This is a genomic window from Sphingomonas sp. NCPPB 2930 (assembly GCF_042867205.1).
Lineage (GTDB): Bacteria > Pseudomonadota > Alphaproteobacteria > Sphingomonadales > Sphingomonadaceae > Sphingomonas.
This window is the reverse complement of sequence record NZ_JBHZQU010000002.1, coordinates 281,777-339,447: the sequence shown is the minus strand read 5'-3', so window position 1 is coordinate 339,447 and position 57,671 is coordinate 281,777. Positions and strand designations below refer to the sequence as shown.

General features: G+C 67.2%; 42 protein-coding genes and 1 tRNA gene (1 of these 43 cut by a window edge). 30 read left to right on the top strand and 13 right to left on the bottom strand.

Annotated elements, in window-relative coordinates; translation table 11 throughout:
- Nucleotides 1–40: 40 nt before the first annotated feature.
- Nucleotides 41–892, bottom strand: coding sequence for a TorF family putative porin (locus ACFX59_RS04815; protein WP_387430125.1), 852 nt, complete (start codon nucleotides 890–892; stop codon nucleotides 41–43).
- A 298-nt stretch (nucleotides 893–1,190) separates the two neighbouring features.
- Between ACFX59_RS04815 and ACFX59_RS04810 the strand changes: the two genes are divergently transcribed.
- The 3 genes from ACFX59_RS04810 (at nucleotide 1,191) to ACFX59_RS04800 (ending at nucleotide 6,399) form a co-directional block, all read left to right on the top strand.
- Entirely contained in the window at nucleotides 1,191–3,260 is a 2,070-nt protein-coding gene (locus ACFX59_RS04810; RefSeq protein WP_387430123.1) for a phosphocholine-specific phospholipase C, read from the top strand.
- A 135-nt stretch (nucleotides 3,261–3,395) separates the two neighbouring features.
- Nucleotides 3,396–5,717 (top strand): TIM-barrel domain-containing protein, encoded by a 2,322-nt coding sequence (locus ACFX59_RS04805; RefSeq protein WP_387430293.1) that lies wholly within the window; start codon nucleotides 3,396–3,398, stop codon nucleotides 5,715–5,717.
- Nucleotides 5,718–5,823: 106 nt separating this feature from the next.
- Nucleotides 5,824–6,399, top strand: coding sequence for a hypothetical protein (locus ACFX59_RS04800; RefSeq protein ID WP_307104189.1), 576 nt, complete (start codon nucleotides 5,824–5,826; stop codon nucleotides 6,397–6,399).
- 125 nt (nucleotides 6,400–6,524) lie between these two features.
- On the opposite strand, the gene ACFX59_RS04795 is transcribed toward ACFX59_RS04800, so the two are convergent.
- Nucleotides 6,525–9,983 (bottom strand): TonB-dependent receptor, encoded by a 3,459-nt coding sequence (locus tag ACFX59_RS04795; RefSeq protein ID WP_307104187.1) that lies wholly within the window; start codon nucleotides 9,981–9,983, stop codon nucleotides 6,525–6,527.
- Nucleotides 9,984–10,237: 254 nt separating this feature from the next.
- Here ACFX59_RS04795 and ACFX59_RS04790 point away from each other — a divergent pair, with 254 nt between their 5' ends.
- Genes ACFX59_RS04790 through ACFX59_RS04770 form a run of 5 tightly spaced genes read left to right on the top strand, consistent with a single transcriptional unit; the run spans nucleotide 10,238 to nucleotide 18,147 of the window.
- Nucleotides 10,238–11,749, top strand: a complete 1,512-nt coding sequence (locus ACFX59_RS04790) for a tryptophan halogenase family protein (protein WP_387430120.1) — start codon at nucleotides 10,238–10,240, stop codon at nucleotides 11,747–11,749.
- Entirely contained in the window at nucleotides 11,746–13,218 is a 1,473-nt protein-coding gene (locus ACFX59_RS04785; protein ID WP_387430118.1) for a tryptophan 7-halogenase, read from the top strand. The genes ACFX59_RS04790 and ACFX59_RS04785 overlap by 4 nt, the downstream gene beginning before the upstream one ends.
- Complete coding sequence (locus ACFX59_RS04780; RefSeq protein ID WP_387430116.1) at nucleotides 13,215–14,846, top strand: tryptophan halogenase family protein; 1,632 nt, start codon at nucleotides 13,215–13,217, stop codon at nucleotides 14,844–14,846. The genes ACFX59_RS04785 and ACFX59_RS04780 overlap by 4 nt, the downstream gene beginning before the upstream one ends.
- Complete coding sequence (locus tag ACFX59_RS04775) at nucleotides 14,843–16,648, top strand: glycoside hydrolase family 9 protein (protein ID WP_387430114.1); 1,806 nt, start codon at nucleotides 14,843–14,845, stop codon at nucleotides 16,646–16,648. The genes ACFX59_RS04780 and ACFX59_RS04775 overlap by 4 nt, the downstream gene beginning before the upstream one ends.
- A 56-nt stretch (nucleotides 16,649–16,704) precedes the next feature.
- On the top strand, nucleotides 16,705–18,147 hold the full coding sequence (locus ACFX59_RS04770) for a GH1 family beta-glucosidase (protein WP_387430112.1): 1,443 nt from the start codon (nucleotides 16,705–16,707) through the stop codon (nucleotides 18,145–18,147).
- An 80-nt stretch (nucleotides 18,148–18,227) separates the two neighbouring features.
- Here ACFX59_RS04770 and ACFX59_RS04765 read toward each other — a convergent pair whose 3' ends face one another.
- The 3 genes from ACFX59_RS04765 to ACFX59_RS04755 all read right to left on the bottom strand — a co-directional run bounded on the left by ACFX59_RS04765 (nucleotide 18,228) and on the right by ACFX59_RS04755 (nucleotide 23,495).
- Complete coding sequence (locus ACFX59_RS04765; RefSeq protein WP_387430110.1) at nucleotides 18,228–21,137, bottom strand: TonB-dependent receptor; 2,910 nt, start codon at nucleotides 21,135–21,137, stop codon at nucleotides 18,228–18,230.
- 271 nt (nucleotides 21,138–21,408) lie between these two features.
- Nucleotides 21,409–22,449, bottom strand: a complete 1,041-nt coding sequence (locus ACFX59_RS04760) for a family 43 glycosylhydrolase (protein WP_387430108.1) — start codon at nucleotides 22,447–22,449, stop codon at nucleotides 21,409–21,411.
- The gene (locus tag ACFX59_RS04755; RefSeq protein ID WP_387430106.1) at nucleotides 22,446–23,495 is read right to left on the bottom strand and encodes an arabinan endo-1,5-alpha-L-arabinosidase; all 1,050 of its coding nucleotides are present in this window, start codon (nucleotides 23,493–23,495) and stop codon (nucleotides 22,446–22,448) included. The genes ACFX59_RS04760 and ACFX59_RS04755 overlap by 4 nt, the downstream gene beginning before the upstream one ends.
- 161 nt (nucleotides 23,496–23,656) lie before the next feature.
- On the opposite strand from ACFX59_RS04755, the gene ACFX59_RS04750 reads away from it, so the two are divergent.
- The 9 genes from ACFX59_RS04750 to ACFX59_RS04710 all read left to right on the top strand — a co-directional run bounded on the left by ACFX59_RS04750 (nucleotide 23,657) and on the right by ACFX59_RS04710 (nucleotide 34,855).
- Nucleotides 23,657–24,238, top strand: a complete 582-nt coding sequence (locus tag ACFX59_RS04750; protein ID WP_307104166.1) for an ANTAR domain-containing response regulator — start codon at nucleotides 23,657–23,659, stop codon at nucleotides 24,236–24,238.
- On the top strand, nucleotides 24,235–25,446 hold the full coding sequence (locus tag ACFX59_RS04745; protein ID WP_307104164.1) for an ABC transporter substrate-binding protein: 1,212 nt from the start codon (nucleotides 24,235–24,237) through the stop codon (nucleotides 25,444–25,446). The genes ACFX59_RS04750 and ACFX59_RS04745 overlap by 4 nt, the downstream gene beginning before the upstream one ends.
- 272 nt (nucleotides 25,447–25,718) lie before the next feature.
- Nucleotides 25,719–26,966 (top strand): nitrate/nitrite transporter, encoded by a 1,248-nt coding sequence (locus ACFX59_RS04740; protein ID WP_309693944.1) that lies wholly within the window; start codon nucleotides 25,719–25,721, stop codon nucleotides 26,964–26,966.
- Nucleotides 26,966–28,192: an alginate export family protein gene (locus ACFX59_RS04735; RefSeq protein WP_387430103.1), complete on the top strand. Its 1,227-nt coding sequence runs from the start codon at nucleotides 26,966–26,968 to the stop codon at nucleotides 28,190–28,192. The genes ACFX59_RS04740 and ACFX59_RS04735 overlap by 1 nt, the downstream gene beginning before the upstream one ends.
- Entirely contained in the window at nucleotides 28,192–30,681 is a 2,490-nt protein-coding gene (gene nirB, locus ACFX59_RS04730; RefSeq protein WP_387430101.1) for a nitrite reductase large subunit NirB, read from the top strand. The genes ACFX59_RS04735 and nirB overlap by 1 nt, the downstream gene beginning before the upstream one ends.
- A complete protein-coding gene (gene nirD, locus ACFX59_RS04725; protein WP_309693939.1) occupies nucleotides 30,678–31,016 on the top strand; it encodes a nitrite reductase small subunit NirD in 339 nt (112 codons plus the stop codon). The genes nirB and nirD overlap by 4 nt, the downstream gene beginning before the upstream one ends.
- A 127-nt stretch (nucleotides 31,017–31,143) precedes the next feature.
- Entirely contained in the window at nucleotides 31,144–33,741 is a 2,598-nt protein-coding gene (locus tag ACFX59_RS04720) for a molybdopterin-dependent oxidoreductase (protein WP_387430099.1), read from the top strand.
- Nucleotides 33,734–34,516, top strand: a complete 783-nt coding sequence (gene cobA, locus ACFX59_RS04715) for a uroporphyrinogen-III C-methyltransferase (RefSeq protein WP_387430291.1) — start codon at nucleotides 33,734–33,736, stop codon at nucleotides 34,514–34,516. The genes ACFX59_RS04720 and cobA overlap by 8 nt, the downstream gene beginning before the upstream one ends.
- A 96-nt stretch (nucleotides 34,517–34,612) precedes the next feature.
- Nucleotides 34,613–34,855, top strand: coding sequence for a hypothetical protein (locus ACFX59_RS04710; RefSeq protein WP_387430097.1), 243 nt, complete (start codon nucleotides 34,613–34,615; stop codon nucleotides 34,853–34,855).
- Nucleotides 34,856–34,895: 40 nt separating this feature from the next.
- Here the strand turns inward: ACFX59_RS04710 and ACFX59_RS04705 are convergent, their stop codons facing one another.
- From ACFX59_RS04705 to ACFX59_RS04695, 3 genes are all read right to left on the bottom strand, one after another.
- Nucleotides 34,896–35,795, bottom strand: a complete 900-nt coding sequence (locus ACFX59_RS04705) for an SDR family oxidoreductase (RefSeq protein ID WP_387430095.1) — start codon at nucleotides 35,793–35,795, stop codon at nucleotides 34,896–34,898.
- 103 nt (nucleotides 35,796–35,898) lie between these two features.
- Nucleotides 35,899–36,429 carry a cytochrome b gene (locus ACFX59_RS04700; RefSeq protein ID WP_387430093.1) on the bottom strand — a complete coding sequence of 177 codons (531 nt, stop codon included), beginning with the start codon at nucleotides 36,427–36,429 and terminating at the stop codon, nucleotides 35,899–35,901.
- Nucleotides 36,426–37,478, bottom strand: coding sequence for a catalase family peroxidase (locus ACFX59_RS04695; protein ID WP_387430091.1), 1,053 nt, complete (start codon nucleotides 37,476–37,478; stop codon nucleotides 36,426–36,428). The genes ACFX59_RS04700 and ACFX59_RS04695 overlap by 4 nt, the downstream gene beginning before the upstream one ends.
- A gap of 147 nt (nucleotides 37,479–37,625) precedes the next feature.
- Between ACFX59_RS04695 and ACFX59_RS04690 the strand changes: the two genes are divergently transcribed.
- From ACFX59_RS04690 to ACFX59_RS04670, 5 genes are all read left to right on the top strand, one after another.
- Complete coding sequence (locus ACFX59_RS04690) at nucleotides 37,626–38,510, top strand: LysR family transcriptional regulator (RefSeq protein ID WP_387430089.1); 885 nt, start codon at nucleotides 37,626–37,628, stop codon at nucleotides 38,508–38,510.
- A 433-nt stretch (nucleotides 38,511–38,943) separates the two neighbouring features.
- Complete coding sequence (locus ACFX59_RS04685) at nucleotides 38,944–41,838, top strand: TonB-dependent receptor plug domain-containing protein (protein ID WP_387430087.1); 2,895 nt, start codon at nucleotides 38,944–38,946, stop codon at nucleotides 41,836–41,838.
- Between the two features lie 346 nt (nucleotides 41,839–42,184).
- Complete coding sequence (locus tag ACFX59_RS04680; protein WP_307104139.1) at nucleotides 42,185–42,865, top strand: ZIP family metal transporter; 681 nt, start codon at nucleotides 42,185–42,187, stop codon at nucleotides 42,863–42,865.
- Between the two features lie 45 nt (nucleotides 42,866–42,910).
- The gene (locus ACFX59_RS04675) at nucleotides 42,911–44,524 is read left to right on the top strand and encodes a S10 family peptidase (RefSeq protein WP_387430085.1); all 1,614 of its coding nucleotides are present in this window, start codon (nucleotides 42,911–42,913) and stop codon (nucleotides 44,522–44,524) included.
- A 92-nt stretch (nucleotides 44,525–44,616) separates the two neighbouring features.
- Nucleotides 44,617–44,823 (top strand): hypothetical protein, encoded by a 207-nt coding sequence (locus tag ACFX59_RS04670; RefSeq protein ID WP_387430083.1) that lies wholly within the window; start codon nucleotides 44,617–44,619, stop codon nucleotides 44,821–44,823.
- Between the two features lie 150 nt (nucleotides 44,824–44,973).
- On the opposite strand, the gene ACFX59_RS04665 is transcribed toward ACFX59_RS04670, so the two are convergent.
- Together ACFX59_RS04665 and ACFX59_RS04660 are read right to left on the bottom strand one after the other, a co-directional pair.
- Nucleotides 44,974–45,058, bottom strand: a tRNA-Leu gene (locus tag ACFX59_RS04665).
- A gap of 83 nt (nucleotides 45,059–45,141) precedes the next feature.
- Nucleotides 45,142–46,656, bottom strand: a complete 1,515-nt coding sequence (locus tag ACFX59_RS04660) for a YifB family Mg chelatase-like AAA ATPase (RefSeq protein WP_387430081.1) — start codon at nucleotides 46,654–46,656, stop codon at nucleotides 45,142–45,144.
- Nucleotides 46,657–46,852: 196 nt separating this feature from the next.
- Here ACFX59_RS04660 and rpmH point away from each other — a divergent pair, with 196 nt between their 5' ends.
- The 7 genes from rpmH (at nucleotide 46,853) to ACFX59_RS04625 (ending at nucleotide 54,325) form a co-directional block, all read left to right on the top strand.
- Nucleotides 46,853–46,987 carry a 50S ribosomal protein L34 gene (gene rpmH, locus ACFX59_RS04655; protein ID WP_007404632.1) on the top strand — a complete coding sequence of 45 codons (135 nt, stop codon included), beginning with the start codon at nucleotides 46,853–46,855 and terminating at the stop codon, nucleotides 46,985–46,987.
- Nucleotides 46,988–47,046: 59 nt separating this feature from the next.
- Nucleotides 47,047–47,433, top strand: coding sequence for a ribonuclease P protein component (gene rnpA / locus ACFX59_RS04650; RefSeq protein ID WP_373424734.1), 387 nt, complete (start codon nucleotides 47,047–47,049; stop codon nucleotides 47,431–47,433).
- 2 nt (nucleotides 47,434–47,435) lie between these two features.
- The gene (gene yidD / locus ACFX59_RS04645) at nucleotides 47,436–47,648 is read left to right on the top strand and encodes a membrane protein insertion efficiency factor YidD (RefSeq protein WP_042490341.1); all 213 of its coding nucleotides are present in this window, start codon (nucleotides 47,436–47,438) and stop codon (nucleotides 47,646–47,648) included.
- A 30-nt stretch (nucleotides 47,649–47,678) separates the two neighbouring features.
- Nucleotides 47,679–49,376, top strand: coding sequence for a membrane protein insertase YidC (gene yidC, locus ACFX59_RS04640; RefSeq protein ID WP_387430078.1), 1,698 nt, complete (start codon nucleotides 47,679–47,681; stop codon nucleotides 49,374–49,376).
- Nucleotides 49,373–50,047: a ribosome biogenesis GTP-binding protein YihA/YsxC gene (gene yihA / locus ACFX59_RS04635; protein WP_307104103.1), complete on the top strand. Its 675-nt coding sequence runs from the start codon at nucleotides 49,373–49,375 to the stop codon at nucleotides 50,045–50,047. The genes yidC and yihA overlap by 4 nt, the downstream gene beginning before the upstream one ends.
- A 478-nt stretch (nucleotides 50,048–50,525) precedes the next feature.
- Complete coding sequence (locus ACFX59_RS04630; protein ID WP_387430076.1) at nucleotides 50,526–53,564, top strand: TonB-dependent receptor plug domain-containing protein; 3,039 nt, start codon at nucleotides 50,526–50,528, stop codon at nucleotides 53,562–53,564.
- Between the two features lie 98 nt (nucleotides 53,565–53,662).
- Nucleotides 53,663–54,325: a glutathione S-transferase gene (locus tag ACFX59_RS04625; RefSeq protein WP_309693865.1), complete on the top strand. Its 663-nt coding sequence runs from the start codon at nucleotides 53,663–53,665 to the stop codon at nucleotides 54,323–54,325.
- Between the two features lie 314 nt (nucleotides 54,326–54,639).
- Here the strand turns inward: ACFX59_RS04625 and ACFX59_RS04620 are convergent, their stop codons facing one another.
- On the bottom strand, nucleotides 54,640–54,810 hold the full coding sequence (locus ACFX59_RS04620; RefSeq protein ID WP_307104098.1) for a hypothetical protein: 171 nt from the start codon (nucleotides 54,808–54,810) through the stop codon (nucleotides 54,640–54,642).
- 126 nt (nucleotides 54,811–54,936) lie between these two features.
- Here ACFX59_RS04620 and dapE point away from each other — a divergent pair, with 126 nt between their 5' ends.
- Nucleotides 54,937–56,055, top strand: coding sequence for a succinyl-diaminopimelate desuccinylase (gene dapE, locus ACFX59_RS04615; RefSeq protein WP_387430074.1), 1,119 nt, complete (start codon nucleotides 54,937–54,939; stop codon nucleotides 56,053–56,055).
- Here the strand turns inward: dapE and ACFX59_RS04610 are convergent.
- Nucleotides 56,033–56,560: a Smr/MutS family protein gene (locus ACFX59_RS04610; protein WP_387430289.1), complete on the bottom strand. Its 528-nt coding sequence runs from the start codon at nucleotides 56,558–56,560 to the stop codon at nucleotides 56,033–56,035. The two genes, dapE and ACFX59_RS04610, sit on opposite strands and share 23 nt — an antisense overlap.
- A 25-nt stretch (nucleotides 56,561–56,585) precedes the next feature.
- Nucleotides 56,586–57,671, bottom strand: partial view of an MltA domain-containing protein gene (locus tag ACFX59_RS04605; protein ID WP_387430072.1) — the 3' portion only. Its footprint extends 285 nt past the window's final position; 1,086 of the gene's 1,371 nt are visible here — the last part of the coding sequence; the start codon falls outside the window, past its right edge; its stop codon occupies nucleotides 56,586–56,588.

Below are 57,671 nucleotides of genomic sequence, written 5' to 3'. Positions count from 1 at the left end.
ATGACCAGCAACCAGATCAGATCGTCCATAGTGCGGCTCCTCAGAAGGCAGCGGTGAGGGTGGCGAGGAAGGTGCTGCCCGCGATATTGCCGGTGCCGTCCTGCCCCTTGCTGAAGCTCGGCCGCAGATAGGCGGCCTTGCGGTCGGAAATGTCGGTGTCGACCCAGGCCAGACCCAGCGTCAGGTTGCGCCAGCTGGTGTCCGCGCCCAGCGACCAGTCCCAATAGTCGCCGGTCGGCGTCGGCGCGGTGGCGTTGGGGCCGAGGCCGTCCATGCCCCAGCTATGGCCGATATGCGCCTTGGCGGTGATCGGCGTGCCATGGATCGCCGCCGCGCCGTCGCCCCAGAGATACAGATTGTCGCTCTTGGCACCCGGATGGTCGTAGACGCCCGCCGCCGCACTGGCGCCGTTGTCATACCATTTGCCGATCGCCTGCTGCTTGGGGGCATAGGCGACACCGGCGGTCAGCGAGACCGGGCCGGTCGTGCCCGACAGCTTGGCGAAGGGTTCGGCATAGTCGGTCGTGTTCGCGCCGCCCGGATACATGTACCAGGTCAGCCCGACGTCCAGCGTGCCGGTCGGGCTGATCCGGGTCTTGTACCCGCCGATCAGGTCCAGTTCCATGTTCGCGCCGCCGAAGGTGCCCCACCCCGCCAGGTTCGACGCCCAGGTGCCGACATAGGCGCCGCTCTCATGGGTCAGCGTGATACCGGCCTGCACCGCCATATGTTCGTCCGACTGCGAGATGCCGCGCAGGCGATAGTCGGAGACGATCGCGGCCGACCCGCTGACGGTCATGGGCGGCGGCGGCGCGATCTCGGCGGTCTGCGCCGATGCGGCGGCCGGAAACACGAACAGCGCCGTGGCGGCGCAAATGGTGATGGTCTTCATATAGGCCCCTATGGACAGGCCGCCGCGAAGAAATGGGCGACCTCCAGGGCCGGGCAATTAGGCCTGTGCGCCGTAGCAATGCGAGGGCGATCCCCCGGTTTCGCATATAGACGGCATATAGTCGGGCCTTACATTCCTCCCCTGCAAGGGGAGGTGGCAGGCCGTCAGGCCTGACGGAGGGGTGTCACCCTCTCGGTAGCGGGACACCCCTCCGACGCGCTGCGCGCGCCACCTCCCCTTGCAGGGGAGGAAGAAAATGGCGTCATGGAAACGTCAATGATTTCCGCCATGGCGGGACATGGTTTCACTCTCCCGCCGCTCGCTCCTTTCCGCCGGTGCCGCCCTTGCCGGAGCCAGCGCCCTGCCCCCCGCGATCGCCCGCGCCGCCGCGATCGCGCCCGACCGGCGGACCGGCACGATCCGCGATGTCGAGCATGTCGTCATCCTGATGCAGGAGAATCGCGGCTTCGATCATTATTTCGGCACCATGCGCGGGGTGCGCGGCTTTGGCGACCGCTTCTCCATTCCGCTCGCCCCGGCCATGCCAAGCGGCGAGCCACGCACCGTCTGGCAGCAGATGGACCGCACCGCTCCCGACGGCCCGCGTCTGGTGTCGCCCTTCCGGCTCGACACGCGTGCCCATTTCGATCTGATGCGGATGGAGGGCACCCCGCACACCTGGCCCGACGCACAAGCCGCCTGGGACGAAGGCCGCATGGCGCACTGGCCCGAGGCCAAGCAGCAGCGCGCGATGGGCCATTATGCCCGTGCCGACCTGCCCTTCCAGTTCGCGTTGGCCGAGGCCTTTACGATCTGCGACGCCTATCACTGCGCGATCCAGACGGGGACCAACACCAACCGGCTGTTCCTGTGGACCGGCACCAACGATCCGTCTGGCAAGGCAGGCGGCCCGGCGATCAGCAATTCGCATGACAGCTTTGCCGAGAATGGCGGCGCGGCCGATCCTTATCGCTGGACCAGCACGGTCGAGCGGATGCAGGCGGCGGGCGTGGACTGGCGCATCTATCAGGACATGGCGGACAATTTCACCGACAATCCGCTGGTCGGTTTCGCCGCCTTTCGCGAGGCGCATCATGGGCGCGGCGATCCGGCGTTGAAGGATCGGGCGCTGACCACGCGCGGGCTGGACGTGCTGAAGGCCGATGTGCTCGCCGGGCGGCTGCCGCAGGTGTCCTATGTCATCGCCACCGCCGCCGGGTCGGAACATCCCAACCCCTCCAGCCCGGCACAGGGCGCGGCCTATACCGCCGAGTTGCTCGACGCGCTGACCGCCGATCCCAAGGTTTGGGCGCGGACCGCTCTGTTCGTGATGTTCGACGAGAATGACGGCTTTTTCGACCATGTCCCGCCGCCCGCGCCGCCGTCGCGGGGTGCGGATGGCCAGCCGCTCGGCGGCTCGACCGTCAATCTGACGGGCGAATATCATGACGTGCCCTCGACCGGCGATGCCGATGTCGACAAGCCCGCCTATCGCGGCCGCCCCTATGGCCTGGGGCCGCGCGTGCCCATGTATGTCGTGTCGCCCTGGAGCCGGGGCGGCTGGGTCAACTCGCAGGTCTTCGACCACACCTCCGTCATCCGCTTCCTGGAGACGCGGTTCGGCTTTCACGAACCCAATATCTCCCCCTGGCGACGCGCGATCTGCGGCGACCTGACCAGTGCGTTCGACTTCGCCGCGACCGGCGATGCCGCGCCCCGCCTGCCCGATCCGCGCGGCGAGGCGATCCGGGCGGCCGCGATCAAGGGACAGGTCAGCCCGCAGGCACCCTTGTCGCCCGGCATGCCCCGTCAGGAGCCCGGCCTCCGCCGCGCCCGCCCCCTGCCCTATCGGCTCGAGGTGCAGGAACTGGCGGGGGTCGACGGCCTTGGCCTGCGGTTTCAGGCGGAGGGCGCGGGCGCGGTCTTCCATGTCTATGATCGGCTGGCGCTCGACCGCGTGCCGCGCCGCTATACGCTCGACGCCGGCACCCGGATCGAGGATCGCTGGAACCTCGATGCCGAGGGTCGCTACGACCTTTGGATCCTGGGACCGGGCGGATTCCACCGGCATCTGGCGGGACGGGGCGCGATGCCACAGCCGCTGCAATGGCGGATCGCCGAGGACATGCTGCACCTGACCGTCCCCGCCGCGATCGCCGATCTTCGCATGGTGCGCGCCACGGCCGGGGGCGGCGAGACGCGGACCGTGGCACTGGCCCCCGGCGCGCATCGCTGGTCGCTGGCCGCCGATCTGGGTTGGTACGACATGATGCTGACCCGCGCGACTCAAGCCGATTATCGCCGTCGCCTGGCCGGGCGGCAGGACCAGGCGAACCGCGCCACGGTGAGCGACCCGTTCATGGCCTGACCGGGCAAATCAACCACTTCCCCGCCGCATGACGGGGCGATAGGGGTTAGCGGTCACATAATCGGGTTTCAAAAGGGGATGAGGATCATGCGAAGCATAGCGCGCGCCACGGCGCCGGGCGACCGACGCGGACGAATGGCGAAGCGACTGATCGCCGCCGCCGCGCTGCTCTGCGGCAGCGCCCCCCTCGCCCTCTCGGCCGATCCGCTGGCGACGATCGAGCGCAACGGCGCGCAGGTCTCGGTCGAACCCTATGCCCCCGGCATCGTCCGCGTCACCATCGCGATGGACCGCGCGCTGGCGGAGGCCAAGCCCGGCTATGGCATCACCGCCCGGAGCGATGCGACCGGCTGGACCCATCGCACCGATGCCAGCGGCGATATCTTCACCTCGGCCGGGCTGAACGTCACCGTCGCCGCCCAGCCCTGGCCCAAGCCGCCCAGCCAGATGGAGCGTTACTTCGCGCCCTCGCTGCCCCCCGTCGCGATCAGCTTCGCCGGGGCCGACGGCAAGCCGCTGACCCGGATGAACGGGTGGGAGATGGCGCCGCACACCGTCTCGGGCGAGGCGACGTTCAAGGTCGGGGCGAACTTCGCCGACACCCCCGACACCCATTATTACGGGCTGGGCCAGTATCAGGACGGCGTGCTCGACCTGCGCGGCCGGACGATCGACTGCCGCCACGACTATGACCGGCCCGGCGGCGAGTCCGTCTGCGTGCCGTTCATGGTGACGGACAAGGGCTATGCGATCCTGTGGGACAATCCCTCGGCCGCGACCGTCTCGCCCGGCCTGATGAACGCGACCAAGTTCCAGTCCAATGTCGGCGAGCGGGTGTCCTTCTTCGTGATCGCCGGCAAGACGGCGGACGAGCTCTATGCCGGTTACGCCCGCCTGACCGGCGCGACGCCGCTGCCGCCCAAGGCTGCGTTCGGCCTGATCCAGAGCAAGGCGCGCTATGAGACGCAAGGCCAGCTGACCGAGATCGCCGACGGCTATCGCAGCCGGGGCCTGCCGCTCGACATCATGGTGCTCGACTGGTTCTACTGGACGCGGATGGGGCAGCTCGACATCGACCGCACCGCCTTTCCCGATCCGGCGGGGATGAACGCGCATCTGAAGTCGATGGGCATGCGCAGCATCATCAGCATCTGGCCGCGTTTCGAGCGCGAGAGCCGCTGGTTCGACACGCTGGCGGCCAAGGGCTGGCTGATGAAGGACAAGGACGGCAAGCCGGTCGACGGTCTGCCCATCCGCTCCGACCGGGCGGGCGCGCTGATCGACAGCACCAATCCGGAGGCGCGCGAGTGGTTCTGGGGCAAGATCCGCGACAATATCTTTTCCAACGGCTTCGACTATGCCTGGCTGGACGAGACCGAACCCGATCTGGTGCCGGAGGGGCATTTCTTCGCGATCGGCTCGGGCGACCGCTATCGCAACGTCTATCCGCTGCTCCACACCGCCAGCGTCGCGGACGGGTCGGCGCGCGACCGGCCGAACATGCGCAACGTCATTCTGTGCCGCGCCGCCTATCTGGGGACTCAGGCCAATGGCTGCCTGTTCTGGTCGTCGGACGTCCAGTCCAACTGGGAAGCGCTGAAGCGGCAGGTGCCCGCCGGGCTCGGCATGACCGCCAGCGGCATCGCCTATTGGTCGAGCGACACGGGCGGCTGGCAATGGCCGAACGGGCCGGAGGCGCAAGCCCCGGTGCTGGTCGATCCGGCGGGCGCGACCGCGATGGCGCCGTCGTACCGCGATTATCCCGAGCTGTTCGTCCGCTGGTTCCAGTATAACGCCTTCACCCCGACGCTGCGCATCCATGGCCAGCGGCCGGGCACTGCGCTGTGGGACTATGGCAAGGCGGCCGAGCCGATCCTGGCGAGCAGCCTGCGGCTCCGTTATGCGCTGATGCCCTATATCTATGCGCTGGGGCGGCAGACGAACCAGAGCGGCGCGCCGTTCATGCGCGCGCTGTTCATGGACTTCCCCAACGATCCGGTCGTGAAGACGCTGGGCGACGAATATATGTTCGGCCCCGCCTTCCTGGTCGCGCCCGTCACCGAACAGGGGCAGACCACGCGCCGCGTCTATCTGCCCGCCGGGACCGACTGGTATGACTGGTGGACCGACAAGCGCTATACGGGCGGCCAGTGGATCGAGGCAGCGGCGCCGATCGATCATATCCCGCTGTTCGTGCGGGCGGGGTCGATCGTGCCGATGGGCGTCCAGGTGCCGAGCACCGCGACCGCGCAAGCCCTGGAGAGCATCCGCGTCTATCCCGGCCGCGATGCCAGCTTCACCCTTTATGACGATGACGGCACGACCAACGCCTATCGCACCGGCGGCGGGCGCAGCGCCACGCTGCGCTGGAACGACGCGACCCGCCAGCTGACCGCCGGGGGCCGCCTGCCGACCGGCCAGACGCTGGCGCCGCTGGTCAGGATCGTCGGCCAGTAACAGGATCGCGCCCGGCGAGTTTCCCCTTGAGGAAAACGGACCGGGCGCGATACGATTTTGGCGACGGACCGGAACGACCGGCCGTTCCAAAATGGGGAGAAGGAGCATGATCGGACTTATTGCCATGCTATTGGCCACGCTGCCCGCCGCGCCGGGACAGGCCGCACCTAGCGCCGCCGCACAGCCCAGCATCTTCGACAAGGCGGTCAACGCACCAGGCATCGGGTGGAATCCCTATGGCCCCAACCAGACCGCCAGGCAGGTGGCCGCCGCCGAGGTTCCCGGCGGGGCCGCGGTCCAGATCAAGGTCGCACGCGCCGGGGCCAATCCCTGGGACAGCGGCGTCACCTATCCGACGGTCAAGCCGATCGCGGCGGGTGACACGATGCTGGTCATGGTCTTCCTGCGCGCGCCCGATGCGACCGACGCCGCGCCGGTGACGATCCCGGTGGGCATGGGCGGATCGGAGCCGCCTTACACCCCAATCGCGACCGAGCCGGTTCGGGTCGGATCGACCTGGAAACGCTATTATGTCACCGGCGTCGCGAACCAGGCCTATGCCGCGGGCAAGGCCAATATCTCGGTCCAGTTGGCGGGCGCCAAGCAGGTGATCGAAGTCGGACCGGCCTTCCTGCTCGATCTGGGGCCGGGCTTCGATCGGTCGAAATTGCCGCATAACTGATGGGCTGAACGGGGGGCGGGAATCCACCCGCCATCCCAAAAGGACCGCCCGCCTCCCCACGGGAAACGGGCGGTCGGACGTCACGCTCCGGCCGGAGCCCGAAGGCCCCGGCCGAACCTTCCGGATCAGAAGGTGCCGCGAAGCGCGAAGGTGAAGCGGCGGTCGTTGACGATGTACGAGCGCGGCGCCGTGGCGGTCGAACCGCTGATATAGGCCTGCTCGGTCTTGATGACCTGATTGGCCAGGTTCACGCCCTGCACGCCGATCTTCAGATACTTGTTCAGGTTGATGAACGCCGACGCGTCGAGCTGCCCGCCTGCATCCTGATAGATGGAGGTATAGGGGAAGATCACGTCCGCCGGGGTCAGCAGATATTTCGAACGCCAGTTATACGCCGCCCGCAGCGACACCGGACCCTTTTCATAGAAGAGCGCGGCGTTGACCGTATGCCGCGACAGCCCCTCCAGCGGAATATTGCCCGGCTTGATGTTGGAATTGTTGGCCGGAGCACCGCCGTTCAGGAACGAGTTGGGCAGGCCCGAACTGTCGATATAGGTATAGCTGCCGCTCGCCCCCAGACCGCCGAGCAGCCCCGGCAGGAAGTCGAAGGTCTGCTGATACGCCGCCTCGAAGCCCTTGATCTTGCCCGTGCCGTCATAGTTGGAGGGCCCGCGCACCAGCACCGACTGGGTGATGCCGTTGCTGGTGATGTTGCGGGTGGTGACCGACTGGTAGAAGAAGTCCTTCACCGACTTGTAGAAGACGTCCAACGACAGCTGGCCGACGCGGGCGAAATACCATTCGACCGTGGCGTCGAACTGCCACGCGGTGGCGGGCTTCAGATAGGGATTGCCCGCCGTTGCCGTGATCTGGCCGCCATTGGCATCAAAGCCGAGTTGCAGGAAGTTGCGGATATTGGCGAAGTCCGGACGCGTCATCACCTTCGACGCCGCCAGACGCAGCACCACGTCGCGACCGATCCCGAACTTCAGGTTCATGCTCGGCAGCCAGTAATGATATTGGCTGCGCGCCGTATCGGGCGTCGTGACCCCGGTCGAGAATTGCCGGATCGCGTTATAGGCTGGCCTGCCAAGCTGGCAGATGCCCGTCGGGACGGCGGTGACGCTGACGCCATTCTGCGTCGTGGTCTGCGGCGCGCACCGGACCTCGAACTCGTCGGTCGTGCCCGTCTGCTGCCGGGTCGGCGCACCGATCGAACCCGCCGAGGTCACGTCGGTCAGGACATAGCGGACGCCGATATTACCGCTCATCCGAACGCCCGGAAACAGATCGCCCGGCGTCGCGAAGTTCAACTGGGCAAAGGCGTTCTTGTCCTGCTGGTTCACCAGCTGGATTTCCGACGGCAGATACGGCGTGCCCGACACGACGCCCGCCCGCTGCGCCAGCGGCGACCAGGTCGTGGCGGTCGAACCATTGGCCGACTTCCACAAATTGCCGATCGACTGGAAATAGGCCGCCGCCTGCTGGTAATCGTCCGTCATGTTGCCGGTATAGTAATAGGCGGACGGCGAACCGTTGGTCGCACCACGGAAGAAGTTCGGGAAGGTATAGAGCTCGGTCTGGCCCGGCTGCTGCGCGAAGGACACCGGGTTGCTGCCCGACCAGACTTCCGACAGCGCGCCCCAGTTATAGGTGGTGTAGCGGACTTCCGACGCGCGGTCGGCATAGCGGGCGCCGAACCGGGCGCGGGTGAAGAAGCTACCCTCGTCGAACTTATAGTCGACATCGGCCTTGAACGCATATTCGCGGCCCACGCTCTCTTCGAGATGGTCCATCGCCGCGCGCCAGAACTGGACGTTGCGGTTGGCGAAATATTGCGAATCGCTTTGCTGGTTCAAGGTCGGGTTGGGCGTCGCCCAGCTCGCCTGGAGCGTCGTCGGCTTGTGCGGGATGACGACCGGCAGATTGCCCGACAGGTCGAGTTCGGAGTCGGCGAAGGTCGAGCCGAACACGCGCAGATCGGTGTTGGTCTTCTTCGCACGGGTATAGTCGCCGTCGAGATTGACCGACCAATGGTCGTCCAGCTGGGTCTTCAGGTTGACGCCGAAGTCGGTGACGGTGTTCTCGTCCCGCGTCATGCCGCGCGCCAGCGACTGCTGCGTACCGCCGGTGGGAACCCAGCAGGTCGCCTGACCGCTGCAGCTGGCGCGATACCCGTTGCCGGGCGCGGTGATGTACCCCGACTGGAACAGGCCGTTGGCGTCATAGACATAGTTCTTGGTCGTGCCGGTCGGGCACTGGGCGATCGTCGCGTTGTTGGGACCGAGGTTGTTCTGGAGACAGCCCACCGGATAGGTGTTGTATTCGGCCAGGTCGGGCGCGGTCTCGAAGGTCCGCTCCGACGTGTTGTTGACCGTGTGGGTCCGCAGGAACTGCGCGGTCAGGACGGTGCGCTCGTCATTGCTCTGCCACTGGCCCGCCAGCGCGATGCCGTCACGCTTGCGATCGAATTCCTGCGTCGCGAACTGGCCGCCGATCGGTGCGTAGCGCAGCGACGCCGGGTCGAGATAGCCGTCCGCGCCCGGCGTGCTGGCCGCGCCGCAGGCGAACCCGGTCGTGCCGCCGACCGGCAGCGTCGTCTGGTCGACCGTGCCGGGCAAGGGGTTGCGGCAATTCTGCGCGGTGGTCGAATTGGCCGCCAGTGCCAGCGTGTTGTCGCGGGTCTGGATATTGGTGATGCGGATGCTGTCCGCCCGGCTGCGGACGCGCGAGTAGGAGATGTTGCCGAGCAGGCCGAAGCGGCCGATGCCGGTATCCCAGGTGTTGCTGACCAGCAGCGAGCCCGTCGGCGACCATTTCTTCTTGAAGTCGCCATAATTGCCCTCGGCGGTGAAGCCGATATGGAAACCCTTGTTGTCGAACGGCTTGCGGGTGTTCAGATTGACCGTACCAGCCAGGCCGCCCTCGATCAGATCGGCGGTGGCGTTCTTGTACACCTCGACCGAGCCCAGCAGTTCGGCAGGCACGTCGGAGAAGTTGATCGCCTGCCCGCCGATACCCGCCGAGAAGGTGTCGCGGCCGTTGAACTCGGACCGGACGAAGGTCAGGCCGCGCACCGCGACGCCCGAACCCTCGACCGAGAAGTGATCGGGATCGTTGGCGGCGGCGAAGCGGCTGATAGACACGCCGGGCACGCGCTGCAACGCCTCGGTCACGGAGCGGTCGGGCAGCGCGCCGATGTCGCTGGCGGTGATCGCGTCGACCACGGTGTCGGAATTGCGCTTGATCGACTGGGCGTTCGCCAGGCTCTGACGGATGCCGGTGACGACGACTTCCTTTTCGCTGCCGAGCTCGTCGCCCGCGGCGGGCTGCGATCCGGCGGTACCGACAGCGGCGCTGGTCGGCGGCGTCGCCGATCCGGCCGTACCCTGGCCCGCGACCGATCCGGTCGGCGAGGAGGTGGACTGGTCCGCTCCGGCCGCAGCCTGCGGATCGGCGGCCTGCGCGAAGGCGGGCGCGCTCAGCGAGGCGATGCACAGCGCACCGGCGGACGCCCCGAACAGAAGGCGCGAAAAACGATTGGTATTGGACGTGAGCGGCGCAAAGCTGCGCATAACGGTCATCCCCCCCTTTTGTGCGCGCCACTATTGACGTCGCAGACTAGGTCGCGATCGCGACTGTTACCGCGATTCACCGCAACATGATTGCGCTACCAGCCGCAAAACAACAAGATACTGATCTTAAAAATGGCCGATCCGGGCCAAGGTGCGACATTCCTGCCACGCTTCGCATCGCGACGGATTGCGGCATGGGCCAAGGCGCGGCATGACTTGGAAAATTGGCACGGGAATCGAGGCCAAAAGGGGGGGATGGTAGCGTGACAACGGATCGGCTGCGGGTCGTCATCGTGGGCGGCGGGACCGCCGGGTGGATGGCCGGCGCCGCGCTGACGCGTCTCGTTTCAGGACGCTGTTCGGTACGGCTGATCGAATCCGAGGCGATCGGCGTGGTCGGCGTCGGCGAGGCCACCCTGCCCCATATCCGCGCCTTCAACGAACGACTGGGCATCGCCGAGGCCGATTTCATGGCGCGCACCCGCGCGACGTTCAAACTGGGGATCGAGTTTCGCGACTGGGGCCGGATCGGGGACAGCTATATCCATCCCTTCGGCACCTTCGGACGCGGTTCGGGCCCGATCGACTTCCACCATTACTGGACGCGGCTGGCGCGGGAGGGGCACGCGCCGCCCCCGCTCGACCGGCTGTCCTATGCCTGTGCCCTGGCGCGCGCGGGGCGGTTCGACCATCCGGGGCGGGATCGCGAGGACCTTTCTTCGACCTTCGGCTATGCCTATCAGTTCGATGCGCTGCTCTTTGCCCCCTATCTGCGGCAACTGGCGGAGGAGGCCGGCGCGGTGCGGACCGAAGGGATGGTCGTCGATGTCGAGCGCGACGGCGAGAGCGGCCTGATCCGCGCGGTCACGCTGGCGGATGGCGAGCGGGTGGAGGGCGACCTCTTCATCGACTGTTCGGGCTTCCGCTCGCTCCTGCTGGGGCAGACGCTGGAGGAGCCGTTCGAGGACTGGTCGAAATGGCTGCCGACCGACCGCGCGGTGGCGATGCCGTGCCGGACCGAGACCGCCGTCACCCCCTATACCAGCGCGATCGCGATGCCCGCCGGATGGCGCTGGCGCATCCCGCTCCAGCACCGCACCGGCAATGGCTATGTCTATGCCAGCGACTTCATCGGCGACGACGAGGCGGCGCGCGCGCTGGAGCAGGCGGTGGAGGGCGAACCGCTCGCCAGCCCGCGCCTCCTGCGCTTCAAGGCGGGGCGGCGGCGGCGCAGCTGGGTCGGCAATTGCGTGGCCATAGGGCTGGCCAGCGGCTTTCTGGAACCGCTGGAATCGACCAGCATCTATCTGGTGCAGCAGGCGATCACCGCGCTGATCGAACTGTTTCCCGAGCGCGGGATGGCCGCGTCGGACCGCGACGAGTTCAACCGGATCATCGACCTGGAATATGACCGGATCCGCGACTTCCTGATCCTGCATTATCACGCCACGACCCGCGACGATTCCCCCTTCTGGAACTATGTCCGCACCATGCCCATCCCGGACAGCCTGGCCGAGAAGATGGAATTGTGGCGCAGGCGGGCGCGGGTGGTGAAATATCGAGAGGGCGTGTTCCTGGATGCCAGCTGGATCGCGGTCTATCTGGGCCAGGGCATCCTGCCCGAAGGCTGGGACCCGCGCGCCGATGTCGCGAGGGCCGACGCGCTGACCCGCGCGGTCGCGGACCTGCGGGCGGAGATCGATGCCGATGTCGGCGCGCGGCCCGATCACCGCGCCTTCCTGCAACGCTATTGCCCGATAGTGGAGGCGGCATGACGGCGCGTGCCATCACGCGGGTCCTGGTCGCGGGCGGCGGGCTGACCGGCTGGTGCGCCGCCGCCGCGTTCAAGCGGCGCGCGCCGTTCCTCGACGTCACGCTGCTCGCCACCGCGATCGCGCCCGATGCGCTGGCGGACCGGATCGCCTGCACCCTGCCCTCGCTTCCCGGTTTCCAGGCCGATCTGGGGCTGGGCGAGGATGACGGGGTGACGCGTGCCGGGGCGGGCTATCGGCTGGGCACGCGCTTTGCGGGCTGGGCCGAGGGGTTGCCCGATTACGTCCATGCCTATGGCTCCTATGGCCATGCCATCGGTCCGGCCGCCTTCCACCTCCACTGGGTGCGGGCGGCACGCGAGGGCAGCACCACCCCGTTCGACGGCTTTTCCCCCGCCGCCCAAGCCGCGCGCGCGGGGCGCTTCGTACCGCCGACGCCCGACACGCTGTTCGCCGCGCACGATTATGGCCTGACGCTCGACCTGGACCGGCACCGCGCGATGATGCGCGCCTTCGCCCTGCATGTCGGGGTGCGCGAGACGATCGGCGAGATCGCCGAGGCGGCCTGCGACGCGCGCGGCTTCCTCTCCGGCATCCGGCTGACCGGCGGCGAGACGCTGGCGGCCGACCTGTATGTCGATGCGACCGGCCCGGCGGCGCAGCTGCGCGGCGCGATCGACGCGGAGCGGCAGGACTGGAGTGCCTGGCTGCCCTGTGACCGGGTGCTGCTCGGCAGCCGCCAGGGGGGCGAAGGGCCGCCGGTGCTCACCCCCGTCACCGCCCATGCGGCGGGATGGCGCTGGTCGAGCGGCGAGCAGGTCGGGATCGCCTATGCCTCCGCCCATCTGCCCGATGCGCGGGCCGCCGCGATGCTGGCGACGGACGGCGCGACACCGAACCGGCCCGTCACGATCCGCCCCGGCACCCGCCCCCAGCCCTGGCGCGGCAATTGCGTCGCGATCGGCGATGCCGCCACCCAGGTCGAGCCGCTGGAATGGTGCAACCTCCATCTGGCGCTGAGCGCGATCGACCGGCTGGTCGCGATGCTGCCCGATGCGGACATGGCCCCGGTCGAGCGCGCGGATTTCAACCGCCAGACCCTGGCCGAGGCCGAGCGGGTGCGCGACTTCCTCGCCGCGCATTACCGCACCGCGCGCCGCCCCGAGCCGATGTGGCAGGCGGTGGCGCAGGCCGAGCCGCCCGCCAGCCTGGCGCATACGCTGGGGCAATTCGCCGAGCGCGGCCGCCTGCCCTTCTATGAGGAAGAGACGTTCGCGCGTGACAGCTGGGCCGCGATCCTGCTGGGTCAGGGTGTCCTGCCGCGCCGCGTCGATCCGCTGGCCGAGACCATGACCTTCGCCGAGTTGCGGGGCATGATGGACCGCTTCACCAACGCCATCGCCGCCGCCCTGCCCCGCCTTCCTGCCCATGCCGAATGGCGGGCCGCCCAGATGAGACGCCTTGCCCGATGACGACATCCCATGACCACAGCATCCGCCGGGTCGTCATCGTCGGCGGCGGCACCGCCGGATGGATGGCCGCCGCCGCCTTCGCGCGGCTGCTCAACAACGGCTATACCCAGGTCACGCTGATCGAGTCCGAGGAGATCGGCACGGTCGGCGTCGGCGAGGCGACGATCCCGCCGATCATCACCTTCAACCAGATGCTGGGGCTGGACGAGAATGAGTTTCTCGCCGCGACCGGCGGCACGTTCAAGCTGGGGATCGAGTTCGTCGACTGGGGCGAGCGCGGCGAGCGCTATTTCCACCCCTTCGGACGCTATGGCCAGGATTTGCAGGGCGTCCATTTCCACCAGCTCTGGCTGCGCGAGAAGAGCCGCACGCCCGCGCTGCCCGACATCGCCGACTGGGCGATGAGCGCGGTCGCGGCGCGTGGGGGCAAGTTCGGGCGCGCCAAACCCGATGCGCGCTCGCCGATCCGCGAGCTGTTCTACGCCTTCCACTTCGACGCCTCGCTCTATGCCCGCTATCTGCGCGGCTATGCCGAACGTGGCGGGGTGACGCGGATCGAGGGGCGGATCGAGGCGGTCGGGCTGCGCCCCGAGGACGGCTATGTCGAGGCGGTGACGCTGGCCGATGGCCGCCGAATCGAGGGCGACCTGTTCATCGACTGCTCGGGCTTTCGCGGCCTGCTGATCGAGGAGGCGCTGGGCACCGGCTATGAAAGCTATGCCCGGTGGCTGCCCTGCGACCGCGCCATCGCCGCCCCGTGCGCGCTGCCCGACCCGCGCGAACCCGATCCCTTCACCCGCGCGACCGCGCGGCAGGCGGGCTGGCAATGGCGCATCCCGCTCCAGCACCGGATGGGCAATGGCCTGGTCTATTGCAGCGAGTATCTGGACGACGATGCCGCGCGCGCGCAGCTGCTCGGCAGCCTGGAGGGCGCGTTGCTGGGCGATCCGCGCCAGCTGCGCTTCACCGCCGGGCGGCGTCGGCAAAGCTGGAACCGCAACGTCGTGGCGCTGGGCCTGTCGAGCGGCTTTCTGGAACCGCTGGAATCGACCAGCATCCATCTGGTGCAGGCCGCGATCCAGCGGCTGATCGCGCTGTTCCCCGACGCCCGCTTCGACCCTGCCGAGCGGGACGAGTTCAACCGCCAGATGCACGACCTGTACGAGGATGTGCGCGACTTTATCATTCTCCACTACAAGGCGACGCGGCGCAGCGACACGCCCTTCTGGGACCGGGTGCGCACCATGGACGTGCCCGACAGCCTGGCGCGCAAGATGGCGCTATGGTCGGGCAAGGGGCGGTTGTTCCGCGAAGGCTATGACCTGTTCGGCAATCCCAGCTGGGTCGCGGTCTGCCTGGGCCAGGGGCTGGTTCCGCAGGGGTGGGAGCCCGCCGCCGATGCGCTCGATGAAAATCTGGTGGCGCAGGCGCTGGCGCAGATGCACCAGGGCTATGCCGAGACGGGGGCGCGGCTGCCCAGCCATGGCGATTTCCTGCGCGCCGTCGCGCCCTCGCCGCTCGCCCCCGCGATGACGGGCATGACGGGGGCGTCGAAGGCCGACGACACCGGCTATGATTTTGCGCGCACCGCCCCCGATGCCGGGCGGGCGCAGGGAGTGATCTTGTGAAGCGGTTCGTTCTTCCCCTGCTGGCGCTGGCCGCGATCGGTGCGACCGACGCGCCGGGGCCCCATCTCAACCAGATCGGCTTTCGCCCCGACACCGCCAAGCGCGCCATCCTGGCGCATGACGGCATGCAGCCCTTGCCCTGGCGGCTGTTGAACGAAAGCGGCGCGACGGTGGCGGAGGGGCGGACCACGCCCTTCGGCCCCGATGCCGCCTCGGGCGACAGGGTCCACCAGATCGATTTCGGCCGCTTCGCCGCGCCGGGCCGCTACCGGCTTCAGGTGGACGGGCGGACCAGCCCCGTCTTCACCATCGACGCAGGCGTCTATGCCCCGCTGGCGCGTGCCGCACTGAACTTCTTCTACCAGCAGCGCGCAGGCGTGCCGATCGAGGCGCATTTCGCCGGCGGGCCGCAATGGGCGCGGGCCGCCGGTCATACGAAGGAGGTCGTCACCTGCTTCAAGGGGGCGGATCTGGCGGGCACGGTCTGGCCGGGCTGCCCCTATAGGCTGGACGTCACCGGCGGATGGTATGATGCGGGCGACCAGGGCAAATATGTCGTCAATGGCGGCATCGCGCTGTGGATGCTGCAAAATCTCTATGAGGTCGATGCCGCGTCGCCGCCCTTCCCCGATGGCGCCGCCGCGCTGCCCGAGGCCGGGAACCGGATCAACGACCTGCTGGACGAGACGGCATGGGAAATGCGCTTCCTGCTGGCGATGCAGGTGCCCGACGGCCAGACGCTGGCGCTGCCGGTCGGGCGGCAGGCCGGGCGCGTCAAGCAGCTGACGCCGGTCGATGCGGGCGGGATGGCGCATCACAAGATCGCCGACCGCAACTGGACGGCGCTGCCCACCGCGCCCGCCGACGATCATGAGGAGCGGCTGCTCTATCCGCCCAGCACCGCCGCGACGCTGAACCTCGCCGCGACGGCGGCGCAATGCGCGCGCATCTGGCGCGGGATCGACGACGCCTTCGCCAGACGCTGCCTGGTCGCGGCGGGCAAGGCGTATCGCGCGGCGCGGCGCAATCCCGACATCTATGCCGCGCAGGACTTCAACGGCAGCGGCGGTTACGGCGATGGCGAACTGTCCGACGAACTCTATTGGGCGACCGCCGAACTCTATGCCGCGACCGGGATGCCCGAACTGGCCGAGGCCCTGCACGCGATGCCGCTCCATGCCGAGCCGCTGACCGCCGAGCCGAGCTGGGGCAGCACCGCCGCGCTGGGCACCATCACGCTGGCGACCGCGACCGGAGTGGCGCCCGCCGAACGCGCCGCCGCGCGCGCCAAGCTGGTGGCCCTGGCCGACCGTTTCCTGGCCGAGGAAGCGCGGTCGGGCTATCACATCCCCTTTGCCGACACCGCCTATCACTGGGGGTCGAACAGCGGCATTCTGGGCCGGGGCATGATCCTGGCGCTGGCCGCGCGCTTCACCGGGCAGGCCCGCTACCGCGACGCGGCGGTCGATACGATGGATTATGTGCTGGGCCGCAATCCGCTCGACCAGAGCTATGTCAGCGGCTTCGGGTGGAAGCCCATGAAGAACCCACATCACCGTTTCTGGGCGCATCAGATGGATGCCCGCATGCCCGGACCGCCGCCCGGCGTGCTGAGCGGCGGGGCCAACAGCACCGTCTTTCCCGAACCCGCCTCCGCGCCGATGAAGGGGCATTGCGTGGGCCAGCGCTGCTGGATCGACGATGCGCGCGCCTATGCGCATAACGAGGTTGCGATCAACTGGAACGCGCCGCTGGTCTGGCTGGCCAGCGACCTGACCCGGCCGCCCGCCCCGGCACGCTGACAGCCCGAGTTCACCAAGTTTCTGCATAATTCGATTTCAGGACAAAAGGACATTCGATGGATCGTCGTGATTTCATGAAGACCGGCATGGCGATGGGCGGTGCCGCGCTCGCCACCGGCGGCGGCACGCTGGCCGCCGCACGCGCCGCCGCGCAGACCGCCGACCTGAGTTTTCCCAAGGACTTCCTCTGGGGCTGCGCCACCGCCGCCTATCAGATCGAAGGCGCGGTCAAGGAGGATGGGCGCGGGCTGACCAACTGGGACGTGTTCTCGCACACGCCGGGCAAGGTCGCCAATGGCGATACCGGCGACATCGCCTGCGACAGCTATCACCGCTACAAGGACGATATCGCGCTGCTCAGCGACCTGGGCGTGAAGGCCTATCGCATGTCGATCGCCTGGTCGCGCATCTTCCCCGAGGGGCGCGGCAAGGTCAACCAGAAGGGCCTCGATTACTATAACCGCGTCATCGACGCGCTGCTGGCGGCGGGGATCCAGCCCAATGTCACCATGTTCCACTGGGACCTGCCCCAGGCGCTGCCCGGCGGCTGGCAGAATCGCGACACGGCCAAGGCGTTCGCGGACTATGCGGGCTTCATGGCGGGCAAGCTGTCCGACCGCGTCCACCGCTTCATGACGGTCAACGAGCTGCGCTGCTTCACCGATCTGGGCCATATGGTCGGAATCCACGCGCCGGGCCTGAAGCTGCCCCCCGCACAGGTGAACCAGGTCCGCCATCACGGCGTCCTGGCGCACGGCCTGGGCGTGCAGGCGATCCGCGCCCATGCCAAGGCGGGGACCGAGGTCGGCATCGCCGACAATGCCAGCATCTTCGTCCCCGTCATCGAGACGCCCGAGCATATCGAGGCGACCAAGAAGGCGATGCGCGACGAGAATGCGATGTTCCTGACCGCCGTCATGGAAGGCCGCTATATCGACAGCTATCTCGCCTCGGCCGGGGCGGATGCGCCCAAGGTACAGGCGGGCGACATGGCCGCGATCGGCAGCCCGCTCGATTTCGTCGCGCTCAACATCTACACGCCGACCTTCGTGAAGGCCGATGCGAGCGATCCGCGCGGCTATGTCCCCCTGCCCCATCTGCCGCAGTCGCCGCGCATGGCCTCGCCCTGGCTCTATGTCGGCCCCGAGGCCGCCTATTGGGGCGTCCGCGCGGCCAGCGAGCTGTGGAAGCCCAAGGCGATCTACATCTCCGAAAACGGCACCTCGGCCGACGATACGCTCAACCCGGCGGGGACGGTCGATGACGGCGACCGGATCATGTATCTGCGCAACTATCTGGGCCAGTTCCGCCGCGCGGCGGCCGAGGGATTCCCGCTCAAGGGCTATTTCCTCTGGAGCCTGATGGACAATTTTGAATGGGCCGACGGCTATGGCAAGCGGTTCGGCGTCCATTATGTCGACTTCGCCACCCAGAAGCGCACCCCCAAGCTGTCCGCGCGCTGGTACAAGGAACTGATCCGCCGCAACGCGCTGGTCTGATCCTTCCTACATGACAAAAAACCCCGCCGATCGGCCGATCGGCGGGGTTTTCCATGCCTGTCGGCCAGGCGGGTCGGCCGTCAGAAGCGGAAGCGGACGCCTACGCCATAATAGCGGCCTTCGTCGCGAATATCGCGCGGATAGACCAGGCCGTCGCCATATTGCGCGTAATTGTTGAACGGCTGCGCCAGAAGATTGGCCGCGTCGACCGCGATCGTCACTTCCTTGGTGATGTTGTAGTTGAACGAGAAGTCGAGGCGCTGGATGCGAACCGTCCCTTCGCCATTATAGATGCCCTGCGCATTGACGAAGTTGCTGTTCAGATACGCATCGCGATTGTTCCACGACAGGCGGGTCGAGACGTCACCCTTTTCATAGAAGAGCGCGACATTGTAGGTCCAACGCGACAGGCCGGGGATCGAGACGAATGGCGGGGTCGTCGTGCCGCCGACATTGGCGAACACATTGGCCGGATATTGCTGCTCGCCTTGCAGATAGGTGGTGTTGGCTTGCACGCCAAAGCCGCTCCACAGCCCCGGCAGGAAGTCGAAGAAGGTCTGCCCCCCCAGTTCGAAGCCCTTGATACGTCCCTTCCCCGCATTTTCGGGCCGCCTGATCTCCAGCAGGCCATAGACAGGGTCGATCGTGCGGTTCGTATAGTTGCTGATGAAGCCCTTCAGGTCGCGGTAGAAAACGGCCGCGGTGATCGAGGCGGTGGGCGAGAAATAATATTCGACCGTCGCATCGTAATTCTTCGAGGTCAGCGGCTGAAGCCCCGGATTGCCGCCGTCGCCATACGCATCGGGCCGCCCCTGAAGCCCCGGTGCGAAGCGGGTATCGGGCACGGGGTTGGGCACCGGGGTCGCGGTGTTCTGGCTGATATAGATGGCCGGATTCAGCTGGCTGAATTCGGGCTTGGTGCGGGTGATCGTCCAGCCGAAACGCACCTGCAACTTTTCCGTCGGGCGAATGCGCAGACTGATGTTCGGCAGGATGTCGACATAATTGGCCTTGGTGTTGCGCGGCTCGGCACGGGTGACGCCGTTGAAGGTCACGCTGGACACACCGCTATACCGCCCGACCGTGTTGACCACGCGCGTGCCGACCAGACCGTCGAAGCGGACCGATCCGATATCGAACTCATATTTCGCCTGGCCGTAAAAGGCATAGGTCTTCTCGCGCGCCAGGAAGGTGGCCAGCGGATCGAGCTGCACCTCGGGCGAGGCAAAGCGGTTGAGCGCGTCGCGATAGCCCTGATCGGTCGGATTGCCCGCGACGATCCGCTGCAACGCCTCGAAGGCATATTGGCGCAGCGCCGGGGCATTGCCCGCGATCCCGTCCCGCGTCGGCATCAGCCAGCTGGTAAAGCCCTGATTGCCCCGGAAGGCGTTCTGGGTCAGCGCCAGATCCCCGGTCGGCGTCTGGTTCAGCGGGATGGCCAGCCATTCCGTATAGGCATAGCGGTTGCCCCGGCGCAGCGAGGCGTCGCGGTCCGTCCACCGCACGCCCAACTGCAATTTCGGGATCAGCGACAGGTTCGTCTGGTAATCGAGATCGGCGCGCCACTGCCACCCCTTGCCCTGCACGCGATAGGTGCTCTCGAAATAGCCGCGCCAGATATAGTTTTTGGGATCGGCCGGATCGAAACCGGGCAGGCTGAAGGACGAACCATTTTCGACGAAGAAGCGCACGTCCGCGGTCGGCGCGCGTGAAAAGGCGCTGTCGAAGCTCCATTCGTCGCTGCCATATTGCGACGTGGTATAGGCCAGGTCGGTCGACAGATGCGCGTCGCCGATATCCCATTTGGCGCCGCCCGCCACCTGATAGGTGTCGGTATAGGCCTTGGCGGTGCTGCGATAGGCTTCGGGCCGGACGCCGCCGGTCTTGGTCAGGCTGTCGACCTGAAGCGGCTGGCCTTCCCGCAGGACGACATTGCTCAGCGTCGGATTGCCGTCGACGAGCGGCACGCGCAACCAGTCATTGCCGATCTCGCCGCGATAGCTCTGGTAGAGGAAGTCGTAATAGAGTTCCAGATTGTGCGCCGGACGCCACTGGACGCTGGCATTCATCGCCGGACGCCAGCGCTTGCCGCCGTCATTATAGACGCCGACCGCCGCCGGGATCGACCAGGCGCGCCCGACCGAGCTGGGGCTGACCGTCGTACCGTCACTGGGCTTGGTGACGAAGCCATCGGCCCAGCGCACCGCGTTGCGATACTGCGCCTGAGTATAGGCGGCGTTGATGAGCCAGCCGATCTCGCCGATCGCGGTGTCCGCACGCTGGCTGATCTGCAGATTGCCCAGCGGGTCGAACTTCTTGCTCTGGTCGTTATAGGTTCCGCGCACGCCGCCCGCGATGGTCAGACCCTTTTCGAAGTCGAAGGGGCGACGCGACCGCACATTGATAAGGCCCGCCAGTCCCGGCTCGAGCAGATCGGCCGTGCCCGACTTGTAGACTTCCAGACCCGCCAGAGCCCCCGACGGGAAATCCTGGAGCGCGGCACGGCGATTCTCGGCGGTGAAGATGTCGCGGCCGTTGAAGGTCGTCGCCACGTCGGGCAGACCGCGGACCAGCACCTGGGTCACTTCGTCGCTGTACCGGCTGACCTGGATGCCGGTCACGCGCGCCAGCGATTCGGCCGCCGTATTGTCGGGCAACTTGCCGATGTCCTGCGCCACGATGGCGTCGAGGATCGCATCCGAGTTGCGCTTGATCGCCTGCGCGCTGCCCAGGCTGGCGCGGTAGCCGGTGACGACGATGTCGCGGGGATCGGCCTGGTCGTCCTCCAGGCCGGTGGTCGAGGCTTGGACCGGGCTGCGATTGGGGACTTCGGAAAGATCCTGCTCGATCCCGACGGCGGTCTGCGCCTCGACCGGGGCGTTGGGATCGGTCGCCTGGGCCTTGGTCGCAGGTGCGGCGGTCTGCGCCTGGGCGGGCGCCGCCAGCAGCGCGATCGGTGCGACCGACAGCAGCAGAATGTGATGCTTCATAACCTCTCCCCTCATCGGACCCGAGTTTTCGGTGTCGCCTTCGGGAGCATTTGTCTGACTATCCTTAGCGATCGTCAAGCCGTTGATGAACGAATTATGAAAGACGATGTGGTCCGTTGATTTTCCGCAACACCAGGCCACAAGGAGGGTAACGGCATGTTAGCGCGAACAATCGCTCACGCGATTGATCCGTCGCCACAAGTTCGCGTCCGCCCGAGCGAAACCCGGAGAGGCGGTCGCTGGCCTGACTTGTCGGTCTTAATGACCCGAATCATACCAAGGTCGGACCATTGGCAAGCGGCCGCCCGAAATCGGGCGTCCCATCGGCGCGATAGCCGAAACGCTGGACGCGCGTGTCGCGATTGGGATCGTAGAGGGGATCGCCGCTGATCTTCTCATAATCGCGCGCGTGATAGACGAGCACATCGGCCCCCGCCCGGTCGACGGTGAAGCTGTTGTGGCCGGGGCCGTAGATGTGGCGCGCGGCGTCGGTGCGGAACACCGGCTCGGGCGACTTGGTCCAGGCGGCGGGGTCCATCAGGTCGGCATCGTCGCGCGCGGTCAGCATGCCCATGCAATAGCGCGCATCGGTGGCGCTGGCCGAATAGGTCATGAAGACACGGCCGTTGCGGATCAGCGGCGCGGGCCCCTCGGCCACCTTGAACCCCTGTATCTCCCAGGGCAGCGTCGGCACGGTCAGCCGGGTCGGCCGCGCCGCCAGCGTGGTCGGCGTCGCCATTGGCGCCAGATACAGGTTGGAGTTGGTGTCGATCCCAGGCTCCTTCTGCGCCCAGGCCAGATAGCGGGTGCCGCGATGGACGAAGCTGGTCGAGTCGAGCGTGAACGTATCCCACGGCGTCTCCAACTGGCCGAGCACCGACCAGCGGCCGGTCACCGGGTCCGCACCGTCGCATTGCAGGACATAGGTGCGGATATGGAACACGTCGCCGCCATCGCCCGCCGCGACATAGACATACCAGCGGCCATCGATCCGATGGATTTCGGGCGCCCAGATATGCCCGGCCATCTTGCCCGATGCGGGCCGCCGCCAGAGCACCGTTTCGGGCGCGGTCGCCAGCCCGGCGATGGTCTTTGCCCGGCGCAGCACCACCCGGTCATATTCGGGGACCGAGGCCATGAAGGTGTAGAGCCCATCGTCCTGAAGCGCGATCTGCGCATCGGCGCGCTGGCGGATCAGCGGATTGCGCACTCTCTCGCCCCCGCCGGCTCCCGCCCGCGCCAGAAGCGGCGCGGCGGCCAGCGCGGCGCCCCCCGCGACTAGAGCGCGCCGGGTCATCTCGATCTGGGTCATGGGTTTTCCTTTCCGATGAAGGGCCAGCCCGCCGCGTCCCAGCGCAACCGGGCGATGCGCAGCGTGGGAGCTCCCCCCGCCGCCGCGTCATAGGCATGATGGATCAGATAGTCGCGGCCGCCGCGATCGTGCAGGACACCGGCATGGCCCGGCCCGCGAAACCGGTCGCGCCCCGCCGCATCCGCCTGCAACAGCACCGTCCCGCCGCCATCCAGCATCGCGCGTCCCGCACGGTCGACATAGGGCCCCTCGATCGCACGCGACCGCCCGACCGCCAGATGATAGCTGCTCTTCACGCCGCGACAGCATAGGTCGAACGAGACGATCAGCCAGTACCAGCCGCCATGATCGACGATGAACGGCGCCTCGATCGCATTCGCGCCGCCCGCCCCTTCGCCCGGCCCGCGTCGTGCGATGGGTTTCGGGACCGCGCCGGGCATGGTCTTGTCGGTGCGCGGGTCGAGCCGGATCAGCTGGATGCCGCCCCAGAAGCTGCCAAAGGCCATCCACTCGCCCCCCTGCCGGTCGCGGGCGAAGGCGGGATCGATCGCGTTATAGGCGTCGCCCGCCTTCGACGCGACGACCAGCCCCTCGTCGCGCCAGCCATAGGCCGGGCTCGCCGGATCGAGCGTGGCAGAGGTCGCCAGCCCGATCACCGATTGCTGCCGGCCGAAACGCGACACCGAGTAATAAAGCCGATAGCGCCCCCCGGCCCGCGCAATGTCGGGCGCCCACATCTCGCGCGCGCCGGGCACCGCCGCCAGCGCCCAGTCGGGGATGGCAGTTAAAGGCGACGGCAAGGCGGTCCAGTGCCGCAAATCGCGCGACCGCCGCGCGACCAGCGGCACCCGGCCCCGCTGCCCGGTCGAATAGCTATAATAATCCAAGCCTTCGCGGATCAGGACCGGATCATGGGCGGGCACCACATCGCCCGACAGGGCCATGTCCTGTGCGGCGACGGGATCGATGGGCATCGAAAGCAGGACCATGCCCAGCAGCGCAGGACGCAAGGCGCACAGGCTCCGGAATCGGCGCGGCTGGCGCATGATGCTTGGCGTCCTCCCCATGATAAAGCCGTGATTTTGTCCGGCTATTGATGACAGCGATATAGTCCGACATATGCGATGGCAAGCGGCTTTCGCCCGTAGCCGCAGGATCGCGTCCGGCCCCTCTTGTCGCACGCCCGGCGACGCGGCACTAAGCCGCCATGCGGATCGCGATTATCGATACCAGCAGCACGCGCGCGGCGATCATCTCGGACGGGCTGCGCGAGGCGGGGCTGACCGATCTGGTGGTGATCGACCCCGGCGGGCCGCTGGCCGCGCAGGTCGAACGCGCCGCGCCCGAGGTGGTCCTGATCAACCTGGAAAATCCCAGCCGCGACGTGCTGGAGGATTTCTTCGCCATGTCGCGCGCGCTCGACCGCCCGATCGCGATGTTCGTCGACCAGTCGGAGCCCGAGGCGACGATGGCGGCGGTCGATGCGGGCGTGTCCGCCTATGTCGTCGACGGCCTGGCCAAGCAACGGATCAAGCCGATCCTCGACCTGGCCGTCCGCCGCTTCCAGGCCTTTTCCCGGCTCCAGACCGAATTGGCCGAGGCGCGGACCGCGCTGGCCGACCGGCAGGTGATCGACCGGGCCAAGGCGATCCTGATGCGGCGGCGCGGGCTGGACGAACCCGCCGCCTATGCCTTGCTGCGCAGCCATGCCATGACCACCAACCGCCGCATCGCCGACGTGGCCGAGGCGATCGTGACCAGCGAGCAGTTGATGGGAGACCTGCCATGACCGCCGAGACGTTCCGTATCGGCTTTCTGCCGCTGGTCGATGCCGCCCTGCCCATACTGGCGCGCGAACTGGGCTTTGCCGAGGCCGAGGCGGTCGAGATCGAACTGGTCCGCGACGTGACCTGGGCAGCGGTGCGCGACCGGCTGCTCTATGGCCATACCGACGCCGCGCATCTGGTCGCGCCGCTCGCCATCTCCACCGCCTTGGGGCGCGACCGTCCGGCGGTGCCGATGGCGGTGCCCTTCGCGCTGGGCCTGAACGGCAATGCGATCACCTTTTCGACCGCGCTGGGCGAGGCGGTGGGCCTGGGCGAGACGCTGGGCGATCCGGTGGCGATCGGCGCGGCGCTGAAGGGTGTGGCCGAACAGCGCCGGGATGCAGGCAGGCCGCTTCGCTTCGGCGTGGTGCATCGCTATTCCAGCCATAATTACATGCTGCGCTACTGGCTGGCGGGGGTCGGCATCCGGCCCGACGCCGATGTCGAGATCCTGGTCACCAGCCCGCCCTTCGCCGCCGACGCGCTGGCGGCCGGAGAGGTGGACGGCATCTGCGTCGGCGAGCCGTGGAACTCGATCGCGGTCGATCGCGGCGTGGGCCGGATCGCCCTGGCCACCGCGCAGATCTGGCGACGCGGGGTGGAGAAGGTGCTGGCGCTGCGCGGCGACCGGGCGGAGGAGCGCCGCGACGGCGTTCTCCGGCTGATCCGCGCGCTCCACGCGGCGGCCGCGCATTTCGTCGATCCCGAGACCGTCGAACAGAGCGCGACGATCCTGTCGCGCCGCGAATATCTGGACGCGCCGGTCGATGCGGTCCTTCGGGCGATCACCGACCGCATCCGCGTCGTGCCCGGCGGCGAGCCGGTCCATTATCCCGACTTCATGTTCCAGTATCGCGAGGCGGCGAACTTTCCGTGGCGCAGCCAGGCGGCCTGGCTCTATGCCCAGATGGTGCGGTGGGAGGGGCTGCCCTTCTCCGCGCAGGATGCCGCGACCGCGCAGGGCGTGTTCCGCCCCGATCTCTACCGCGCCGCGCTGGCCGGATCGGGCGCGCCGCTGCCGGGCGCCAGCTCCAAGCTGGAGGGCGCGCTGGTCGAGCCGATCGGTGCGGGCTCGACGCAGGGACGGCTGGTGCTGGGCAGCGACCGCTTCTTCGATGGCCGTGCCTTCGATCCGGATGACATTCCGGGGTATCTGGCGGGATTGCCCTGACGCCCCTTCCCGGCGCGAGGGAGGATCGATTGCTGCGATTGCGAAAGGGACTTGCGCCGGGACCGCGAATCAGGCAATTTTCCATTCGCCCGGCAATGGCGTCGGGCACGAGATAGCAGCGAATGCCGCTCCAACGACGGGGTAGCACGCTGGCGGAAGCGGGCTGAGGCGCGCGTTCCGCTTGGAGGCAACGAAGCCGCCAGGATGTGACCCACGGGTCCACGTCCTGGCGGCTTTTTCCGTTTGGGCCCGGATCAGGGGGAGAAAGCACGATGGCAACGGCATTCTGGGACGACAGCAAGACAGGGAAGGCAGCGGATGACGGCGGCTTCTGGTCGAGCGGACATACGCCGACCCTGATCGCGGCATTTCTGTATTTCGATCTGGCCTTCATGGTCTGGGTGCTGCTCGGGCCGCTTGCGCCGCAGATTTCGGCCACCCTCGCCCTCACCCCGGCACAAAAGGGCGTGATGGTCGCGGTGCCGACGCTGGCGGGCGCGATCCTGCGCGTCGTCAACGGCCTGCTGGTCGACCGGATCGGGCCGAAGCGCGCAGGCGCGATCAGCCAGATCATCGTGATCGCCGGGCTGTTCTCCGCCTGGGCGCTGGGCGTCAGCAGCTTCGGCGGCACGCTGGCGCTGGGCGTCATCCTGGGCTTTGCGGGTGCCAGCTTCGCGATCGCCCTGCCGCTCGCCAGCCGCTGGTATCCGCCCGAGCATCAGGGCAAGGCCATGGGCCTGGCGGGCATGGGCAATTCGGGCACCGTGCTCGCCGCGCTGTTCGCCCCGGCGCTCGCCAAGCTGTTCGGCTGGAACGCGGTGCTGGGTCTGGCCTGCATTCCGCTGGGCATCGTCTTCCTGGTCTATATGGTGATGGCCAAGGACGCGCCCGGCGCGCCGCCGCCGCGCCGGTTCGTCGAGTATCTGGCGCCACTGCGTCAGGCCGATGCCTGGTGGCTGATGGGCTTCTACGCCGTCACCTTCGGCGGGTTCGTCGGGCTCGCCGCCAGCCTGCCCATCTATTTCACCGATCGCTTCGGCCTGACCCCGGTGCAGGCGGGCTATGCAACCGCCGCCTGCGTCTTTGCGGGCTCGCTGGTGCGGCCGATGGGCGGGGCGCTGGCCGATGCGATCGGCGGCGTGAAGGCGCTGATGGCGGTGTTCGCCGCCGCCGCCGTGACGCTGACGGGCGTGGCGATGGTCGACGGGTTCGCCGCCTCGCTGGCGCTGTTCGTACTGTCGATGCTGGCGCTGGGCGTCGGCAACGGCTCGGTCTTCCAGCTCGTGCCGCAGCGCTTCTCGGCCGAGATCGGTGTGATGACCGGGCTGGTCGGCATGGCAGGCGGCATTGGCGGCTTCTACCTCGCCTCCTCGCTGGGTCTGGCCAAGCAGTGGACCGGCAGCTTTTCCGGCGGGTTCCTGATCTTCGCCGCGCTGGCGCTGGTCGCGCTGACCGGGCTGCTGACGGTCAAGGGCCGGTGGCGCCGGACCTGGGGCGCGGCCGAAGGCGTGCGGATCTGATGACGATGCGCAGCCCCGCCCTCTTCCTCCTGTCGACCTCCGCCCTGGTCGCGGCCCCGGCCGCCGCGCAGACGGTGACGCTGAAGCCGCTCGTCGATGCCCGGCTGCGCTGGGAGCAGGTGGACCAGGACGGCCTGCCCCGGACCTCGGACGCGGTCACCGCCCGCCTCCGTACCGGGGTGGCCGCCACCTCTGGCCGCTGGTCGGCCCTGGCGGAGGCGCAGGGCAATCTGGCGATCGTCCCGGACTATTTCGACGGGATCCACCCGAATGCCGACCGTCCGCTGATCGGCGATCCGCAGAGCATCGGCCTGTACCGCGCCCAGGTGCAGTACAAGTCGGCCCCGCTGACCCTGACCGTCGGGCGGCAGCGCATCACGCTGGACGACGAGCGTTTCGTCGGCCAGGCCGCGATCCGCAACAACGGCCAGACCTTCGACGCGGTGCGTGCCGAGATCGTGCCGGTGAAGGGCGTGAAGGCGGATGTCAGCTATGTCTGGGGCGTCCGCACCGTCTGGGGCATCGACGGCACGGGCGTGCGGCCCCGCTCGGTCGGCGGCAACACCGTCCTCGCCAATCTGGGCTGGGCCTCGCCGATCGGTACGCTGACCGGCTTTGCCTATCTGATCGACGAGGACGAGGCGGCGGTGCAGGGCTTTCGCCTGTCCAGCCAGACCTATGGCACGCGCCTTTCGGGCATGCGGCCGATCGGCAAGGCGAAGCTGTCCTATCAGGCGAGCTGGGCGCGCCAGTCGGACTATCACCGCAATCCCAACCGCTATGCGGCCGATTACTGGCTGGCCGATCTCGCGCTGGACCTGAACGGCCCGCGTCTGGGCGGCGGTTACGAAGTGCTGGGCGCGGATAAGGGACCGTTGGGGGGCCAGGCACTGACCAGCTTCCAGACGCCCTTGTCCTCGATCTTCAAGTTCCAGGGCTGGGCCGACAAGTTCACCACCACCCCGCCCGACGGCATCCGCGACCTCTATGCCAGCACCGGCTGGGGCTGGAAGCAGGTCGGCGCGGTCAAGGCGGTCAGCCTGTCCGCCGTCTGGCACCGTTTCGAGAGCGACCGCCTGGTCCGCCATTACGGCAATGAGATCGACCTGCTGGCGCAAGGCAAGGTCGGCCGCACCACCGCCTCGCTGCGCTACGCCGATTATCAGGCGGATCGCTTCGGCACGGACACCAAGAAATTCTGGCTCCAACTGGACTGGACCATCTGATGGAACACACCCCCGTCGTCGCGGCGACCGATACCCGCGAGCACCTCATAGTTATTGGCAATGGCATGGCCGGATGCCGTGCGGTCGAGGAATTGCTGGCGCGCGATCCCAGCCGCTACCGCATCACCATCTTCGGCGCCGAGCCACTGGTGAATTACAACCGGATCATGCTGTCGCCCGTGCTGGCGGGCGAGAAGACGTTCGACGAGATCGTCATCAACGGGCTCGACTGGTATGCCGGCAACGGCATCACCCTGGTCAGCGGCGATCCTGTCACCGCGATCGATCGCGAGGGCCGGACCGTCACCGCGAAGAGCGGCATGGTGCTGGACTATGACCGGCTGCTGATCGCGACCGGCTCCGACCCGTTCATCATCCCGGTGCCCGGCCACGACCTGCCCGGCGTCATCAGCTTCCGCGACATGAAGGATGTCGAGCATATGCTGGCCGCCGCCGAGCGGGGCGGCAGCGCGGTGGTGATCGGCGGCGGCCTGCTGGGCCTTGAGGCCGCGCATGGCCTTTCCTTGCGGGGCATGAAAGTCACCGTCCTCCATTTGATGCCGACCCTGATGGAGCGGCAGCTGGACGAGGCGGCCGGGTGGCTGCTCAAACAGGCGCTGGAGGCGCGCGGCCAGACCGTGTTGTGCGGCGCCGATACCGCCGAGATCGTCGGCGACGGCAAGGTCGAGGCGATCCGCCTGAAGGACGGGCGTGAGATCGCCGCCGACCTGGTGGTCATGGCGGTCGGCATCCGCCCCTCGGTCGCGCTCGCCCGCGCGGCGGGTCTTGAGGTCGGGCGCGGGATCAAGGTGGACGACCATATGGTCACCTCCGACCCCCGCATCCTGGCGGTCGGCGAGTGTGTCGAGCATGACGGACAGGTTTACGGCCTGGTCGCGCCGCTCTGGGACATGTGCCGCAGCCTGGCCGATGCGCTGACCGGCAGCCCCAGCGGCTATCGTCCCACCGCCACCGCGACCAAGCTGAAGGTCGCCGGGCTCGACGTCTTTTCGGCGGGCGATTTCGGCGGCGGCGACGGGGCGGAGGACATCGTGCTGCGCGACGCGGCGCGCGGCATCTACAAGCGCGTGGTGGTCAAGGACGACCGGATCGTCGGCGCGGTGCTGTACGGCGACACCGCCGACGGCAACTGGTATTTCGACCTGCTCAAGAAGGGCGAGAGCGTCGGCGACATTCGCGACGCGCTGATCTTCGGCCAGGCCTTTGCCCAGGGGGGCGCTTCCGCGGACCCTAAGGCGGCCGTTGCGGCGCTTTCCGACGATGCGGAAATCTGCGGCTGCAACGGCGTGACCAAGGGCAAGGTCTTCGCCTGCATCGACGGCGGCGCGCACAGCCTGGATGCCGTCCGCTCGGGCTGCAAGGCGTCGGCGAGCTGCGGCTCGTGCACCGGCATCGTCGAGAGCCTGTTGGCGATCCGCCTGGGCGGCGAGGTCGAGGCGGGGCCGAAGACGATGTGCAAATGCACCAGCTTCGGTCACGACGACGTCCGCCGCGAGATCGTCGCGCGGAATATGCGCTCGATCCCCGAGGTGATGCAGAAGCTGCACTGGTCGACCCCCGATGGCTGTTCGTCGTGCCGCCCCGCGCTCAACTATTATCTGCTCTGCGCGCTGCCCGGCGAATATGTCGACGATCAGCAGAGCCGCTTCGTCAACGAGCGGATGCACGCCAACATCCAGAAGGACGGCACCTATTCGGTCGTGCCGCGCATGTGGGGCGGAATCACCAGTCCCAAGGAGCTGCGCGCGATCGCCGATGTGGTCGAAAAGTTCAACGCGCCGATGGTCAAGGTGACCGGCGGCCAGCGGCTCGACATTTTCGGCATCAAGAAGGAGGATCTGCCCGCCGTCTGGGCCGACCTGAACGCGGCGGGCATGGTGTCCGGCCATGCCTATGGCAAGTCGCTGCGCACCGTGAAGACCTGCGTCGGTTCCGAATGGTGCCGCTTCGGCACGCAGGATTCGACCGGCCTCGGCGTCAAGCTGGAGCGGGCGACCTGGGGCTCGTGGATGCCGCACAAGTTCAAGATCGCGGTGTCGGGCTGTCCGCGCAACTGTGCCGAGGCGACGATCAAGGATTTCGGCGTGGTCTGCGTCGACAGCGGTTACGAGCTGCATGTCGGCGGCAATGGCGGGATCAAGGTCCGCGCCACCGACCTGCTCTGCAAGGTGGCGACCGAGGCGGAGGCGATGGAAATGTGCGCGGCCTTCATCCAGCTCTATCGCGAGGAGGCGCGCTATCTGGAGCGCACCGCGCCGTGGATCGAGCGGGTCGGGCTGGCCTATATCCAGTCGCGCCTGCTGCCCGACGAGGAGGCGCGGGCCGAACTCGCCCGCCGCTTCTTCTTCTCGCAGAGCTTCTCGCAGGACGATCCCTGGGCGGCGCGGGTCGCCGGGGCCGAACGCGAGATCCATGCGCCGATGGCGCGCTTTCAGCCCGCCAGGGAAATGATGGGAGAAATGGCATGATGGGCGAGTGGCTGGATATCGGCTGGGTCGAGGAAATCCCCCTGCGCGGCAGCCGCACGGTGCAGGTCGAGGGCGGCGACGACATCGCCGTCTTCCGCACCGGCGAGAACAGCGTCTTCGCGCTGCTCGACCGCTGTCCGCACAAGCATGGGCGGCTGAGCCAGGGGATCGTCCATGGCGGCGCAGTGGCGTGCCCGCTGCACAATTGGCGGATCAGCCTGACGACCGGCGAGGCGCTGGGCGAGGACAAGGGCTGCACGCCGACCGTGCCGGTGAAGATCAGCGGTGGCCGCGTGCTGATCTGCCGCGCCTCCACCCTGAAGGCGGCGGCGTGAGCAGCATCCACCTCGCTCTCCCCTCCGGGGAGAGGGTCGGGGTGAGGGGCGGGTGTCTCACCGAGCCGAACCCCTCTGCGAGGCCCCTGCCCCTCACCCAACCCTCTCCCCGAGGGGGAGAGGGCTAATGACCATCAAGACCACCTGCGCCTATTGCGGCGTCGGCTGCGGCATCCGCGCGACCGTCACCGGCGACCGGCAGGTGCGGATCGAGGGCGATCCCGACCACCCCGCCAATCAGGGCAGGCTCTGCTCCAAGGGCACCCATCTGGGCGAGACGGTCGGCCTGGAGGGTCGCCTGCTCCACCCGATGATCGGCAAGCGCCGCGCGAGCTGGGACAAGGCGCTGGACCTTGTCGCGAAACGCTTTCGCGACACCATCGCCCAGCATGGCCCCGACAGCGTCGCCTTCTACGTCTCGGGCCAGTTGCTGACCGAGGATTATTACGTCGCCAACAAGCTGATGAAGGGGTTCATCGGCTCGGCCAATATCGACACCAATTCGCGGCTGTGTATGTCCAGCGCGGTGGCGGGTCACAATCGGGCGTTTGGCGAGGATATCGTACCCGCCAGCTATGACGATCTCGACGCCGCCGACCTGATCATACTGGTCGGCAGCAACACCGCCTGGTGCCACCCGATCGTCTATCAGCGCATCCGCGCCCGGTGCGATGCGGGCGCGAAGCTCGTCGTCATAGACCCGCGCCGCACCGAGACGGCGGAGCAGGCCGATCTTCACCTTGCCATCCGTCCGGGCAGCGACGTGGCGCTGATGAACGGCGCACTCGCCTGGGCACGTGCCGCAGGCGTCGTGGACGCGGACTTCCTCGCCGCATCGGTTGCGGTGCCGGAGGATTTTTGGGCGGCTTTAGAAGAGGGCAGCGACCTGTGGTCGGTCGCCAAGACCTGCGACGTCGCGCCCGCCGACCTGCGCCGCTTCTATGAACTGTTCGCCGCCACGCCGCGCACGGTGACGATGTTCAGCCAGGGCATCAACCAGTCGGTCACGGGCACCGATCAGGTGAACGCGATCCTCAACCTGCACCTCGCGACGGGACGGATCGGCAAGCCCGGCGCGGCCCCCTTCTCGATCACCGGCCAGCCCAATGCGATGGGCGGTCGCGAGGTCGGCGGGCTCGCCTCGACGCTGGCCGCGCATATGGACTTCGCGCCCGAGAACCGCGCCCGCGTGCAGCGTTTCTGGGCCTCCCCCGCCATCGCGCCCAAGCCGGGCCTGAAGGCGGTCGACCTGTTCCGCGAACTGGGCCAGGGCCGGATCAAGGCGCTATGGATCATGGCGACCAACCCCGCCGTGTCGATGCCCGATGCCGGGTCGGTGCGCGAGGCGCTGGCCGCCTGCCCCTTCGTGGTGGTCAGCGACGTGATCGCCGAAACCGACAGCTCGGTGAACGCGCATGTCCGCCTGCCCGCCGCCGCCTGGGGCGAGAAGGACGGCACCGTCACCAATTCCGACCGCACGGTCAGCCGCCAGCGGGCGCTGTTTCCCCTGCCCGGCGAGGCCCGGCCCGATTGGTGGATCGTCAAGGAAGTCGGCCGCCGCATGGGATGGAAGACCGCCTTCGCCTATGACCGCCCGGCCGAGATCTGGCGCGAGCATTGCCGCCTGTCCCATTATGAAAACGACGGTTCACGCCTGTTCGCGCTGCCCGGCCGGTCGAGCGGCGGCAATGCCGATTATGACGCGATGCAGCCGTTCCGCTGGGGCGGCGCGCCCTTTGCCGATGGCCGTTTCCCCACGCCGGACGGCCGCGCCCGGCTGGTCCCCGTTGCGCAGAAGACGCTCCCCGAGCCGCTGCGCGACTGGCCGATGACGCTCAACACCGGCCGCTACCGCGATCATTGGCACACGATGACCCGCACCGGCCTGGCCCCCAAGCTGGCGCGCCACCGCGAGGAACCGCTGGTCGAGGTCCATCCCGACGATGCCGCGCGGCTGGACCTGGCCGATGGCGGGCTGGCGCGGGTCGGCACACCACAGGGAACGAGCCTCTACCGCGTCTCGGTCAGCGCCGGGCAACGGCCGGGCGAGCTGTTCGTGCCGATCCACTGGACCGATCAGACCGCGACCGGCGGCCGCACCGGACTGCTTCCCCGCCCGCTAACCGACCCCTATTCGGGCCAGCCCGGCTTCAAGCGCACCCCCGCCGCCATCATCCCCGTCGCGACCCGCTGGCGCGGCTTCGTCATCCTGTCGGGGGAGGCCCGCGCGACGCCCGATTGCCTCTGGGCGACACGGGTCGCCATTCCCGGCGGCTGGTTGTGGGAAGTGGCGGGCGATGGCGACCCGGTGGCGCTGGAGACGATGCTCCCCAAGGGCCAGCGGATCGAGGCCACCGATCCCGCGCGGGGATCGCACCGGATCGCGGTGATCGCCGACGGTCGGCTTGCTGCCGCCCTGTTCCTGACCGAACGCGGCGAATTGCCGACACGCGATTGGCTGATCGCGCAGCTGAGCGCCAGCGAGGTCGCGCCCACCGTCCTTGCGGGCCGCGCACCCGGTGCGCCGGTCGATCGCGGTGCGATCGTCTGCGCCTGTTTCGATATCGGCGTGCGGACCATCGTCGCCGCGATCCGCGACCAGCAACTGGCCGATGTCGCCGCGATCGGCGCGGCCCTGGGCGCTGGCACCAATTGCGGATCGTGCCGCCCCGCCCTTGCCCGCCTGCTCACCGAAGCCCAGGAGCCCGCCCATGCGCATGGATGATTTCCCCGCCGGTTCGGTCTGGCTGGTCGGTGCGGGTCCGGGCGATCCTGACCTGCTGACCCGCAAGGCCGAACGCCTGATCGCCGCCGCCGACATCGTCTTCTACGACGCGCTGGTCGGACCCGACATCCTGGCGCTCGTCCCCGACACCGCCGAACGGGCGAGCGTTGGCAAACGCTCGGGCCGTCACTCCAAGGATCAGGGGACGATCGACAGCCTGATCGTCGCGGCGGCGCGCGCAGGGCGGCGCGTGGTCCGGTTGAAGGGCGGCGATCCGTCGATCTTCGGCCGCTCGACCGAGGAGATCGACGCGTGCCGCGCCGCCGGTATCCCGGTGCGGATCTGCCCCGGCATCACCGCAGCCAGCGCGGCGGCGGCATCGGGCATGATCTCGCTGACGCTGCGCGGCCTGTCGCGCCGCCTGACCCTGGTGACCGCGCATCTGCGCGAAGGCGAGCCGCTTTCGCTCGACTGGCAGGCGCTGGCCGCACCCGATGCGACGCTGGCGGTCTATATGGGCCGCGCCGCCGCGCCGGAGATCGCCCGACAGCTGATGGCGGCGGGCATGGCGCCGGAGACGCCGGTGATGATCGCGGTCAATGTCTCGCTCCCCTCGGAGCGACTGATTACCGGCCGCCTCGACGCGCTCGGCTTCCTGACCCGCACGATCGGCGACAGGGACCCTGCGCTGCTGCTGATCGGCGAGGCGGTGGGGGCCGGGCGGGTAGCGGACGGCGGCCTCGCGCTTCCCCGCCGCGCCTCGGTGGAGGCATAGCCCCAACCCTATGCGCGCACTATGCGAAAGGGCGAAACCGCGCTCGAAATGCTATGCCGCGCCCGATAGGTGGACAGCCGCAACAAGGATTGTGGCATGGCAAAATGGCATCGCTCCCGACGCGCCGATCTGGGCCTGCGTGCTCTCGGAGCCATTCTCTGCGGGCTCGCCTATCTGGCGATCCGGACGCTTTTCGCCCTCCCCTCCACCGCGATGGCGGCGCATCTCCTGCCGGCCGAACTGGCCACCGCCGGCTTCCTGAGCGCCAGCGCGGGGAGCGCCTTGGCGATGCTGGGCGCGCATCTGTTCGACGACATGATGGTCAGCGCCCGCTGGTGACGGAGGAAAGCCATATCCCGGGCATCGGCGACCGTCCTGTTCAATCGGGACGAGCGAGCGTCGGCGCGCTCTTCCACGCCTCTGCGGTCTCCGCAGCGAACGCCGCATAGCGCCTCGGCGCGCGGCCCAGCAATGTCGTCATGGTCGAAAGGTCTTCGGCGCTGGCGCGGGCGCCATGCCGCTGGAAGGCGCGAAGCATCAACGCCAGATCATAGGCGAACCCCGCTGGTACGAACGGCTTGAGACGATCCTGGAACATGTCCAGATCATCACCGGCATAGGTCACGGCACGGCCGAGGGCTTCGCTCCAAATTTGCGTGATCGTCTCCGGCGTCAGATCATCCGGACCGACGATATTATAGCCGTCCCTGGGCAGCGGGGTCGGGGCCGCGTGGCGCCGCAGGAGCTGCCTGGCCGCGATCTCGGCAAGGTCGCGGGTATCGACGGCCGCAATGCCGACATGGCCCAGGGGCATGCCATAGATCCCATGATCCAGTAGCGGCGCCTTCTGCTCCAGGTCGTTCTGCATGAAATAGGCGGAGCGCAGGATCGTCGCGGGCAAATCGCATCGTTCGATCATCCGTTCCGCTACGACCTTGCAGGCGAAATGCGGAACATCGGCATGACGATCGCATTCGAAGACCGAGAGATAGACGATCCCGCGCACACCCGCGTCCCGAGCCAGAGCGAGCGTCGTCAGCGTCTGGTTCAGTTCGTCCGGAACATTGGGCGCCACCAGCAAAAGCGTCTCGACCCCGTCGAGCGCGCCCCGCATGACCTCGATATCGGACAGATCACCCCGCACTGCCGTCACACCGGCCGGGAAGCGGGCCTTGTCGGGCGAGCGCGTCAAAGCCCTTACCGACACAGCTTGCGAGGCAAGCATACGGGCGACGTCCATACCCGTATGACCGGTGCTTCCCGTCAATAGAATGGCCATTGGTCGCTTCTCTTTCTCCGACTGTGTCGGTGCTTGGCCCGGTGGCCGGAAGGTGTTTTGAGGAAGGCTGTGGATGCACGCGCGACGGCGTCAGGTCGCTCGCCTAACGGGATCGCACCATCGACGAGAACACCCCGTCGCGGTAAACCCAGCCGTGCAGCAGAGCCGCCGAAAGATGTCCGATCACCACGGCGAACAGCAGCCAGGCCAGAATGCCATGGGCATCGCGCAACAGGGCATAGAGCGTCGGGTCGACCGGGGCGATCGGCGGCACATTCCATCCCTTGATCATCCGGACCGGCCAGCCCCCGGCCGACCGCATTCCCCAGCCGACGAGCGGGATCAGGACCATCAGGCCGTACAGAATCCAGTGGCTGCCCAGCGCCGCCAGCGCCTGCCAGCGGGGTGTCTCGGCCGGTAGCGGCGGTACGCCGTGACGCAACCGGTTGGCCAGCCGGACGACAACCAGCAGCAGGATGGCGAGCCCAAGCGGCTGGTGCAGGTCGAGCAGGGCCGGACGCCAGGTCAGCGACGTCGTCATGCTGACACCGATGAACAGCATGGCGAAGATCGCCGCCGCCATTGCCCAATGCAGCACCCGCGCCAGCCGATTGAAATGCCTCCTGTCCGTCATCGGCCGTCCTTCCTGCCGACCGCATCGGTGGCGCGACCATAGCCGATCTCGCGCAGGCGGGCGTTATAGGAATGCGCGTAGATCCCGCCGCGCGCGGCCAGCACCGGGTCGTTCGTCAGCGCCATGCCCTTCGGCACCAGGGTCGGATCGAAATTGACGTCCCGGCATGCCCCCTTGGCCTGATCGACCACGCGCGTGACCTCCAGGGTGCCGCCGACGATCTGCCTGCGTGTCGCGGGCCATGGCTGCGACGGATCGTCGACGGGATCACCCGGCTCGGCCAGCTGCAGCACGAGGTCCCAGCGCAGCGGGCCGTGCGTCAAACGCTCGGCGATATCCCTGAACAGGTGATCGCGATTGGCCTTGGCGCGCTCCTCGACGCTCCAGCCGGTGAAATCGGCATGCGGCCGCCACCACCATCGCACCGGCTGGCGGCGCCCATCCGGGCCGACGAACAGATAGGCGTGGATCGCATAATAATGCACGCCCGCGAAGCTGCTGGGCCATGGCGCCTTGGCCTTCGCTTCGATGACGCGGCGCGCTTCGGGATAGACCCGGTAGAATGCAGCGACTTTCGCCGAATCGGGCTGGCCGGTTTTCGGATCGGGCGCAAAGGCCGCGATGCGGGCGAGGAAGCCTTGCGCATCATGGGTCGGGAAGAGCGGCTCGTTGTTCATTTTCATGCGCCATTGCTCACCGTCATCGGCGGCGATCAGCATGGCCATGCTGACGGTGCGCGTCGAATTGTCCGGCGCATAGGGATCGGCCGTCCCGATCGAGAAACGACCGATCGCCGGTGTCTGCGCCTGGGAAAACACGCGCGATGTCGAGATCGACGCGGCGGCCCCGCTCGCGCGGAAGACCCCGTCGAAGCAGATGCCCTTGCCATGCGCACGGCGATAGCCCGCCGGAAAGGATGTCGGCGTATCGGCCAGGAAGGTCGAAGTGGTGATCCGGTCGCCGACCAGTCCCGCGCTCCAAGCAAATGCCGCGCCCAGCGATCCGGCGATCGTCGCGATGCCGACCAGCGGAAGCCAAGCGCCTCTCAACGATCTCCTGCCAGCCATAGACGACTCCTGATCCCGGTCGATCACCCCGACCGGCGCTTGCTTGCCCCTGACATGCGCTCTCTATCCGCAAAAACTCCGGACGATTAGATGGACAATCCCGAATGAGCTGGTGAATGAGATCGAACAATGGGCCGACATCTTCAGGAAATCGCCGCGTTCGTGGCCGTCGCCGACAGGCTCAGCTTTCAACGGGCCGCGCTCGACCGCGGGGTCACCCGGTCCACGCTCAGCCACGCGGTCCGCACGCTGGAGGAACGGCTGGGGGTTCGGCTGCTCAACAGGACCACGCGCAGCGTTTCGCTCACCGAGGCCGGTCGCGTCCTGCATTCCCGTGCGAAGCAGGCATTGGGCGACCTCGACCACGCCGTCGATGCGATCGACGATTTTCGCGACCAGCCGCACGGATCGCTTCGCATCACCGTGCCCCGTTCGGTCAGCGCCAGCATCATCGGGGCGGTCACCGCGCTGGCCACGACCTATCCGAACTTGTCGGTGGAGATCGATGCGAACGACCAGATGGTCGACATCGTCGCCGAGGGTTACGATGCCGGTATCCGGTTCGGCATCGCCATGCAGCAGGACATGATCGCGGTGCGACTGAACCAGGCGTTCCACTTCGCGGTCCTCGCCTCGCCCGCCTATCTGGCCGGGCGAGACCTGCCGATGAGCCCGGACGACCTCGCGCACCACCGCTGCATCCTGTACCGGCTGCCGAGCGGCGTTTTGACACCCTGGATGTTCGAACGGAATGGCCAGATCAGCAAGACGAACGTCGCGGGATCGCTGATCCTCAACGATCAATCGCTCATGATCGAAGCCGCCCTGCAAGGCGCCGGCCTCGCCTTCGTCTTCGAAGAGGGGGCGCGGGCCCATCTGGACAGCGGACGGCTGATCCGGTGCCTGCCCGATTATCGCGCGCAGTTCAGCGAATTGTTCCTTTATTATTCGGGGCACCGGCATGTGTCCGCCGCCCTCAGGTCGCTTATCGACCATTTGAAGAGCCCGAAGTGAGACGGCGGTGGGGAAGAGTTCGGACGCTGACGCCAACCGGGTCAGCGCGACGCCTGCCCGCTTCCACGTCCGTGGATCATCGCGTGAAGGCCGTTCCGGGCCTTCTGGCATGCGGACGGAAAACCCGGCCTTGCCGGCATCGCCAGTCTAATAGTTTTATGAACCGATCGCCATGATGACGCTCTTGGCCTCCGCAGCATAGACGCGCCACAAGAGGGAGGCGTCGTATTTTCCCCTACATCTGCTTTATCCCATAATGGTGTTCGCAACATAACGCAGATTTCACATTCCGTGTCAGCGGCGCAACATCCGCGCGACTTTTGAATCATGAAATATTGGCGTCATTTACAGCCGGAATGCGCCACCAATACTAGGTCCACCTACGAAATATTGCCGGGGCCACAGGTCACGGAAAAGGGTGGAGTATCGAGACATGACCAGCGTATCCGTCATCCGCGCAGCCCTGTTGCAGGGAACCGCCGCGCCCGCCGTGCTGATTGGCAGCCTTCTGGTGGCCAGCCCGGCGCTGGCCCAGGATAACGCCACCCCGGCTCAGGGCGCGCCGTCCGCCAGCACCGCCCCCGCCGCTGCCTCGTCCGACACCAATGGCAAGGACATCGTCGTCACCGGCACGCTGTTTCGTCGTACCAATACCGAAACCCCCTCGCCGGTCACCATCCTGTCGGCCGACAATCTGAAGAAGGCCGGGATCAACAACGTCTCGGACGCGATCCGTTCGATCTCAGCCGACAGCAGCGGGTCTATCCCGACCGCCTTTGCCAATGGCTTCGGCGCAGGCTCTTCGGCGGTGTCGCTGCGCGGCCTGACCGTCAACTCGACGCTGACCCTCATCGACGGGATGCGCACCGCCAATTATCCGCTGTCGGATGACGGCCAGCGCTCCTTCGTCGACCTGAACACCATTCCCGACGCGATCGTCGACCGGGTCGAGGTGCTGAAGGACGGTGCCTCGTCCAGCTATGGCGCCGACGCGATCGGCGGCGTGGTCAACATCATCATGAAGAAGGAAATCACCGGCGTCGCCGGTACGCTGGAGGGCGGCGTGACTCAGCGTGGCGATGGCGGCGAGCAGCGCGCGACCCTGACGCTGGGCACCGGCAAGCTGAAGGAGCAAGGCTTCAACGTCTATATCAGCGGCGAGTATCAGCATGACGATCCAATCTGGTCGCGCAATCGCGGCTTTCCGTTCAACACCGCCGATCTGACCCGCATTGGCGGCGACAACAACCAGGCCGGCTCGGTCGTGCCCGGTTCGACGACCAGCGCGCTGGTCGCCCCGACGACGCAGCTGACGCCCGGCAACATCTTGTCGGGTTCGGGCGTGGCCAACGGCCCCTTCCAGGTCCTGAACCCCAATGGCTGCACCGGCACCACCTCGCCGGTCAGCGGCGCGCTGGGCAATGGCTGCACCCAGAACACCGTCGCCGATTACGGCCAGATCGCCCCCGAACAGACCCGGTTCGGCGTGACCGGCCATGCGACGGTGCAGGTCAACGCGCAGACCCAGGCCTATCTGATGGCCTCTTATTACCAGAACGAGGTTCTGGCGGCGGGCGGCCCGGCCAATATCCGCTCGATCAACCCGATCAACACCCAGAACATCGTCCTGCCCGCGGTGCTGGCCAATGGGCAGTTGAACCCGAACAATCCCTATGCGGCGTCGGGCCAGCCCGCCGCGATCCGCTATCTGTTCGGCGACATCCCCGCCTCGTCCGACTATAAGAACCATGTCCTGCGCGCCGCCGCCGGGATCGACGGCGCGTTCGGCGACGGCTGGACCTATTCGGTGTCGGGCACGATCGCCCATAGCTGGCTCGACATCACCCAGAACGGCTATCTGAACCTGGCCGCACTGACCAACGCGATCAACAACGGCACCTACAACTTCGTCGATCCGACGCAGAACAGCGCCGCGGTCCGCAACGCGCTGTCCCCGGCGGTCCATACCCAGGCGACGACCGACCTGGACATGATCCAGGGCGTGATCACCAAGGAGGTCGTCCAACTCCCCGGCGGCCCGTTGCAGGTCGGCGTGGGCGGGTCCTTCCGCTACGAGGCGCAGAACGATCCCAACCAGAATCCGAACCTGACCACGCTGGGCCTGAACCAGTTCTCGGCGATCGGCCATCGCACCGTGGAATCGGGCTATTTCGAGATCAACGCGCCGATCCTCACCAGCCTGGAGATCGACGGATCGGGCCGCTACGACCATTATGAGGAAGGCTATAACCGCTTCTCGCCCAAGGTCGGGGTCAAGTTCACGCCGTTCAAGCAACTGGCCCTGCGCGGCACCTTCTCCAAGGGCTTCCGGGCACCGAGCTTCGCCGAAAGCGCGGGCACGGTCATCGGCTTCACCTCGACCAAGGCCCCCTGCTCGATCCAGCTCCAGCATGGCGCGACCGCGACGGCCACCGGCTGCACCGGCGGCAGCGCCTATAACCAGAGCTATTCGATCGGGTTCAACACGGTCGGCAATCCCAACATCAAGCCCGAATTGTCGCAGAGCTTCACGGCGGGGGCCGTCGTCCAGCCGACGCCCTGGCTGAGCTTCACCGCCGACTATTACAACATCAAGAAGACCGACGTGATCACCGGCGGTCCGCTGTCCAACCAGGCGCTGGCGGCCTTTTACGGCAATGGCACGATGCCCGCGGGCTATTCGGTGACGCCCGACGTCATCGACCCCGCTTTCCCCAACGCCCCGACACGCGCGCTGTTCGTCAATGCGCCCTTCGCCAATGCGGCGGCGCTCAAGACCTCGGGCATCGACGTGTCGGCGCAAGTGCAGCTGCATCGCGATGATCTGCGCTTCACCAGCCGCGCCGAGGCGACCTACATCCTGCACTATCTGTTCAAGCCGAGCGCGGACCAGCCCTATACCGACTTTGTCGGCACCCAGTCGCCCTATGTGACCTCGTCGGGTGCGGGCACGCCGCAATGGCGCGGCAACTGGCAGAACAGCGTCGACTACGGCCCCTATTCGCTGACCGCGACCACCTATTACGTATCGGGCTACAAGGCGGTCGGGTTCGATCAGTTCGGCACGATGGATTGCAACGGCGGCAGCACCTATGGCGGTTCCGATCCCAACTTCAACTGCCATGTCCGCCGCTTCATCGACGTCGACCTGGTCGGCAGCGTGCGGGTCAACGACAAGTTCACCTTCTACATGAACGTCATCAACCTGACCGACGAGAAGGCGCCGTTGAACGCGGGCAACTATGCCGCGACCAACTATAATCCGACCTATACGCAGATCGGCGCGGTCGGACGGACATTCCGCTTCGGCGCGAATTTCCGGTTCTGACGACCGGCATCGGCGGGGGCCATTGCGGTCCCCCGCCGACCACGGACGAAGGCTGGCGCTGGCGTATCCGTCGGCCAGGTCTCGATCGGGCGGCTTGGCGGTGCCCGCCAGGCTGCGGCGCCAGTTCCGCCAGCCAGGATCAACGCCAACCTATTTACGTTGACGACCACATGTCATGTAGTTACGTTATCTCATTACATAGTATAATATCCATGTCGTGGCCCTACAACCCTATGCCCGTGCCCATAGCGCCCCTGCCCGGTTATCCGAACGGGCGTCAGACATTCTCGCCCGGCCACGTCCTCGCGCATGGCGGCTCCGCATCCCTCTGGTCTGAACCGAAACCGTGACGACCCTGCCCTTCCTGCTCGGCGCGATGGCAAGCCTGTCGACCTATGTCGGCGGCAGGCTGGCGATGCGCTGGGGGCAGCGGCGTGACCTGTTGTTTGGGCTGACCGGCGGCATGGTTATCGGGCTGGCCCTTCTCGATCTATTGCCCGAGGCCCTGGAAAGTGGCGAAAGCGTGCACGGCGCCGACATCGTCTTCGGTGCGACGGTGGCTGGCGTGGCCCTCTATATCCTGCTTCACCGGATGCCAGCCGCCGGTGCGGCGGGGCGGATCAGCCTGATCCTGCACAGCGTGATGGACGGCCTCGGCATCGGCATCGCCTTTCAGCTTTCGAGCGCAACCGGCTGGCTGGTCGCGATCGCGGTGCTCGCGCACGACATGGCCGATGGCGCCAACATGGTTGGCTTGAGCACGCTGGCGGGCAAGACCGAACGCACGCATAGGTGGCTGATCGTCAATGCCGCCGCACCGCTGGCCGGTGTCGCGATCGGTCAGGCCGTGCCCGTCGATCTCGAACGCTTCTCGCTGCTGCTCGCGCTCTTCGCCGGTGGCTTCCTCTATATCGGCGCGTCGGAACTGCTGCCCCGCAGCCGGTGTGGACGGTCCGGCGCGGCAAGCGGGCTGGCGAGCCTGTGCGGCATCGTCGCCATGGCCGGAGTGGTTCATTTCGCCGGTTAGCCTTCCACGTCTTTCCTCAGCCTCACCAAAGGAACTCATAGCCTCATGCGCCTTCTGACGATCCCCCTCCTGACCGCCCTGACGATCGCAGCCCCCGCCATGGCGCAGGATGCGCCCAAGGACGCGCAGCCCGGCGGGAAATCTCCCGCTGCGATCCATGACGAGAAGGTGGCGCAGGATCTGGCCGACGCCTGGGTGGCACCACCCGCCAAGGAGCAGGAAAGCGTGACCGCGCACAGCGTCGTCGTCGATGGCCGCACGCTCAAATATCATGCGACCGCCGGGACGGTCACGATCAAGGACGACGACGCCAAGCCGACCGCGAGCGTCTTCTACGTCGCCTATACGCTCGACGGCGCCGCGCCCGGCACGCGGCCGGTGACCTTCTTCTACAATGGCGGCCCCGGCTCCTCGTCGGTGTGGCTGCACATGGGGTCTTTCGCGCCGGTGCGGGTGAAGACCGCCAATCCCGAATATATCCGCCCCGCCCCCTATGGCTTTGGCCCCAACCCGGACACGCTGCTGGACAAGACCGATCTCGTCTTCATCGACATGGTCGGCGCCGGCTATTCACGCCCGCTCGGCGATGCGAAGGGCAAGCAGTTCTGGGGGGTCGACGAGGATGCCGACGCCTTCGCCAAGACGATCCTTCGCTGGACGACGAAGAACGGCCGCTGGACCAGCCCCAAATTCCTGTTCGGCGAAAGCTATGGCACGACACGCTCGGCGGCCCTCGCCTATCAGTTGCAGGATCGGGGCATGGCGCTGAACGGCGTGGTGCTGCTCTCGTCGATCCTCAACTACGGCATCGAGCAGCAGGGTTATGACCAGAGCTATATCAGCTATCTGCCAAGCTATGCCGCGACCGCATGGTATCATGATCGCCTCGCGAACAAGCCCGCCGATCTTCCGGCCTTTCTGAAGGAGGTACGCGCCTTCGCCGCCGGTCCCTATGCGCAGGCGCTCAGCAAGGGGCAGGATCTGTCCGATGCGGAAGAGGATGCGATCGCCACCCGGATGGCCGCCTATACCGGCCTGTCCGCGACCTTCATCAAGCGCGCCAAGCTGCGCGTCGATCTCGGCCGTTTCCAGAAGGAACTGCTGCGCGACCAGGCGCTGACGGTGGGACGGTTCGACAGCCGCTATACGGGGGTCGATGCGGACTCCGCTGGCGAGAATCCTGATTTCGACGCCTCGGATACCGCGATTTCCGGCGCGTTCATCACGACGTTCAGCGACTATGTGCAGCGCAACCTGAAGTACAAGCCGGGGCTGGATTATCGCATCGGCACCTATGGTCTCAAGGACTTCGACTGGAACTGGAAGCATAAGGCGCCGGGATCGGGCTATCCGATGAACAATCCCGATGTCGCCGTCGATCTGGCCGCCGCGATCCGCACCAACCCCTATCTCAAGGTCCTGTCCTTGAACGGATGGTACGACATGGCGACGCCGTTCTTCGCCACCGAATACGACATTTCGCACATGCTCCTGGACAAGAAACTGCGCGGCAATGTCAGCTTCAAATACTATCCCTCGGGGCACATGATCTATCTCAACCCGGATGCGCTGCACCAGCTCCATACCGATCTGGCGAACTTCTACGACGAGACGCTGGCCGCGTCGGTGCAGAACCGTCCGGCGGGGCGGGAACGCTGACGATGCCGGGCCTCGCCCCGCAGGTCTGACTGGCGGTTCGAGCTTGCCCTCTCCCGCCCTTCGCCGAACCAGCGCGGGCGGGAGACGTGGCGGTGACGTTCGACGACTGCCGATGGCCGGATCGCGGCACGATTGACGAGTTCATCGCCTTTCCCGCTTCACCATCCTTGCGGGAATACGGCGGCTGTCTTGATCGGCATCTTCCCAACGTCGCCGCCAGCCCGGACCGCTGGCACCGCCTCCTTTTCCTCCACCGCCTTACCTGCCATCGTCGTCTTCTGGCTGTGATCGAGTCCTGACCTTAACGGTATCGACCACCGGAAATAACAGGAGCCATCATCACGCTTGAGCAGGTACGGGCTCGTCCTTGCCTCGCCACGATTGTAGCAGGCACTGGTCACAAGCAGCGATTTCAGCAAATACCAAGCTTCTTTAGAAGCTTGGGAAAGTGGTGCCCCTGGCCGGACTCGAACCAGCATGCCTTGCGGCGTTCGATTTTGAGTCGAATGCGTCTACCAATTTCGCCACAGGGGCAGCGAAGGGGTGCTGCTAGACGAGGGTGATGCGTCGCGCAAGCGGGGATTGTCGGCAATCTTGCCCCTTATGCCGCAGGCCGGTCAATTCACCGGCGGTCGCTGGCGATAGCTGAGCGCCTCGGCGACATGGATGCGCCCCACTTGTTCCACCCACGCCAGGTCGGCGATGGTCCGGGCGACGCGCAGGACGCGGGTGTAGCCGCGCGCGGTCAGGCGCATCCGCTCCGCCGCCTCGACCAGCAGAGCGCGGCCCGACTCGTCCGGTGTGGCCCAGCGTTCGAGCCAGGCGCCATCGGCCTCGGCATTGGTGCGGATCGTGACCGGGGCCTCGCGATAGCGCTGCGTCTGGCGCGCGCGGGCGGCGGCGACCCTTTGGGCGACGATCACGGACGATTCGGCGGCGGCGGGGGCGAACAGGTCGATGGCGCGGACCGGCTGGACCTCGACGGACAGGTCGATGCGGTCGAGCAGCGGCCCGGAGATCTTGGCCTGGTAATCCGCCGCACAGCGCGGCGCCCTGGCACAAGCGAGCGCCGCGTCGCCCAGATGGCCGCAGCGACACGGGTTCATCGCCGCGACCAGCTGCACCCGCGCCGGAAAGGTCACATGGGCGTTGGCGCGCGCGATGCTGACCGTGCCCGTCTCGAGCGGCTGGCGGAGCGAATCGAGCACGGCGCGCTGGAATTCGGGCAGTTCGTCGAGGAAGAGGACCCCCAGATGCGCCAGGCTCACCTCGCCCGGCCTCGCCTTCAACCCGCCGCCGGTCAGCGCCGCCATCGAGGCCGAGTGATGCGGTGCGCGGAACGGACGCGTACGGGTCAGCCGCCCTCCGGCCAGCGTCCCGGCGACCGACTGGACCATGGACACCTCCAGCGCCTCGGCCGCATCGAGCGGCGGCAGGATGCTGGGCAAGCATGCCGCCATCAGCGACTTGCCCGACCCCGGCGGGCCGCTCATCAGCAGGTTGTGGCCACCCGCCGCCGCGATCTCCAGCGCACGGCGGGCATTTTCCTGGCCCTTCACCTGCGACAGGTCGGGGCCGGGCACGCCGTCCTCGACCGCCCCGCCCTGCGGCACGGGCAGCAGCGAATGCCCCTTTAGATGGTTGATCAGCGACAGCAGGTCTGGCGCGGCGATCACCGCCCCGCCCCCGGCCCAGCTCGCCTCGGCGCCTTGCGCGGCGGGACAGATCAGCCCCTTGTCGAGCGCCCCCGCATGGAGCGCGGCCAGCAACACCCCCGGCGACGGCCCGATCCGCCCGTCCAGCGCCAGCTCGCCGACCACGACATGATCGGCCAGCAGTTCGGCATCGATCACCCCCATCGCCGCCAGCAGGGCGAGCGCGATCGGCAGGTCGAAATGCGATCCTTCCTTGGGCAGGTCGGCGGGCGACAGGTTCACCGCGATCCGCTTGGGCGGCAGGGCCAGGCCCATCGCAGCGATGGCGGCGCGCACCCGCTCGCGGCTTTCGCCCACCGCCTTGTCGGCGAGGCCCACCAAGTTGAAGGCGGGCAGCCCGGCGATCAGCTGCACCTGCACCTCGACGGCGCGCGCCTCCAGCCCCAGATAGGCCACCGTGGACACGATCGTCGCCATGCAAATCCCCCTGTACGGACGCTCCCCTGCCCGCTTATGCTTCCTGCAAAGGATGCCGCCCGACCGCAAGGGGCGACGAGTGTACGGGGATCGCGTGCGGCGGATTGACTTGAAACCCCGCTTTGCGTAAGCGGCTTGCCACCAAGGCCGTCCTCGTGGCGGCCGTTTTTATTCAGACGTATCCAAGGAATGAACGATGAAGCGGACCTTTCAGCCCAGCAACCTGGTGCGCGCTCGCCGTCACGGCTTCCGTGCGCGGATGGCGACCCCCGGTGGCCGTGCGGTGATCCGGGCGCGTCGCGCGCGCGGCCGCAAGAAGCTGTCGGCGTAATCACGACGCTGACCCGCCGCCGCGATTTCCTCGCGGCCAATGGCGGGCGACGCGTGGCGATGCCCGGCTTCGTGCTGCAGGTTCGCCCGCGTGACGATGGTGAAGCCACGATTCGCGTCGGCTTCACCGTCACCAAGAAGATCGGCAACGCGGTCGTTCGCAACCGGATGAAACGCCGGTTGCGGGCGCTCGCGCGCGATCTTTTGCCGGTAAAGGGCATTGCGGGCGCCGATCATGTCCTGATCGGACGGCAAGGCGGGATCGAGCGCGATTATGCCGCCCTCACCGCCGAGCTGGCCAAGGCGCTGACCCGCGCCGCCTCGCCCGACACCGGCGGCGACCAGAAACCGCGCGAACCGCGCGTGCATCATGGTCGCGGCAAGGGGCGCAGCCCCCGCGGCGGTGCGCATCGCCAGCCCGCCACACCGTCTCAGGAGCCCGCGTGACCCTGTTCGCGCGGGCCTTGATTCTGATCGCGCGGGGCTGGCAACTCGGCCCGTCGCTCATTTTACCGCCCACTTGCCGCTATCAACCATCCTGTTCGGCCTATGCAATACAGGCCATTGGCCGCTATGGCGCGGTCAAAGGGGGCTGGTTGGCGCTCAAGCGCATTGCGCGGTGCCATCCCTGGGGCGGGCACGGACCCGACCCGGTCCCCTGACGTAACTGGCGTCACAACTGGGGTTTCCACGTGAACCAAGACCGCAAGAATTTCGTCGTGTTCGCGGTGATCGCGGCGCTGATCCTGTTCGGATGGCCGCTCATCCAGAACAAGTTCTTCCCGAGCAACCCGCCCGCGACGAAGATCGTCGACGGCAAGCAGGTGCCGGTGGCCAACTCGACGGCCAATCCGACCGCGACGACGCCCTCGGCGATTCGCGACCGCCGCGTCGTGCTGGCCGAAACCCCGCGCGTGGCGATCGAAACGCCCCGCCTGAAGGGCTCGATCAACCTGAAGGGCGCGCGGATCGATGACCTCGTCCTGCTCGACTATAAGGAAACGGTCGCCAAGGATTCGCCGCCGATCCGCCTGTTGTCGCCCGCTGGCGCGCAGGGTGCCTATTTCGCCGGTTTTGGCTGGCGCACCGACGGGCTGAACCCGCCCGCCGCCGATGCCGTCTGGACCGCCAGCGCGCCCGTACTGCGCCCCGGCCAGCCGGTCACGCTGACCGCCGCCAATGCGACCGGCCAGCGTTTCCAGATCACCCTGTCAGTCGACAAGGATTACATGTTCACCGTCCAGCAGACGGTGGCCAACGGCGGCAACGCGGCCGTGCCGGTCGCGGCATACGGCTATGTCAATCGCGGCATCTCGGCCGATCCCGACACCTGGACGATCCATGTCGGCCCGATGTCGGTCAACAACGGCTCGGCCAATTACGGCCCGAACTGGAAGGATCTGGACAAGGCCCCCACCCGCTTCACCACGACCGGCGGTTGGCTGGGCTTCACCGACAAATATTGGCTGGCGACGCTAATCCCCGACCAGTCCAAGGCCTTTGACGGCCAGTTCCGCGCGGGCGCGGGCCAGACCTATCAGGCCGACTATACGCTCCAGCCGCAGACGCTGGCGCCGGGCAAGCAGATCACCCAGACGACCCGTTTCTTCGCGGGCGCCAAGGAAGTCGCGCTGCTCGACCGCTATACCGACAAGGAAGGCGCGACGAAGCTCGATTACGCGCTCGACTGGGGCTATCTGCGCGTCCTCGAAAAGCCGATCTTCTATTATCTCGACTGGCTGTTCCGCCTGGTCGGCAATTTCGGCGTCGCGATCATCCTGCTGACCGTCACCATCCGCGCGCTGATGTTCCCCATCGCCCAGCGCCAGTTCGCCTCGATGGCGGCGATGCGCGCGGTGCAGCCGAAGATGAAGGCGCTGCAGGAGCGGTTCAAGGACGACAAGGTCCGGATGCAGCAGGAGGTCATGGCCCTCTACAAGCAGGAGAAGGTCAATCCGCTGGCGGGCTGCCTGCCCACGCTGATCCAGATCCCGATCTTCTATGCGCTCTATAAGGTGCTGATGCTGACGATCGAGATGCGGCACCAGCCCTTCGTCCTGTGGATCAAGGACCTGTCCGCGCCCGATCCGCTGACCCCGGTCAACCTGTTCGGCCTGCTGCCCTTCGTGCCGCCGCACTTCATCGCGATCGGCGTGGTGCCGATCCTGCTGGGCATTTCGATGTACTTCCAGTTCAAGATGAACCCACAGCCGATGGACGATGCGCAGAAGCAGGTCTTTGCGATCCTGCCCTGGGTGCTGATGTTCGTGATGGCGCCGTTCGCGGTCGGCCTTCAGGTCTACTGGATCACGACCAACTGCATCTCGATCCTGCAGCAGCGCCTGCTCTATGCCCGCCATCCGGGCCTGAAGCAGCCGGTCGTCAAGTGAGCGAGCTTCCCACCCCCCTCCCCTCCGAAGAACCGACCGGTTTTTCGGAGGAACTGGTCGAGTCGGCGCGCAAGCTGTTCGCCGGTCCCGTGTCGTTCCTGAAGTCCGCGCCCGCGCTGAAATTCCTGCCCGATCCGATCGTGCCGGAAGTCGCGGTGGCGGGCCGGTCGAACGTGGGCAAGTCGTCGCTGCTCAACGCGATGACCAACCGCAACGGCCTGGCCCGCACCTCGAACACGCCGGGCCGGACGCAGGAGCTGAACTTCTTCGACGTCGGCACGCCGCCGACGCTGCGGCTGGTCGACATGCCGGGCTATGGCTTCGCCAAGGCGCCAAAGGACATGGTCAAGCAGTGGCGGTTCCTGGTGAACGACTTCCTGCGCGGACGGCAGGCGCTGAAGCGCGCGCTGGTGCTGATCGACTCGCGTCACGGCATCAAGGAGGTCGATCGCGAGATTCTGGAGATGCTCGACCGCGCGGCGGTCAGCTATCGCATCGTCCTGACCAAGGCTGACAAGGTGAAGGCGAGCGAACTGGCCGCCGTCGTCGAGCGGACCGAGGCGGAGGCTCGCAAGCGGGCCGCGGCGCATCCCGAGATCCTCGCCACCTCCAGCGAGGGCGGGCTGGGCATTCCCGAGCTGCGCGCCGCCGTACTCGAAGCGATCGGCTGAACCACCCATGGGAGCCCGGCCGCGTGGCGGCGGGCTCCCGTCTCTTGGCATGACATTCCGGCCACACGCCGGGGCCTAGGTCGGATCGGCATTCAGCATTGCGTCTTCCTCCCCTCTCCCCTGGACAGGGGAGAGGGTTAGCGAAGCTTGCCAGCCTGCTGGCTAGCGCAGCTTGGGTGAGGGGTTGAGCGAGCCCAAAGGCTCGCGCGCTCGCCAAGCGAGCGCCCACCCCTCACCCAGCTCCGACTAGGCCTTTGCTTTAGCAAAGACCAAGTCTGCGCAACCCTCTCCCCTCTGCGAGGGGCAGGGAAGGAAAGGCATCGCTGAATGTCGATCGACCCAGACGAACTAACTGATGTTGTTGCAAAAATGCAGCGACGCCTGACAAATGTCAGCAAATATGACGCTTTTATTGACCTCCTGTCATACGCAGGAATAGCCCCATCAAAACAAGACCATAACATGGGGAAAGCGTATCATGTCCCGGAATATCCGCTCGCGCGCCTTGCGCGACGTCAGCGCCGTCGCGCTGCTCACTCTGCTTGCGGCCCCCGCCGCCGCGCAGACCCTGCCCCCCAGCGCGCCGGAAACCACCACCGCGCAGGATAGCCCGGCGGATCAGGATGCGGCGGGCAGCCAGGACGTGGTCGTCACCGGATCGCGCATCGCCCGTCCCGAGTTCGAAACCTTGCAGCCAACCCAGGTCGTGGGTGCGGCGCAGATCGAAAATCGCGGCTATACCAATGTCGGCCAGGTGCTGAGCGAAATCCCCGCCTTCGGCCCTCCGGGCAATAGCGGCGTCGGCGCCCAGTCGTCCTTCGGCCCCGCCCAGACCTTTGTCGACTTTTTCGGCCTGGGCACCCAGCGCACGCTGGTGCTGATCAATGGCCGCCGCTTCGTGTCGTCGAACACCGCCAGCATCTTCGGCCCCGTCTCGGCCGGTACGCAGGTCGATCTGAACAACATCCCGACCACGCTGGTCGATCGGGTCGAGACCGTCGCCATCGGCGGTGCGCCCATCTATGGTTCGGACGCGATCGCGGGCACCGTCAACATCATCCTGAAGCGCAATTACGAGGGGCTTCAGCTCGAGGGTCAGGCAGGCGTGTCGCAGCGGGGCGACGCCCCCGACCAGCGGCTGAGCGTACTGGCGGGCAAGAATTTCGCCGACGGGCGCGGCAACATCACCATCTCGGGCGAGTATAACCGCGTCACCGGCCTGACCTATGCCGATCGCGAAGTGACCGCCGAGGGCCGCTTCTTCGGTACGCCGACCGATACCAGCTCGCCGTTCCAGCGCATCCTCTATCCGTCGCAGCGTTACAGCGCGTTCACCGTGGGCGGCGTGCCGTTCAGCGCGGACGACTATCTCGCCCGCCGGTCGGGCATCCGCAACGCGGCGGGCCAGCTGCTCCAGTTCGGCGCAGACGGCACGCTCGTTCCGCTCGACCTGGGCACGCCGATGCGCCAGGGTTACATCAGCAGCGGCGGCAACGGCTTCAACCTGCCGCTCCAGAACAATCTGCTGACCAATTCCGAACGCTATATCGCCAGCGCGCAGGCCAGCTATCAGATCAGCGACCGCATCCGCTTCTTCGGCGAGGCCTGGTACACGCACAGCAAGGGCGTGAACCTGATCGACCAGCCGAATTACAATACCGCGCTGTTCGACGCTGCGGGCACCGCCGACGGCAACATCATCGTCAATCTGGACAATCCGTTCCTGTCCGCCGCCGACCGCGCGACGATCGCCGCCAACCTGCCTGCGGGACAGAACCAGTTCTATCTGGGCCGCGCGCTCGCCGACCTGACCACGGGCCGCGCCGAGGCGAAGGTCGAGACCTATCGCTTCGTCGGCGGGTTCGACGGCACGGTGCCGCTGCTCGGCCGCGATTTCAAATGGGAAGCCTCGGGCGTTTATGGCCGTTCGCAGACCGACGGCCGCAATTACGAGCTGGTGCAGCAAAATTTCGCCAATGCGATCGACGCGGTGCGCGATGCGTCGGGCAACATCACCTGCCGCCCCGGCGTCGTGAACGCGACCATCCCGACCGCGAACCAGAGCTGCACGCCCCTCAACATCTTCGGCATCGGCCAGGCCAGCCAGGCGGCGCGCGACTATATCTTCGCGGTCGCCACGCCGCGTTCGGTCAACGAGCAGATCGTGCTCAACGCCAACATCAACGGCCCGGTCTTCCAGCTGTTCGGCAACGACGTCTCGCTGTCGCTGGGTTACGAGCATCGTGAGGAAAAGACCCGCTTCGATCCCGGCACCTATTATTATGGCGAGCCGCAGGCGGACGGCAGCCGCGTCCAATATGGCCGGATCATCCCGATCGACCCGATCCGTGGCAAGTTCCACACCAACGAGGTGTTCGGCGAGTTGGTCGTCCCCTTCGTGTCGAGCAAGAACGAGCTGCGTTGGCTCAAGACGCTCGAGTTCGACGGGGCGGCGCGCTATGTCGACAACTCGCTGTCGGGCGGCGACCTGACCTGGACCGCCGGCGGCCGGGTCGGCTTCTTCCAGGGGCTGACCTTCCGCGGCAACTTCACCCGCTCGATCCGCTCGCCCGCGATCACGGAGGTGTTCAACCCGACCTCGCGCGCATTCGATTCGGGCAATGATCCGTGTGATGCCCGCTATGTCGGCAATGGTCCCAATCCCGCCGTCCGTCGCGCAAACTGCGTCGCCGCCGGGATCAATCCGGACAGCTTCACGTCGAACTTCAGCGACTTCACCGTGCCGGTCACGGTCGCGGGCAACCCGAATCTGCGCAATGAGAAGGCGGACAGCTGGACCGTTGGCGCCATCGCGCAACCGCGCTTCATCCCCGGCCTGTCGATCGCGGTCGATTGGGTGAACATCAAGCTGAACGATGCCATCGCCTCGCTGGGCGGGACGGACATTCTGAACGCCTGCTACGACTCGTCGAGCTATCCCAACCAGTTCTGCGGCCTGCTGGATCGCGGTGCCGACGGGCAGATCACGACCATCCGCGAAGGCTATTACAACGCCGCCGTGCTGGAGACGGCCGGGCTGCAATCGACCATCGCCTATCGCCTGCCGCTCGACCGGGTCGGGCTGACCGATGCGGGAACCGTCGGTCTGTCGGTCAACTATTTCTACCGCGACAAGCTGCAGACCCAGGTCGGCACCGGCGATATCAACCATAATGCGGGCGAGATCGGCTATCCGCGCCATTCGGGCACGGCGAACCTCACCTATGAGGGCCGGAACTTCAACGTCCTGTTCCAGGGGCAATATACCGGCAAGGTCCGCTTCGACATGGACGAGGCCGCCAATGCCCGCGACGTGAAGGGTGCCAGCGACTGGATGGTGTTCAACACCACGGTCGGCATGAAGGTGAACGAGCAGTTCAACCTGCGCTTCATCGTCGACAATGTGTTCAACGCCCGGCCGCCTTACCCGCTGCCGGTCGGCACCACGGGCGTGCAGCCCTATTATTCGGGCATCATCGGGCGCTTCTTCCGCGTGGCGGCCACCGCCCGCTTCTGATCGGCCCCGGCCGAAACGAAAAGGCCCGTCCGGTTCCCCCCGGGCGGGCCTTTTTTGTGTGGTTGCGGCGTCGCGTCAGGCCGGTTACGCCTTGGCCCATGAAGCTGATCATCGGTAACAAGGCCTATTCCTCCTGGTCGCTGCGCGGCTGGCTCGCCTGTCGGCAGTCGGGCATCGCGTTCGAGGAAGTGGTCGTGCCGCTCTATGACGAGGATTGGGACCGCCGCCGCGAGGGTGCCGAGTTCGCTCCCTCCTCGGGCAAGGTGCCGATCCTGTGGGACGGCGAGGCGGTCGTGTGGGACAGCCTGGCGATCATCGACTATCTGGCCGACAAGGTGGGCCGCGACCGTTTCTGGCCCCAGGACGACGCCGCGCGCGCCATGGCACGGTCGATGGCGGCCGAGATGCATTCCAGCTTCGTCGCGCTGCGCCGCAAGCACAGCATGAACATCCGCCAGGTCTATCCGGCGCAAACGCCCGACGAGGACGTCATCGTCGATCTGAAGCGCATCATGGAGCTATGGGCCCAGGCCCGCGCGCGCTTCGGCGGCGGGGGCGACTTCCTGTTCGGGGCATTCGGTGCGGTCGACATCATGTTCGCGCCGGTCGTCACCCGGATCGTGACCTATCAGCTGCCCGTCGCGCGCTTCGCCGTGCCCTATATGGACGCGGTGCTGCGCCATCCCTTCATGCAGGACTGGATCGCCGCCGCGCAGGAAGAGGAATGGGTGATCGAGCGGTTCGAGCAGCCCGTGGCGTGACCGCCGCCCCTCCGCTCGCACCTCGACAGGGCGCGAACGGAGGATGGAATCCAGCGCCGATCGCCATTCAGCGCTGCCTTTCTTTCCCTCGCCCCTCGCAGAGGGGAGAGGGTTGCACAGACTTGGCCTTTGCGAGAGCGAAGGCTTAGTCGGAGCTGGGTGAGGGGTGGGCGCTCGCTTGGCGAGCGCGCGAGCCTTTCGGCTCGCTCAACCCCTCACCCAAGCTGCGCTAGCCAGCACGCTGGCAAGCTTCGCTAACCCTCTCCCCTGTCCAGGGGAGAGGGAAAAGAAGCAATCGTGAATGTCGATCCGACCTAGCGCGCGGTCGGACGAACCTCGTTCAGCGGCGCGCGCTGTTCGTCCGCCGGTTCGGCGACGCGCGTGCTGAAGGTGTAGAGCAGGATCCCTGCAATCCCCAGTGCGATCACCAGCCACATCAGCAATCGTCCACCCGCCTTATGCCCCTTATGATCGGGATCGTTCATCGCATCGCTCCTGTTGTCCGGGGACAGAACGAAGCCGGGCGGCGCAGGGGTCCAAGCCGCCGCCCTTGGACCTTGCGTCAAAGGGGGGAATTGCCGAGCGGCCATGCGGTGCCTATGCCGCCGGGCATGACCGATGTTCTCGACCTCGCCCAGGCGCTGATCCGCGCCGACAGCGTCACGCCCGCGATGGGAAGCGTGTTCGACGTGCTGGAAGCGGCGCTGACCCCGCTCGGCTTTGCGGTGGATCGCTTCGTGGCGGGCGAGGCCCCCGACGGTCCGGTCGAGAATCTGCTGGCGACACGCGGCGGCAGCGGCACCCATCTGGCATTTGCGGGCCATGTCGATGTCGTGCCCGCGGGCGATGGCTGGCAGGGCTCGCCCTTTTCGGGGGACGTGCGCGACGGCCTGTTGTTCGGGCGCGGGGCGGTCGACATGAAGGGCGCGGTCGCCGCCTTCGTCGCGGCGGTCGCCGCCTGCCCCGCGACCATCCCTTTGTCGCTGATCATCACCGGCGACGAGGAAGGCCCCGCCATCTACGGCACCCGCGCGCTGATCGACCGGATGGCGGCGCGCGGCATCACACCCGATCTGTGCCTGGTCGGCGAGCCGACCTCGACCCAGCGGCTGGGCGACATGATGAAGATCGGACGGCGCGGCTCGGTCAATATCTGGATCACCGTGCCCGGGCGGCAGGGCCATGTCGCCTATCCGCATCTTGCCGACAATCCGATCACCCCGCTGGTCGCGATGCTGGCGGAGATCGAGGGGATCACGCTCGACACCGGCAATGCCTGGTTCCAGCCGTCGAATATCGAGATCACCGACCTACATGTCGGCAATCCGGCGACCAACGTCATTCCCAGCTCGGCCCAGGCGCGGCTGTCGATCCGGTTCAACGACGAACAGAGCGGCGAGGCGCTGGTGGCGCGCATTACCGAGATCGCGCATGCCCATGCCCCATCGGCGCAGGTCACCGGCCGCATCTCGGGCGAGGCCTTCCTGACCCAGCCCGGTGCCTTCTCCGCGATGATCGCCGAGGCCATCCGTGCCGAGACCGGGATCGAGCCGGAACTGTCGACCACCGGCGGCACCTCCGACGCGCGCTTCCTGTCGAAGCTGTGCCCGACGGTCGAGTTCGGCCTGCTGAACGCCACGATGCACAAGGTCGACGAGGCGGTGGCGGTCGACGACCTGCGCGCGCTGACCCGAATCTATGCCGGTGTCATCGCTCGCGCGGGCGCCTGAACACGATATAGAGCGCGCCCAGCCCGCCATGGCGCGGATGGGCGTTGCGAATGGCTGCGATGGCATCGGCATGGCGCGACGCCCCCAGCCAGTCGCTGATCGCCGCACGGATCGCACCGCGCGCATGAGGGCGTTCGCTTTCGGGACGCGGCGGCTTGCCCGTCACCAGCAACAGCACCCGGTCCCCCCGCGCGATCGCCCGGCCCAGCCCCTGGTCGAGCAGCGCATGCGCCGAGGCCAGCGTATGGCCATGCAGGTCGAGCGAGCTATCGGGCATCACGCTGCCCCGCGCCAGCCGCTTGTCCCAACCGCCGTCCAGCGTCTCACCCGGCCCCTTCTTTGGCGCGGCGGGCGGAGGCGCGGGCTGGCGCAGCGGCGGCACCCGTCCCTTCACGCGGACCTTCGGCGCGCCGGGGGTTTCGTGGAACACCCCCTCCATGCTGGGCGGGGGCGGCGCGGGGCGTGCGGGGACGATGGCGGCGCGCAACGGGCGCACCGTCTCCATCACCCGCGCCCAGAGCTGCGCTTCGTCAGCGTTGAGGGGGCGCACCGGGCGTTCCGCTCGCGCTCGCCAAACCCGCCCGCGCCAACGTGCCCACCGGCAGCAGCAGGAACGCGGTGCCGCGCGCCGACATGCCGCCCGCGACGCTGCGCGCCGTGTCGCCCGCGCCCCAGAAGGTGTCGAAGCGGTTGGAGCCCTTGATCGCGCCCCCGGTGTCCTGCACGACCCACAGGCCGGTCACGTCCTGCCGGTCCATCGACAGGAAAACCGGCGCGCCCAGCGGCACGAATTTCGGATCGGCGGCGGCGCTGACCTGCCCGGTCACCGCATAGCCCATCGCCCCCTGGGGTGCGCCGTTCAGCTCGCGGAAGAAGACGAAGCTCTTATTCTCGCGCATGATCGCGCGGCCTTCCTCGGGATGCTCGTGCAGCCATGCGACGATGCCCTGCATCGAGGTCTGCCCCGGCCCCAGCAGCCCACGCGCCTTCATCAGCGCGCCGATGCCGGTATAGTCGCGGCCATTCTGGCTGTCATAGCCGATCCGCATGACCGACCCGTCGGGCTGGCGCAGCCGCCCCGATCCCTGGATCTGAAGGAAGAACACCTCGACCGGATCGGCACCCCAGGCGAGGATCGGCGCGCGCCCCGCCAGCGAGCCCTGCTCGATCGCGGTGCGGTCGTCATAGGGGACAAGGTTGCTGCCCTGCACCTTGCCGCGCACCTTCTTGCCCTTCAGATCGGTCGAGAAGGCCCCCAGGTCGACATCGATCAGGTCGCGCGGCCGGGCATAGATCGGCACGTCATACCCTGCGCGCCGGTCGCGCGAGCCCGCAATCTCGGGCTCGTAATAGCCGGTGGCGAGCGAGCGGCCGTCGCTGACCTGCACCGCCTCGAAATAGCGTGCGAAGAAGTCGCGGGCCTGCCCAGGCGGTACGCTGGCGGCGGCCTGGCAGGCGGGTTGCCAGTCGGCGCCCTGCGTCAGCCCGCTGGCATCGGTGCGCCGCATCAGGCCGGGGCAGGACAAGGCAAAGGCGGCGCGTGCGGCCTCCGCCTGCGGCTCGGTGATAGGAAGCGAGGCGACGGGCGGCCCGGCGAGGATACCCGACTGCGCCGC

Coding starts and splice junctions, on each gene's coding strand:
- ACFX59_RS04815 (WP_387430125.1), bottom strand. CDS start 892: ATGAAGACCATCACCATTTGCGCCGCCACGGCGCTGTTCGTGTTTCCG.
- ACFX59_RS04810 (WP_387430123.1), top strand. CDS start 1,191: ATGGTTTCACTCTCCCGCCGCTCGCTCCTTTCCGCCGGTGCCGCCCTT.
- ACFX59_RS04805 (WP_387430293.1), top strand. CDS start 3,396: ATGGCGAAGCGACTGATCGCCGCCGCCGCGCTGCTCTGCGGCAGCGCC.
- ACFX59_RS04800 (WP_307104189.1), top strand. CDS start 5,824: ATGATCGGACTTATTGCCATGCTATTGGCCACGCTGCCCGCCGCGCCG.
- ACFX59_RS04795 (WP_307104187.1), bottom strand. CDS start 9,983: ATGACCGTTATGCGCAGCTTTGCGCCGCTCACGTCCAATACCAATCGT.
- ACFX59_RS04785 (WP_387430118.1), top strand. CDS start 11,746: ATGACGGCGCGTGCCATCACGCGGGTCCTGGTCGCGGGCGGCGGGCTG.
- ACFX59_RS04780 (WP_387430116.1), top strand. CDS start 13,215: ATGACGACATCCCATGACCACAGCATCCGCCGGGTCGTCATCGTCGGC.
- ACFX59_RS04770 (WP_387430112.1), top strand. CDS start 16,705: ATGGATCGTCGTGATTTCATGAAGACCGGCATGGCGATGGGCGGTGCC.
- ACFX59_RS04765 (WP_387430110.1), bottom strand. CDS start 21,137: ATGAAGCATCACATTCTGCTGCTGTCGGTCGCACCGATCGCGCTGCTG.
- ACFX59_RS04760 (WP_387430108.1), bottom strand. CDS start 22,449: ATGACCCAGATCGAGATGACCCGGCGCGCTCTAGTCGCGGGGGGCGCC.
- ACFX59_RS04755 (WP_387430106.1), bottom strand. CDS start 23,495: ATGCGCCAGCCGCGCCGATTCCGGAGCCTGTGCGCCTTGCGTCCTGCG.
- ACFX59_RS04750 (WP_307104166.1), top strand. CDS start 23,657: ATGCGGATCGCGATTATCGATACCAGCAGCACGCGCGCGGCGATCATC.
- ACFX59_RS04745 (WP_307104164.1), top strand. CDS start 24,235: ATGACCGCCGAGACGTTCCGTATCGGCTTTCTGCCGCTGGTCGATGCC.
- ACFX59_RS04740 (WP_309693944.1), top strand. CDS start 25,719: ATGGCAACGGCATTCTGGGACGACAGCAAGACAGGGAAGGCAGCGGAT.
- ACFX59_RS04735 (WP_387430103.1), top strand. CDS start 26,966: ATGACGATGCGCAGCCCCGCCCTCTTCCTCCTGTCGACCTCCGCCCTG.
- nirB (WP_387430101.1), top strand. CDS start 28,192: ATGGAACACACCCCCGTCGTCGCGGCGACCGATACCCGCGAGCACCTC.
- nirD (WP_309693939.1), top strand. CDS start 30,678: ATGATGGGCGAGTGGCTGGATATCGGCTGGGTCGAGGAAATCCCCCTG.
- ACFX59_RS04720 (WP_387430099.1), top strand. CDS start 31,144: ATGACCATCAAGACCACCTGCGCCTATTGCGGCGTCGGCTGCGGCATC.
- cobA (WP_387430291.1), top strand. CDS start 33,734: ATGGATGATTTCCCCGCCGGTTCGGTCTGGCTGGTCGGTGCGGGTCCG.
- ACFX59_RS04710 (WP_387430097.1), top strand. CDS start 34,613: ATGGCAAAATGGCATCGCTCCCGACGCGCCGATCTGGGCCTGCGTGCT.
- ACFX59_RS04705 (WP_387430095.1), bottom strand. CDS start 35,795: ATGGCCATTCTATTGACGGGAAGCACCGGTCATACGGGTATGGACGTC.
- ACFX59_RS04700 (WP_387430093.1), bottom strand. CDS start 36,429: ATGACGGACAGGAGGCATTTCAATCGGCTGGCGCGGGTGCTGCATTGG.
- ACFX59_RS04690 (WP_387430089.1), top strand. CDS start 37,626: ATGGGCCGACATCTTCAGGAAATCGCCGCGTTCGTGGCCGTCGCCGAC.
- ACFX59_RS04685 (WP_387430087.1), top strand. CDS start 38,944: ATGACCAGCGTATCCGTCATCCGCGCAGCCCTGTTGCAGGGAACCGCC.
- ACFX59_RS04675 (WP_387430085.1), top strand. CDS start 42,911: ATGCGCCTTCTGACGATCCCCCTCCTGACCGCCCTGACGATCGCAGCC.
- ACFX59_RS04660 (WP_387430081.1), bottom strand. CDS start 46,656: ATGGCGACGATCGTGTCCACGGTGGCCTATCTGGGGCTGGAGGCGCGC.
- rpmH (WP_007404632.1), top strand. CDS start 46,853: ATGAAGCGGACCTTTCAGCCCAGCAACCTGGTGCGCGCTCGCCGTCAC.
- rnpA (WP_373424734.1), top strand. CDS start 47,047: ATGCCCGGCTTCGTGCTGCAGGTTCGCCCGCGTGACGATGGTGAAGCC.
- ACFX59_RS04630 (WP_387430076.1), top strand. CDS start 50,526: ATGTCCCGGAATATCCGCTCGCGCGCCTTGCGCGACGTCAGCGCCGTC.
- ACFX59_RS04625 (WP_309693865.1), top strand. CDS start 53,663: ATGAAGCTGATCATCGGTAACAAGGCCTATTCCTCCTGGTCGCTGCGC.
- ACFX59_RS04620 (WP_307104098.1), bottom strand. CDS start 54,810: ATGAACGATCCCGATCATAAGGGGCATAAGGCGGGTGGACGATTGCTG.
- dapE (WP_387430074.1), top strand. CDS start 54,937: ATGACCGATGTTCTCGACCTCGCCCAGGCGCTGATCCGCGCCGACAGC.
- ACFX59_RS04610 (WP_387430289.1), bottom strand. CDS start 56,560: ATGGAGACGGTGCGCCCGTTGCGCGCCGCCATCGTCCCCGCACGCCCC.